The organism is Donghicola sp. (genome assembly GCF_025210255.1).
Taxonomy (GTDB): Bacteria; Pseudomonadota; Alphaproteobacteria; order Rhodobacterales; family Rhodobacteraceae; genus Donghicola; species Donghicola eburneus.
This window is the reverse complement of the sequence record NZ_JAOARZ010000022.1, coordinates 460,416-516,195: the sequence shown is the minus strand read 5'-3', so window position 1 is coordinate 516,195 and position 55,780 is coordinate 460,416. Positions and strand designations below refer to the sequence as shown.

Sequence of the window (55,780 nt, the reverse complement as noted above, 5' to 3'; positions counted from 1 at the left end):
TCTGCCGCTGGTCAAAAAGTACAACGTTCCCGTTGTGGCGATCTCGAACGACGACACCGGCATCTCCGAAGATCCCGATGTCCGCTTTGCCGTCGCCAAGAAAATCGTCGAGCGTGCCGCTGACTTCGGTATCCCCGCCCATGACATCGTCGTTGACCCGCTGGTCATGCCCGTTGGCGCAATGGCCACCGCAGGCCAGCAAGTCTTTGCTCTGGTCCGCCGCTTGCGCGACGAACTCGGCGTGAACACCACCTGCGGCGCGTCGAACATCAGCTTCGGCCTGCCCAACCGTCACGGCATCAACGCGGCCTTCCTTCCTATGGCCATCGGCGCGGGCATGACCTCGGCGATCATGAACCCTGTCCGTCAGGTGGAAATGGAAGCCATCAAAGCGGCCAACATGCTGATGAACCACGACCCGAACGGCGGTGCATGGATCGAATTCTCCAAAGTCCTCGAAGCCACCAAAGAAGGTGCCACCTTTGCTGACGCCGCCAAAGCGTCGATGGCAGCAGGCGGTGGACGCGGCGGTCGCCGTGGTGGTCGCCGTCGCGGCTAAGGCCAAACCAAATGAACAAGCAAAAGGCTGGTCCCTCGACCAGCCTTTTTCATTTTCACAACTCTCTAGCGCGTCAGCGGTAGAGCAGGGATTGACCGTTGTTGAACAGGTGCACCTTCTCCGGTTCCGCCGTCATCCGCATCCGCTTGCCCCGCACATCCGTGTGAATGCCTGGCAGCTTGGCAATCACCGGCTCATGCTCTGGCTTCTGCTTTTTGAAGTACAGCAGCGTGACCTCGCCCAAGGCTTCCTTGATCTCAACTTCGCCCTCATAGGCATAGTCTGCACCATCCGTCGAGATCATGTCCTCGGGGCGAATGCCGACCTCGACATCCAGCCCCATATCGCTCTCAACACTGGGATAGTTCGACAGGATCGTCCCCTGCCCCTCGGGCAGTTCCACGCGGGTCTGCTGTCCCGTCCCGACAATGCGCCCCCCCAGCAAGTTCATCTGTGGCGAGCCGATGAACTGTGCCACAAAGGTATTCTCGGGTCGCTCATACAGCTCTAGCGGTGTGCCAACCTGCGCAATCCCGCCACCAGCCAAAACAACAATCCGGCTCGCAAGGGTCATCGCCTCCACCTGATCGTGGGTCACGTAGATCATGGTGCTGTCGGGCATCTGCTCTTTCAGCTGCGCGATCTCGATCCGCGTCGCCACGCGCAGCGCGGCGTCAAGGTTCGAGAGCGGCTCGTCAAACAGATAGACCTTGGGGTCGCGCACGATCGACCGACCGATTGCCACACGCTGGCGCTGACCACCGGACAGAGCCTTGGGCAGACGATCCAAATAGGGCTCCAACTGCAAAATCTTGGCGGCGCGGTTCACGGCCGCTTCAATCTCGGACTTCGACTTCCCCGCGATTTTCAGCGCAAAAGACATATTCTCGCGCACCGTCATGTGCGGATACAGAGCATAGGACTGGAACACCATGGCGATCCCGCGCTGCGCGGGGGGCACATTGTTGACCACCTGCCCGTCGATCTGCAACTCGCCGCCAGTGATCTTTTCCAGACCGGCGATCATCCGCAGCAAGGTCGACTTCCCGCAGCCCGACGGCCCGACAAAGACGATCAACTCGCCCTTCTCGATCTCTAGATCAATGTGCTTCAGAACGTCGACCGGACCGTAGCTTTTCGCCACATCGGTCAGTTTCAGATCGGCCATAATGTCCCCCTCCCGATCACGCTTACATCTTTACCAAGAAACTGGGCTGCCACGGACCCAGATGGATTTTCCCATCCTCGGCCACGCCGCAGCTGCCCATCTCGGTGTTGACGGTGTGCCAATTGCCCACTGGCCCTTCGATGGTTGCTGGCTGGTCCGACATGTTGAACGCGCAGAACAACTCTTCATCTTCGCACACACGGCGGAAGGACAGTACGGTGCCCTCGGCCCTGAGGTCCGCGTGATCGCCTGTCACTAAGGACTGGTGCGCGTGACGCATCCCGATGACACGGCGGTAGTGATGAAGCAGCGCCGAGGGATCTTTCTCTTGTTCGGCCACTGCTTTGTTGGCGTGATCCCCCGACACGGGCAGCCAAGGCCGCGCCGCATTCGAGAAGCCCGCGTTATGCTCGTTGATGTCCCAAACCATGGGCGTCCGGCAGCCATCTCGGCCTTTGAACTCTGGCCAGAACTGAATGCCATACGGGTCCTGCAGATCCTCAAAGGCGACATCAGCTTCGTGTAGCCCCAGTTCCTCGCCCTGATAGAGGCAGACGGACCCACGCAGGCTGATCATCAGCGAGATATACAGGCGCTGCGCCGCAGGCGGCAGGTTCCAGCGGCTGGCATGACGCATGACGTCGTGGTTGGAAAATGCCCAACACGCCCACCCCTCGGCAGCCACGTCATCCACTTGGTTCATCACGCGCACGACTTTTTCCGGCGTCAGCAATTCGTTCTCAAGGAACTCAAAGGCATAGCACATGTGCACGCCCTCGCCCTTGCGCGTGTACTCGCCCATGATCTCAAGCCCACGCTGCGCGTCGCCGACTTCGCCCACGGTCGCGGCACCGGGGAATTCATCCAAAAGCTCGCGGAACTTCTTGAGGAAGGCGAGGTTCTCGGGGCGGTTCTTGGAATAGATGTGGCGCTGGTGGTTATAAGGGTTCACCGAAGGCGCGATGGTGTCCTTGCGCTCTTCCTTGGGCAGGGCCGGGTTCGACCGCAGCTCGGCATCGTGGAAGTAGAAGTTGATCGTGTCCAGACGGAAACCATCCACCCCACGCTCTAGCCAGAACCGCGCGGCGCTCAGGACTGCATCCTGCACATCGGGATTGTGGAAGTTCAGGTCCGGCTGGGACACAAGGAAGTTGTGCAGATAATACTGCTCGCGGCCAGCATCCCATTGCCACGCGGGCCCACCGAAAATCGACAGCCAGTTATTGGGAGGCGTTCCGTCATCCTTGGGATCGGACCAGACGTACCAATCGGCCTTGGGGTTGTCGCGGCTCTCGCGGCTTTCGATGAACCAAGGGTGCTGGTCCGAGGTGTGCGACATCACCAAGTCGATCATCACTTTGATGCCATAGAAATGCGCCGTCTCGATCACCGCGTCAAAATCCGCGAGCGAGCCGAACATCGGGTCCACGTCGCAATAGTCGCTGACGTCGTAGCCGAAATCCTTCATCGGGCTGGTGAAAAACGGCGAAATCCAGATCGCATCCACCCCGAGCGAGGCAATGTAGGGCAAACGCTGCACGATGCCCAAGAGGTCGCCGATCCCGTCGCCGTTGCTGTCCTGATAGCTGCGGGGATAGATCTGATAGATGACAGCGCCGCGCCACCAGTCGGGGTTTTCGGCTTTGCTCAGTTTAGGAACCATAGAGAGTACTTTCTATTGTCTTGAATGCGGCCGGAGGGGACCGCGTTATTTCACAGAACCGGCCAGAAGGCCGCGGACCAGATAGCGTTGCATCAGGAAAAACACGGCGATCGGCACAGCGATCGACACAAAGGCCGCCGTCGCCAGAATGCCCCAATCGCCCCCGCGCGACCCCAATAGGTCGTCAGCGATCTTGCGTGTCATCACCCAGCTGCCGCTGTCGGACGGTAGGAAAACCTTGGCGACCAGCAGATCGTTCCATGTCCACAGAAACTGGAAGATCGCAAAAGACGCCAACGCTGGAAAGCTAAGGGGCAGCACGATACGGGTGAAAATCTGGAAGTCGGTGGCGCCATCGACCTTGGCCCCTTCGATGATGTCCTTGGGCAGGCCAACCATGTAATTACGCAGCAGATAGATCGCCAGCGGCAGGCCAAAGCCCGTGTGCGCCAGCCAGATGCCGACAAAGCTTTGCCCGATGCCGATGTCGTTGTGCAGCCGCAGAAGCGGGACCAGAGCCAGTTGCAGCGGCACCACAAGCAGGCCCACGACCCCCGCAATCAGCAGGCCGCGCCCCGGGAACTGCATCCACGCCAGCGCGTAGGCCGCAAAGGCCGCGATCAGGATGGGGATCACTGTCGCCGGAATGGTCACGGTAAACGTGTTGATAAAGGCCTGCGCCATGCCGTTCGAATAGAGCACCCGCTCGTAATTGTCGGTAGTGAATTCTGGCGGCACTTCGGCGGCGTAATACACGCGCTGGCCGCGGTCACTTGGCACTTCGGGGGTGCGCAACTCATAGCTGCCATCTGCGTTTACGGTCAGCGTCCCGCCACCGCGCAGTTCAGTTTCCTCGCCCGCCGCAACACCGGTTGGGGCAGAACGGCTGACACCAAAAGCGGTAATGTTGCCAATGCCTTCTTCCGTGTCCTTCAGGTTGCCTGTCAGAACGTAGACGCCATCGACCAGCGTGGGCTCCCCGCTAATCCGCGCGGCCGAGGTTTGCTCGGTCGGGAATGGCGCTTGCCACCACGGGCTGGCGGAAATGTCGTCGCGGTCGCGAAAGGAAGAGACGAACAGACCGACTGTCGGAACCAGCCAAAGGATGACCAGAACCAATACGCAGATGCGCGTGACCCACGTGAGGGCCGGCTTGTGTCCAGCGATATTTTCCATGATCCCCTCCTCAGCGCATTTCTTTGCGGGCTTGGCGGATGTTCCAAATCATCACGGGCAAGACGAGCACCATGATCACCAGCGCCACCGCTGTCGCGCGGCCATCATCGCGGAACATGTATTCCATCATGTAACTCGGCAGGATTTGCGTTCCGAAATTGCCCCCTGTCATGGTGTAGACAATGTCGAACACCTTGAGCACGAGGATGGTGATCGTGGTCCACACCACCAAAATGGTGCCCATGATCTGTGGCACCTGAATTTTGAAGAATATCTGGAATGGGTTCGCACCGTCCAGAATGGCGGCCTCAATGGTTTCCTCGGGGATGCCGCGCAGGGCCGCCGACAGGATCACCATGGCAAAGCCGGTCTGGATCCACACCAGAATGACCATCAAGAAGAAGTTGTTCCAGAACGGCACCTGCAGCGGGTCAATCGGGCCATCCGCGCCAAAGAACAGGCGCACCGCGTTCAGCATACCGATGCTGGCGTCATTGGCATAAACGAACTTCCAAATCAGCGAGGCGCCGACGAAGCTGATCGCCATGGGCATAAAGATCAGCGACTTCGCGATCCCGCCCCATTTCAGACGGTCGGTCAACTGCGCGATCACCAGCCCAAGGAATGTCGCCGCCGCCGGCACAACAAGCACCCACAGCAAATTGTTAAACACGGCGCTGCGGAATTCGGGGTCAGCCGCCAAGTTCTGGTAGTTCTGGAACCCAATGAACGTGTCGCCCGTCCGATCATACATCGACCTGATAAAACTGCCGACCACGGGATACACCAGATAGAGCGTCAGCGCGAAAAGCGCGGGAAACAGGAAGAGCCAAGGTCGAACCGCATTGGCACGGTTGATATTGCGGCCTGCATCGTCATGGCGCGGGGGAAAGATCACGCGATCAAGCACGATGTTCGAGGCGTAGAAATATCCAATGCAGCCGAAGACCCCAATCAGGATCGTCAACACGCCTTGCATGAGCGGGCCCATGGCTTCGTTCCTTCTGGATCAGAATTTGGGGCGCAAATAACGCCGGAGTGGCCCTCCCACAGCTGTGCGCGGGAAGGCCATGGTCATACGACCTTACTTAATTTCGTCCCAGCGGGACTGGATCGCTGCGGTCACATCTTCGGCGCTGGCGCCGGTGGTGTAGTCGACCATGCCGGTCCAGAACGCACCTGCGCCGATCTCGCCGGGCATCAGGTCCGAGCCGTCAAAGCGGAAGGTGGTCGCGCCCTGCAGGATCTCGCCCATCGCGCGCTCGCTGTCGGTGTTATACAAGCCGGTATTTACGCCTGCATGCGCCGTCAGGAAGCCGCCCTGCGCCATCCATGCTTCGTGTGCGATCGGCAGCTTCATGAACTCGAGGAACACGTTGGTCGCGTCCGACGGGCTGGTGATGCCGAACAAGGTGCCGGCGCCCAGCACGGGGTTGCCCAAATCCTTTTCCGCGTAGCTCGGGAAGTAGAAGAAGTCCGCATCGGTGCCCACTTCGACATCTTCGGGGAAGAATGCGGGGATGAACGACGCCTGACGGTGCATGTAGCACTTGGGCGGCAGTTCAAACAGACCGGTGGGGCTGTCACGGAAGTCGGTCGAGGCCACAGCCTCTGCCCCGCCGTCAGCGTAACCGTCGGTGCGGGCGAACCAACCGAATTCATTGATCGCGCCGATGACCGCTGGATCGTTGAAAGGCAATTCATTGGTGACCCACTGGTCATAGACCGACGCGGGCTGGGTGCGCAGCATCAGGTCCTCGACCCAGTCGGTTGCGGGCCAACCGGTCGCCGCGCCAGAACCCAGTCCGATGCACCACGGGGTGCCGCCATCATCGACGATCTGCTGGGTTAACGCCTTCAGATCTTCCATGCTTTCGGGGATCTCGTAGCCCATCTCTTCAAAGGCTTCGGGGACGTACCATACCAGCGACTTCAGGTCGGCGCGGTAGAACAGACCATAGAGCTGGTCGTTGCCATCCTGATCCGCATAGGTGCCCAGATCGACCCAAGACTGACCGGCTGCAAAATTCTCTGCCACCCAGTCTGCGGTGCCCTCGGGCAGCGGAGTCAGCAGGCCGCGCTTGGCCATATCTGCCGCCAGGCCCGGCTGCGGGAAGACGGCGAGGTTCGGCGCCGAGCCCGCCTCGGCCGAGATCACGATGTCCTGCTCAAAGCTGTCAGAGCCCGAGTATTCCACGGTCGCGCCGGTCGCGGCTTCGAAGTAATCGAACACCTTTTCTACGCGCTCTTTTTCGTTGCCGGTCCACGGTCCGGTGATCGTAACGGTCTGTCCCGCCAGATCATTGGCATCGGCAAAGGCCTGATAGCTGTCCCAGTGAAAATCGCCCTCGCCGGGTGCGAACATCAGGTCCTGCGCGTAGGCGTTTCCTGCAATCATCGCAGAGGCAGCAACGCCCGCGAAAAGTACCTTCTTCATGTTTTCCTCCCAAGGTCCACGGCGCAAATTCGAATCTTCTCCAAACAGACCCAAAGCGCTTTGAATGGCGCGACGGTGCTTGAACTTGTACTTTCTGTCAACACCCACAATCCGCATGGTGGCGCAGTTCTTTAATAATTCAATGATGTTTTCATCTGCGCCGCAGCAATGCGGGTGCAGCACGCAATGGACTTTGACCAATCCCGCAAAGCCCCGTATTGTCCGCCTATTCAAATCGCTTTGGCTGGACCTAACGCCATGAACCTAAAACAACTCTCGGAGATTCTGGGCCTGTCCCAAACCACCGTCAGCCGCGCGCTGAACGGCTATCCCGAGGTTGCAGAGCGCACCCGCCTGCGGGTTCAGCACGCCGCGCAAAAGCACAATTACCAGCCCAACATCGGCGCGCAGCGTCTGGCGCGCGGTCGGTCAATGACCATCGGCCATGTCATCCCTCTGTCAACACAGCATGAAATGGTGAACCCGGTCTTCGCCGATTTCATCGCCGGTGCGGGCGAACGCTATTCAGCGTGCGGGTATGACATGAAGCTGACCATTGTGGACGACCAAAACGAAGAGGACATCTACCGCGATCTTAAAAGTCGCGGCAGCGTTGATGGCATCATCGTGCACGGCCCCCTGATGAACGACCCGCGCATTCCGCTACTGCAAGAGCTTGACCTGCCCTTCGTGGTCCATGGCCGCGCCAGCGATATCGATACGCCCTATTGCTGGGTGGATGTGAACAACGCCAGCGCCTTTCAGCGGGCCGGCGAGTTTCTTCTTTCTCTAGGACACCGCCGGATCGGGTTGATCAACGGTCTGGAGCATATGGACTTTGCCCACCGCCGCCGCGCCGGTCTGGTTGCCGCCCTAGAGTCTGCAGGGGTCACCCCGAACCCCGACTACTTGCATGCGGGCGAGATGACCGAGATCAACGGCCATGATGCGATGAAGGCCATGCTGGCCCTCGATACGCCCCCTACTGCGGTCGTCGTTGCCAGTTTCATCGCCGCCCTCGGAGTCCGGCGCGCCTTGGACGAGGCGGGGCTGCGCATGGCGCGTGACGTCTCCGTGATTACCTTTGACGATGACCTGTCCTACCTGCGTAACGGGGACAGCATTCCGATCTTTACTGCCACGCGCTCGTCTGTGCGACAGGCGGGACGGCTCTCGGCAGATCTGCTGATTTCCCACATTGAAAACCCGACGGCTCCGCCAGAGCACAAATTGCTCGAAGCCGATTTGATTATTGGAAATTCCACAGGGCCCGTCCCTCAGGAGTAGGTGTTAATGAAATTCAAACGCAGCGATTTTCCCCGCGATTTCATGTTCGGCGCGGCGACCTCGAGCTACCAGATCGAAGGCCACAGCTTTGGCGGCGCAGGTCCGACCCACTGGGACAGCTTTGCCGCGACGCCGGGCAATGTGGTTCGGGCCGAACACGGCGCGATTGCCTGCGATCACTATAACCGGTTCGAAGAGGATCTGGACCTGATGAAGGCGGCAGGCTTTGACGCCTACCGGTTCTCGACGTCTTGGGCGCGGGTCATGCCCGAGGGGCGCGGCACCCCGAACCCCGAGGGCCTCGATTTCTACGACCGCCTGACCGATGCCATGCTAGAGCGCGGCCTGAAACCCTGCGCGACCCTGTATCACTGGGAACTGCCCTCAGCACTCGCGGATATGGGCGGCTGGCGGAATGCGGACATCGCCAAGTGGTTTGGTGACTTCACCGAGGTAATCATGGGCCGCATCGGGGACCGTATGCACTCGGTCGCGCCGATCAACGAGCCGTGGTGTGTGGGCTGGCTGAGTCACTTTATCGGCGCCCACGCTCCCGGCTTGCGCGACATCCGCGCCACCGCCCGCGCCATGCACCACGTCCTGACCGCCCACGGTACTGCCATTCAGGTAATGCGCGGTCTGGGGATGGAGAACTTGGGCGGTGTATTCAACATGGAATGGCCGATCCCCCAGTCCGGCTCCGAAGAGGATTACCGCGCGGCTCAGGTCTATGACGGCATTTACAATCGCTTCTTCGTCGAGGGCATTTTCAACCGACGCTATCCTGAAACCGTGCTCGAAGGGCTGGAGCCTCACCTGCCCCACGGCTGGCAAGATGACTTTGACTTGATCGCACAGCCGCTCGATTGGGTCGGACTGAACTACTACACTTGCAAGCGGATCGCTGCTGCACCAGGCACCCCTTGGCCCCATTTGTCGGAACACGTGGGCGGCCTGACCCGCACGCAAATGGGGTGGGAGATTTATCCGCAAGGTCTGGGGGATTTCGTCCGCCGGATGCACCGCGAAAACACCGGCGATCTGCCGATCTACATCACTGAGAACGGCATGGCGAACAACGACCACGTGGTCGGCGGCGAGGTCAATGACTCCAACCGCATCGCCTATCTGGATGACCACCTGACCTCTGTCCGCGAAGCGATCGAAGACGGCGCCCCTGTGCGCGGATACTTCTGCTGGTCGCTCCTCGACAACTACGAGTGGTCTTTGGGCTATGAAAAGCGGTTCGGTTTGGTGCATGTGGATTTTGAAAGCTTGAAGCGCACACCCAAAGCATCTTATGAGGCCCTCAGGTTAGCGCTATCACAGTAAGCATCCCGAGGACGTCAGAATGGACCAGACCGCCCCCCTGAGCATCGTCGCCGATATCGGCGGCACGAACACCCGCATCGCGCTGGCGCGGGGGACAGAGATCCTGCACGACACCATCACCCGCTACAAAAACGCAGGCGAGCCTAACTTCCCGCCCCTGCTGGAGCGGTTCTTGGCCGAGCATCCCGATGCGCGCCCCGAGGCCTGCTGTGTGGCCGCCGCTGGCCCCGTGCGCGATGGCCGAGTCGAGATGACCAACCTGTCGTGGGTCTTCGACAAGGACGATCTGGCGGCTGCAACGGGCGCTTCGGTCATTGCGACCCTGAACGACATGCAGGCGCAGGGTCACGCCCTGCCCTACCTGAAGCCCGAAGCACTGACAAACCTGCGCAAGGGTCATGAGGCCAGCCCGCAAGCAGCCATGCTGATCGTGGGCATCGGCACTGGCATGAACATCGCGCCGGTCTATCACAGCGCGGCAGGCACTCTGGTTCCGCCCGCAGAAGCTGGCCACCCTCTGCTGGCTGTCCGCAACGACGACAACCTGCGACTCTGCCAATACATTGAAAAGTACCACGGCTTCCCCTCGGTCGAAGAGGTGATGTCGGGCCGCGGTGTGGCGCGTATCTATGAATGGCTGTCGTCCGAGGCAGGCGAAAAACAGGTTCTGGAGCCCGCCGAAATCATGAAGCGCGTGGAGGATGGCAGCGATCCCATCGCCACCGAAACCGCCCGTCACTTTGTCCAGATCATGGGCAGCGTATGTGGCAATCTGGCGCTGACCCTTCTGCCATTTGGTGGGATCTATTTAATCGGCGGCGTGTCGCGGGCCTTTGCCCCCCTGTTGGACAAGATGGGGTTTGAGGAAAGCTTCCGTGATTTGGGACGGTTTGGCGATTTCGTAGACCAGTTCGGGATTTGGCTGGTCGAGGATGATTTCGCGGCTCTGACAGGATGTGCCTCGCACCTGCAGGACTTGTTGCAACGGCCGCACTGATGCGGTTGGACCTTGGCCCTCGGGCAATGGTCGAGACGTGAGTATTTAGACAAAGCAGAAAGACAGTGCGCGGCGATGGCTGCGCCCGTTTGATTTTGTGATCTATGGGTGATCGGGAATAGGCTTGGCAGCGGTCGGGGGCTGGCGTATGCCAAAGAGCCAAGCAGTCAAGACGGATCAAGATGGACCTCAAAGCCAAGATTCCCGCCCGCATCGCCAAGGAAATCAACGCCAGCCCTGCACAGGTCGCCGCCGCGATCGAGCTGCTGGATGGAGGCGCCACGGTCCCATTCGTCGCCCGATACCGCAAAGAGGTCACAGGCGGGCTCGATGACACCCAGCTGCGCGATCTGTCCGAGCGCATGGTGTATTTGCGCGAGTTGGAAGCGCGGCGCGAGACAGTGCTGAAGAGCATTCAGGATCAAGGCAAGCTGACCGACGATCTGACCCGCAGTATCCTTCAGGCGGACACGAAGGCGACGCTCGAAGACATCTATCTGCCCTATAAACCAAAACGCCGGACCCGAGCTATGATCGCGCGGGAAAATGGATTGGAGCCGCTGGCCCGTGCCATTCAGGACAACCGCGCGGCAGAGCCGTCGGCATTGGCCGAGGGATATGTGACTGCCGAAGTTGCCGATGTGAAGGCCGCGCTGAACGGTGCGCGCGATATCCTGACCGAAGAATTGGCAGAGCGCGCCGAAATCCTTGGCCGTCTGCGCGAAATGATGGCGGGTAACGCGCATTTGGTGTCGCGCGTGGTGGACGCAAAAGAGAAGGACGGCGCCAAGTTTTCGGACTACTTCGCCCACTCTGAGCCCTATCGCGGGGTACCTTCGCACCGTGCGCTCGCAATGATGCGCGGCGTGAACGAAGGTATCTTGACCACCGATCTAGAGCTGCCCGAGGACGCGGATGCCGATGCGCCCCTGCGTGTTCTGCGCGCGGCGCTCGAGATTGGCGGGCAGCAGCCCGGAGACAAGTTCCTGTCTGATGTGGCGGGATGGTGCTGGCGCGTGAAGCTGAAGCTGTCGATCACCATCGACCTGATGACCGATCTGCGCAAACGGGCCGAAGAAGAGGCGATCAATGTCTTTGCGCGGAACCTCAAAGACCTGCTTTTGGCGGCTCCCGCAGGGCACAAAACAACCATCGGTTTGGATCCGGGCATCCGGACAGGCGTGAAGCTGGCGGTCGTAGATGCGACGGGCAAGGTGCTGGACACCGCGACTCTCTACCCTTTCCAGCCCAAAAATGATCTGCGCGGGGCGCAGGCGACATTGGGCGCCTTGATCCGCAAACATGGCGCGACCTTGATTGCCATCGGCAACGGGACCGCCAGCCGTGAGACCGAGAAGATGGTCGGGGACCTGCTCAAGGACATGCCAGCGCCCAAACCGACCAAGGTGATCGTGTCCGAGGCTGGGGCCTCGGTCTATTCCGCCAGCGCTTTGGCCGCGCGGGAATTTCCCGATCTGGATGTGTCGCTCCGCGGAGCGGTGTCGATTGCGCGGCGCTTGCAGGATCCATTGGCCGAACTGGTGAAGATTGAACCGAAATCTATCGGCGTGGGCCAGTACCAGCATGACGTTGATCAGCACCGTCTGGCACGCGCGCTTGATGGTGTGGTCGAGGATGCCGTGAACGCGGTTGGCGTGGACCTGAACACCGCCTCTGCGCCGCTCTTGGCGCGTGTGTCCGGCCTTGGGCTCGGATTGGCCGAGGCAATCGTTCTGCACCGTGATGCGAACGGGGCTTTTGCGAGCCGCAAGGCACTGAAGGATGTACCGCGACTTGGGGCCAGAACGTTCGAACAATGCGCAGGCTTCCTGCGGATTTCGGGGGGTGATGAGCCGCTGGATGCGTCGTCGGTCCACCCCGAGGCTTATGCAGTCGCGCGCAAGATCGTCAAAGCTTGCGGGCGCGATCTGCGTGACCTGATGAAAGACCCTGCCCCGCTGCGCAGCCTACAGCCCCAGCAGTTTGTTACTGACAGCTTTGGCATGCCGACAGTTCGGGACATCTTTGCCGAGCTTGAAAAGCCGGGCCGTGACCCGCGTCCGGACTTCAAGACCGCGACTTTTGCCGAGGGCATCGACTCGATCAAGGACCTGAAGGCGGGCATGCAGCTGGAGGGTACCGTGACCAACGTGGCGGCCTTCGGCGCGTTTGTGGATATTGGTGTTCATCAGGACGGCCTCGTTCATGTGAGCCAACTTTCGGACAAGTTTGTCAAAGACCCGCACGAGGTCGTCAAAGCCGGTGATGTCGTGCGCGTTCGAGTGACCGAGGTGGATGTCCCACGCAACCGGATCGGCCTGTCCATGAAGAGCCCCGATGCGCAAAACCGGCCAGAACGTGGTGGCCGCGCCGATCGCAATGATGGTCCGCCGCGCGGGGGAAAAGGGCCCAAGGGCGGCCCACGTGGCGGTGGTGGTAAGCCCCGCAACGCGCCGCAAGAGTCGGGCGGCGCGATGGCCTCGGCCTTGGCGGCAGCGTTCAAGCGCACGTAAAACCGTCACAATTCCGGAATAGAGACAGGGCGCTGGCGACGGCGCCCTTTTCATTTGGTTTACCGACACTTCATGCAGTGCTGGTCGGGATGTGACCACTTGGACAGGACGCGCTGGTCGTGCATGCTGAAGTGAGTAGCCCACCACTCTTGGGCCACGATTGAATTCAAAGACAGGACGACCCCAAGTGACTTTGACCACCACCCAGATTGAACAGTTGATCTCTGCGACACGCCAAACCGCAAAGACGGAAATCCTCCCGTGGTATCGGCGTCTGGACGATAGCGAGATTGACACCAAAGCCCATGCACAGGATCTGGTGACCAAAGCAGACAAGGCAAGCGAACGCGTGCTGACGGCTCTGGCCGCAGAGATCCTGCCCGGCGCTGTGGTGGTTGGCGAAGAGGCTGTCTCGGACGGGTCCGTGTCGCTAGACGCGCTCAAAGGTGCGGAGCAGGCGCTGATCATTGATCCCATTGATGGGACTTGGAATTATGCCAATGGTCTCAATACTTTTGGCGTCATTCTCGCTGTGGTCGAGAACGGAGAGACGGTCTTTGGGTTGCTCTATGATCCGATGGGCGACGATTGGGTGATGGCAGAACGCGGCGGCGGCGCGGTCTTTGCCCGAGCCGATGGCACACAGCGCGCAGCCAAGGCCCGCGCCCCGCGACAGGTCAACGAGATGACGGGCTACTGGCCGCCCTCTTTGTTCAACACCGAGGCGCGCGGACGGCTATATGACTTTGCCAAGGGCATTGATCGGATGGGCAGCCTGCGGTGTGCCTGCCATGAGTATCGACTGTTCTCGCAGGGCGGTGCGGACTTCTTGCTGACTGGCAACCTGAACCCATGGGACCATGCGGCGGGCGCGTTGATCGCGCGCGAGGCCGGTGGTTATGTGAAGATGCTGGACGGCGAAGCCTATGCCCCAACCCTGACCGAAGGCAGCCTGCTGGTGGCGCCGGATCGGGACAGTTGGATGGCGCTGGCTGATCCCTTGCGCATGGCGGTTTTTGGAGACTGAAACGCCGCGCTTCTGCGCCGGTGTTCTAATTGAGTATTTTTGCAAAGCAGAAAGCAGGGGCGTGGTCTCCTGCTTTTGACGTTTTAGCTTGGCTTACCCGCGCTCTTTCCAGCGGACCATCTGGCGCAGGACGCCGTGCAGGATTTGCACGTCCGCACGGGTCAGAGGCATCCGGCTCCAGAAATTGCGCAGGTTGGTTTTCATGTTGTCTGCCTTGGTTTCGGGGAAGAAGAAACCCGCTTCTTCAAGGCGCTCTTCGTAGTGGTTTGCCAGCTTCTCGACTTCGATCGCGCTGGCCCATTCTGTGCCGGCGAGTTCGTAGTTCATAGGCTCAGCCGACATGGTTTGGCGGCTCCATTCATAGGCGCAGAGCAGGACACACTGGCCAAGGTTGAGCGAGGCGAACTCTGGATTCACGGGCACCGAGATGATGGCATTGGCGCGCGCGATATCCTCGTTCTCGAGACCAGCGCGCTCGGGGCCAAACATGACGGCGACCTTTTCGCCTGCTTTAACGCGGGCGTTCGCCTCTTTCATCGCTTGCTCAGGAGTGTAGACCGGCTTGGTGAGGCCACGGGGCCGCGCGGTGGTCGCGAAAACAAAGCTGCAATCATCGAGCGCGGTGGGCAGATCAGGCGTCAGCATAGCTTCGTCCAAGAGCCGCCCTGCCCCGCTCGCCATCGCGACAGCGCGCTGGTTGGGCCAGCCGTCACGCGGGTCCACGACACGCATCCGGTCGAGGCCAAAGTTCCACATGGCCCTTGCCGCGGCGCCAATATTCTCGCCCATCTGGGGGCGGACCAGCACGAATGAAGGCTGAGGCGTATCGGTGGGCATGGGGTGTTCCTTTCGGCGTCGGGTTTGCGGGGTCTGATAGTCCGACATGCGAAAACCCGCAAGCAGACCGATGGTCAAAGGCGAAAAACCACGCTAAAGGAGCCGAACCACCGAATGAGGAGTCTCTTCATGTCCGAGCTTGAACTGCCGCAGATCTATCTGATCACGCCCCCCGATTTCGACTTCCGCGAGTTCCCCGAGGACATGGCGCGGGTTCTGGATGCGACCGAGGTCGCGTGCGTGCGTCTGGCGCTGGCAACCACGGACGAAGACCGCATTCTGCGCAGCGCGGACGCCCTGCGCGAGATCACCCATGACCGCGACATCGCGCTGGTGATAGAGCGTCACGTGCTCTTGGCAGAGCGTCTGGGGCTGGATGGGGTACACCTGACAGATGGCGCGCGGTCTGTGCGGGCAACCCGCAAGCAGCTTGGCGATGATGCGATCGTGGGCAGCTTCTGCGCGGCGTCGCGCCACGACGGCATGAACGCAGGTGAGTCCGGCGCGGACTATGTGTCTTTTGGCCCCGTAGGCGGGACTGTGTTGGGCGATGGCACGCACGCAGATGCCGAACTGTTTGGCTGGTGGACCCAGATGATTGAACTGCCTGTCGTCGCCGAAGGCGCATTGACCGAAGACTTGATCCGCGCCCTGACGCCGGTAACTGACTTCTTTGGCATCGGCTCCGAAATCTGGGGCAACGAAGATCCTGCCGCGCAGCTCAAAGCGCTCGTCGCTGCCATGAGCTAAGTCACAGGGCGCTGCGGACCGTGTCTTCGAGCGCCTTGGTCAGATCCTTGCGGTGGGCGAAATCGGCCACCGCGACAGAGGGGTGATAGGTCACTTCGACCTGCCCCTGACGCGGCGCGGACAGCACCTTGAGCAAATGCTCGCCAAACTCCATGTCACCCCACCAGCCATAGAACCGAGGGTCCTGCCCTGTGGGCGCGGTGTAGCGCACCGTGACCGGCTGGATGCGCAGATCCTCTCGGAAACCGGGCTGAAAGAACGCCGCGAAAAGGGTAGACTTGAAAGGCAAGACGCGAAGGCTGTCGGTCGAGGTTCCCTCGGGAAAGAACAGCAATTGGTGACCGTGGCTCAGTCGCTGCTCAAACAATTCGGTCTGTGCACGCGCTTCTTTGCGATCCCGCTTGATGAACACCGTGCCCGTTGCGCGGGCCAGCCAACCAATCCCAGCCCATCCGGCCACCTCGGCCTTGGACACAAAGTAGATCGTCTGGCGCGCATTCAGGGCAAAGATATCGAGCCAGCTGGCATGGTTCGCTACGACCGCGAGTTTGCCGTGTTCCGGTGTGCCAATCCGGCGAAACCGGATGCCCATGGACGGGAACGCCAGAGTGCACACGGCACGGGTGATATAGGGCGTTACGGGGCGCCTCTGACCAAAGAGGGGTGCCTCAATCAGACGAAGGGCGAGCGTCAGGATCAGACCCACGGCACAAAGCAGCCCGAGCGGAATGCCCCGCAATAAAACACGGCACCATCCCATCGCGCCAATGCGCGGAAAGTCCGGACGCTCACCGCTGTCCCAAGTTGAACTCATGCCTTCAAGCCCTTGGAGTAGATTGATTTTTGGGTCGCACTTAGACGATGCGCATCCATCACCAAACAGATATCCGTGGTGTTGAACGCGTGATCGACGTAGGCTCCTTCGCCGACATATCCACCGAGGCGCAGATACGCCTTGATCAAGGCAGGCACCCCTAGCATCGCCGGTTTGCGGTCAATCTGATCATAGGGGATCAGATCCATCGGTTGAAACCGTTCAGCCACGGCCCGAACGCGCAACTCCGGCGGAGCCAGATGACGTTCATGCAAAAGAGAGAGTGACGGCGCAAGCGCAGCGACGTCCGTCCCATGGAAACTAGCTGTGCCAAACATCACCTCGATTCCGTGGTCCGCAACGTACTCGGCCAGCCCGTTCCACATCACCAGCATCGCCGCCCCGCCGCGGTACTCTGGATGCAGACAAGAGCGGCCCAGTTCCATCAGCTTGCGGCCACTATGCTTTAAAACCGTCAGGTCGTACTCGGTTTCCGAATAGTAGCGCCCAACTGATGGCATCTGGTCATCCCGCAGCAGCCTGTAGACAGCAACCACTTGGTCACCCGACGCACGGGACAGGTCCTCGAGCAGCAGATGATCGAAGAAAGGATCAAACTCGTCTTTTTCCAATCGCGCGTTGTGATCAACGTGGGGCCCGTCGGCCCCCAGTTCAGCGACGAACACCTCGTATCTCAGGCGTTGCGCGGCGCGCAAATCCTCTGGCCCGTCTGCCAGACGCACCGAAAACTCGGGGGAAGAAACCACCATCGCTCTGCCTCGACACCGTGGACTGCACTTCGCCGCAGGTTTAGGCGCTCTGACATCCTGATGCAAACGCCACCTACTAAGTGGTTCAAACGTATAGGTTCTTAAAACTAGTAATGATCAATTAAGATTCGTCATATACGGGTAAAAGGGCAACACGGGAGGAGTCTATGACGACTTTGCCTTGCTCGCGGAAATTCACGGTCACACGGCCCTGAATATTCGACTGCACTTGCCCTAGCCCCCAATCGGGCTGCTGCGGGTGCCGGACAATCGCTCCGGGTTCGAGAAAGGCGTTCAAGTCGGTCATGGTGTCCTCGCAATTGGAGAAGTACTATGCGGCACAGCCCGAAGCGACTAGCAGACCTTCTGGGATCGCGCCTTTGTCATGACCTCATTTCACCGATCGGCGCGGTGTGCAACGGCGTTGAGCTTTTGGGAATGGGCCCGATGGGCACGCAGCCGGAGTTGGCTCTGATTTCCGAAAGCATCGAGGCCGCGAATTTCCGCGTTCAATTCTATCGTGTGGCTTACGGATTGGCCTCTGACGACCAAGCGCTGAGTGACGGCGAAGTGCGCCGCATACTGGCTGGCGTCTACAAAGGCGCCCGACTGAAGGTCGATTGGTCAGTCAAAGACGCGCTGCCCCGCCCCGAGATCAAACTCGCCTTCTTGCTCATCCAGTGTATCGAGGATGCCCTGCCCTACGGCGGTACGCTGCGCATCACCCACAACGGCATGTTCTGGCGGCTCGAGGCTGATGGCCGGATTAAGATTAATGATCCTGAACTTTGGGAATGCCTATGCTCGGGCGAGGAGCCCGAAGAACTGGCCCCGAGCAGAGTTCATTATGCGCTGATCCCCCACGCCGTCGAAGAGGCGGGCCGCAGGATCATCTGCAACAACAGCGAAGATCACATCGAGCTGACCTTCTGAATGAAAAAACCGGCTCTGATCCAGCGCCGGTTTTCTTTTTGTTTGAGCTGCGAGTTTTAACCGCGGACTGTGCCGTCGCCTACGACCAGATACTTAAAACTGGTCAGCTGCTCGGCCCCTACCGGCCCACGCGCGTGCATTTTGCCAGTGGCGATGCCGATCTCTGCACCCATCCCAAATTCACCGCCATCGGCAAACTGGGTCGAGGCATTGCGCATCAGGATCGCGCTGTCGAGGCGGGCAAAGAACTCTGCCGCCGCGCCGTCATCTTCGGTGATGATGCAGTCCGTGTGCTGCGAGTGGTGATCCGAGATGTACTGGATCGCGTCGTCCAGATCGTCGACAACCCGTGCCGCGATGATGCTGTCGAGGAACTCTGTCCCCCAATCCGCATCAGTCGCCGCCACGACGCCCTCGATGCCTTGAATGGCCGCGTCGCCACGCACTTCGACACCAGCGGCAATCAGCGCTTTGACGATCTCGGTGCCGATACCTGCAAGTTGATCGCGGTGGATCAGCAGACACTCGACCGCGCCGCAAATGCCGGTCCGGCGCGTTTTGGCGTTCATCACGACCTTCATCGCTTTGTCAGCATCGGCCGCGGCGTCCACGTAAACGTGCACGATCCCTTCGAGGTGAGCGAACACGGGCACACGGGCCTCGCGCTGGACAAGGCCAACCAGACCTTTACCGCCACGGGGCACAATCACGTCGATATAGTCGGTCATGGTCAGCATCTCGCTGACCGCAGCACGATCACGGGTCGGGACCAGTTGAACCGCGTCCTCGGGCAGACCCGCTTCGCGCAGACCAGCGGCCAGCGCGGCGTGAATTGCGCGCGACGAATGAAAGCTCTCGGATCCGCCACGCAGGATCACGGCATTCCCGGCCTTCAGGCACAGGGCCCCTGCATCAGCGGTCACGTTCGGACGGCTTTCATAGATCACGCCGATCACTCCCAGCGGGGTACGCACGCGCTGGATGTGAATGCCCGACGGACGGTCCCACTCCGCCAAGACAGCGCCAACGGGATCGTCCTGCCCCGCGACAGAGCGCAGGCCATCGCAGATCCCTTGGATTCGGGCATCGTCCAGCATCAAGCGGTCCATCATGGCGTCCGTCAGACCTTTGTTTCGGCCGAATTCCAGATCCTTGGCGTTTTCGGCAATCACCTCGGCGCGGGAGGCCCACAGCGCGTCGGCTGCGGCGTTCAGCGCGCGGGTCTTGGCCTCGGCTGGGGCGGTCGACAGAACCTTTGCGGCTGCGCGTGCGCGCTGGCCCAGTTCCGCCATCATCGAGGAAATGTCTTCCACGTCCTTCATCGCCTTAGCTCCTTAAATTGCCATGTCATCTCTATGGATCAATGCAGCGCGTCCAGGATACCCTAAAAGCGCCTCAATATCATCACTGCGGTGCCCGCGGATCACCCGCGCCTCGTCCGCTGTGTAACGGGACAGCCCCATGCCGAGCGCGTGCCCCTCGGGGCTGCGCAACTCGACTGGATCACCGCGCCCAAAGCTGCCGATCACGCTGGTGACCCCTGCGGGCAGCAAGCTCTTGCCGCGTTTCAGAGCGTCCGCAGCGCCGGCGTCCAGCATCAGAACCCCCTGCGGCTTCATCGCCGAAATCCAGCCCTTGCGCGCAGCCTTGGGGTCGGTCTGCGCCAAGAACCATGTGCAATTTGCGCCGTTTTCTAGCGCGGACAACGGGCGGGTCACAGACCCTTCGGTGATTGCCATGGCACAGCCCGCTGCGGTTGCGGTTTTCGCCGCCATCACCTTGGTCTTCATGCCGCCCTTGGACAGGCCGGACCCTGCATCCCCTGCCATGGCCTCAATCTCGGGTGTGATCTCGGAAATGGTGTCGTAGCGTTTGGCGCTGGGATCAACCTGCGGATTGGCGGAATAGAACCCGTCCACATCGGACAGCAGGATCAACTGGTCCGCGCCGACCGTCACAGCGATCTGCGCAGCCATGCGGTCGTTATCACCATAGCGGATTTCGTCGGTGGCGACGGTGTCATTTTCATTCACGATCGGAACCACACCAAAGCCGATCAGAGTCGCCAAAGTCGCGCGGCTGTTCAGATAACGGCGGCGGTCCGCGCTATCCTCGAGCGTGACCAGCACCTGACCGGTTTTGATGCCATGGGGCGCCAAAACCTCTTCGTAGGCGCGCGCGAGGCGGATTTGACCCACAGCGGCGGCCGCCTGCGATTGCTCGAGCGGCAGTTCGGTGTAGGGCAGCCCCAACACACCGCGCCCCAACGCAATCGAGCCAGAAGACACGAGGATCACATCTGCCCCGCGATCGCGGAGCATCTTTACATCTTCGGCGAGGCCGACCAGCCAGTCAGCGCGCAATTCACCGGTTTTCTTATCGACCAGAAGGGCCGAGCCGATCTTGATGACAACGCGCTTTGCAGCGCTTAGGGTTGCCATGTTCCGTTCTCCTGCTCGTCCTCTTCGGCTTCTTCTTTCTTGATGCGCAGGCGGTCGTCCTCGATCTGGGCACGAACAGCGCGCAGCACTTCAGGCAGACCTTCGCGGCTGACGCTCGACAGCATCATAACGGGGCCACCCACAGCCTCTTCCAGCTCGGCACGCTTTTCTTCGCGCTCTTCGTCATCCAGCGCGTCGATCTTGTTCAACGCGGTGACGCGAGGCTTTTCTGCCAGTGCGCCGCCATAGGCCTCGAGCTCGCCAATGATGACGTTGTAGTCGTGCGCCACATCATCCGAGGTCCCGTCCACGAGGTGCAGCAGAACCGCGCAGCGTTCGACGTGGCCAAGAAAACGGTCGCCGATCCCCCGCCCTTCGGATGCCCCTTCGATCAGACCGGGAATGTCCGCCATGACGAATTCGGCGTTGTCGATACCAACGACGCCAAGGTTCGGGTGCAGCGTGGTGAACGGGTAGTCCGCGATTTTGGGACGGGCGTTCGAACAGGCCGACAGGAACGTCGACTTGCCCGCATTCGGCAGACCCAGCAGGCCCGCGTCCGCGATCAGCTTCAGGCGCAGCCAGACGGTGCGGGTGATGCCCTCTTGTCCGGGGTTCGCGTGGCGGGGCGCCTGGTTGGTCGCGGATTTGAAGCGCAGGTTGCCCCAGCCGCCGTTGCCACCCTTGGCCAGCACGATGCGGTCGCCCACTTCGGTCAGATCGAACAGAACGGTCTCTTCGTCCTCATCGAGGATTTCAGTGCCCGACGGTACGCGCAGAACGATGTCCTTGCCGTCCGCACCGGTGCGCTGCTGGCCTTTGCCCGGCTGTCCGTTGCCCGCAAAGAAGTGCTGCTGGTAGCGGAAATCGATCAGCGTGTTCAGGCCATCGACGACTTCAACAATCACGTCGCCACCACAGCCGCCGTCGCCACCGTTAGGGCCACCGTATTCAATGAACTTCTCCCGCCGGAAGCTGACGCATCCCGACCCGCCGTTCCCCGAACGGATTTCGATTCTGGCAAGGTCTAGGAATTTCATGCGTCACCCATTCTGGCAGTTTGCACGCCTGTTACAGCGAGCGACCGACGGGATCAATCCAGCCGGCGTGTATATGTCCAAGTCGGCACCCGCGAATTGCGTGCGACCGAAAACGTTTCCGCGTCTCCGAGGTATTCGAAGCCGCAATTGGTCAGCACCCGCGCGGATGCCAGATTTTCCTGAAACACCTCGGCGAAGAACGTCGCGTTCTTCATCGGGTTCGCTTCGACCAGCGCGCGTACGGCTGCGGATGCGACACCTGTGTTCCAGTGGCTCGGTCCGACCCAGTAGCCGACCTGTGCCTGATTGCGATCCATCGGCAGAAGGCTGATGACCCCCATAACCTCGGGACCGCCGTTTTGTGTGGCGTCCATGGCCCAGATGACTTCGCCGGTCTCTGGCTCCATCGCGCGCTTCACGTATTGCTCGACCGCGCCAGGCGGCAGCGGATGCGGAACCGAGCGCGTCATCCGCGCAATCCGTTCGTCCCCAGCATAGAAAGAGATCATGCCCTCGTCCGACTTGCGCAGTGGCCGCAAAACAAAACTACCCGCGTCGATCACTTGCGGCGCTTCTAATACCTCTTCAACCATGTGCCCTCCTCCGGCAATTCGGATGATTAGTAGATGGGGCTGTACCCTCCCCGCACAACTGTCCAACTACTTGTAAACGGTAAAAAATCGCAAAAAATTAGGGGACCGGCAGTACCGATCCCCTGAAATCTTGTACCCTTCGGGTTCGGTTTATTCTGCAGCCTCGGCTACAGGAACAACCGAAACAAAGGTGCGGCCCTTGAGGCCTTTGGTGAAGGTCACTTTGCCTTCTGCGGTCGCAAACAGGGTGTGATCTTTGCCCTGACCGACGTTGTCGCCCGGCCACCATTTGTTGCCGCGCTGACGCACGATGATGTTGCCAGGGATTGCGGCCTGACCGCCAAACAGTTTGACGCCAAGACGGCGACCAGCACTGTCGCGACCGTTACGGGATGAACCGCCAGCTTTTTTGTGTGCCATGGGTTGGTCTCCTTACTTCGGCTTAGTTTGCCAGTTCTTTGGCCTGCTCGACCCAGCCTTCACGCTGGATACGGCCTTTGAACGACAGTTTCTCGTCCATCTCAGCAATGTCCGCTTCGGTCCATGCTGCGATTTGTGCGAAAGTGGTGATACCAGCTTCGAGAAGCTTCTTCTCGAGAGCGGGGCCAACGCCCGACAGTTTCTTCAGGTCGTCTGCGCCAGCGGTCGCTGCTGCAGCAGGAGCTGCCGAAGCGGTTGCAGGAGCTGCGACGCTGCGTGCGCCCAGAGCAGCCTTTACGCCGGTCGCGTCTGCGCCTGCGGTCAGGATGTCGGTGATGCGGACAACGGTCAGTTGCTGACGGTGGCCACGGGTACGCTGCGAGCTGTGCTTACGGCGACGCTTGACGAAAGTGATTTTCTTTTCGTCTTTGATCAGGTCCAGAACTTCGGCCTGAACAGCAGCACCATCAACGAAGGGTGCGCCGATGACAGTGTTGTCACCGCCAACCATCAGAACGTCGTTGAACTGAACAGTTTCACCTGCGTCAGCTGCAAGCTTTTCGATGCGGAGTACATCGCCCGACTGGACTTTGTACTGCTTGCCACCGGTTTTGAGGACAGCAAACATTGCCGTTTCCTTTTCCGTTTGTCGCGTCTTTCGGACCCGTGCGGGGTTTCCGGCCGAAGCCACCTAAAACTGCGAGCCCATAAGGGCTATAATGAATCAACTCTGGCCGCAAAGATGCGGCCCGAGCCGTGCTTATGTTCGGGATAGGTATATGAGTCAAGCGTTATAGCTCTTCTCCCGAGCCGATTTCCGCGATCTCCGCCCCCAGAGCCGCTGAAATTCCTGTGAACATCGGATCAAAGCCCTCGAACAGCCCCCTGTTCATCGCCCTGCCCGCATCCGACTCGGACATCTCTATATAAGCCTCCAGTTCGTCATCCTCCAAGGGCGCGTACGCCATCAGGAGATAAGAATAGAGCCACATCCGAGTTTCAGAGCGGACGTCTTCTTCCTGAGCCCAAACAGAGGCCAGCATTTCGCTTTCGGTCATGGCGGCCCCATTCTGGCCTGCCTCGGCCAGACCGCGCAGGAAGGCAAAGTTCGAGTTCAGCGCGCCGACCACGTTCGCATCGACCAAGTCATTCGCCTCTATATAGGCCGTTACCAAATCAAGCCGCGGATCGGCGTCTTGCAAGTGCTGTTCAAAGTTGTCGTGGCTGGCTTCTTCGACCGCGGGATCAAGCAGCGCCTCGCGCGCCGAAATCTCCAGATCAACGATACGGCGCCCCAGCTCGGATTCGAAGAAAGCGATGACGCTGTCCAAATCCTCATCTTTTACGGCCTCAGAAAACTCGGCCGTCAGCCCCGCTTCCATAGCCTCGGTGTTGTAGATTCGGCTTACGCTGTCCTGCCAAGTCTGCGTCGCGCCGTTGGGAAGCATTTCTTCGGCCAGAGTTTCAGAGTAGCCAAGCCCCTCTTCGCGCATAATCTCGATCACGTCCGAAACGCGCATGGCATCGAACAACCGTGCCACATCATCTTCGCTTGCGGCCTGCACAGGAACGGAAAAAGCAAGCCCAAAAAGGGCCGTGGTAACAAATTGGCGCATGAAGCCTCCGATCTTTCCCTAAGGGATAGGGCGCTCTGCCCTCTCTGCCAAGAGAACTCGAAATCAGGGGGTCTGAAACAAAGTCAAAAAATCGTGCAAAAAGGGGTTGCAGCCCCCAGAGGATAACATTAGACACCGCCTCCACAGACCCCCGCGGAGAGGTGCCGGAGTGGTCGAACGGGGCGGTCTCGAAAACCGTTGTGGGTGCAAGCCCACCCAGGGTTCGAATCCCTGTCTCTCCGCCATTTATTTTGGCAAGCCAAGGTAAATATCTAAACACGATCAATAAGTTAAGCCGACAGAGCTCCCATCCTACGCTGGGGGCTTTTTGCTTTGCTACGCATTTTGCTACACAATTTTCTGCATTTTTTTGCGTCACCTTACGATGGGACTCTACCATTTAGTGCACGTAAAAGCATCCGCGCCCCGCATACTCCGCGCCCCAACCCACTTTATTACGCAGCCTATGTTCTTGAGCGATGTTTGTTCGCTGCAAAGACTGAAGGCTCTGTTAACTGTTGAGCAATCCACCAGCCTGAGCGCCCTGATCTACAAATGGTGATCCACTGGCACAGCGGCATCCACTTGATCGAGAATGCCCTGCGGATCGCAGCCAATGGCGCGGCAGATGACAATCAGTTCCACCGTATCGATCCGGCGCTCTCCGCTTTCCACGCGGGCAATCATTGACTGATGACAACGCAGGCGCTCGGCCAGTTGGGTCTGGGTCAGTTCTGCCGATTGGCGGGCTTTGATCAGGGCGTCGCACAGGGCTGCTTGGCCTGCACTGCGGATTGTTTTGCTCATCCCTGTCTCCCGAGGTTGCGCTCGGAGCTTGGATAAATCCGGAATTTAGATTATCTAAAATTCAGATAGATTCGCCGGAGTTCCCCAATGCACCCTGACCTCGAGACCCAACCTCTTGCCCGCATCCGCTGGGCCACCCTTCAAGCGCAGCGTGAAGTTCTGATGGAGGTGTTTGATGAGGCCCATAGGATCGGTCGTGCTGCCGACTTCCTGAAAGACCCGAGGGTATTGCCTCTCTGCGAGCTGATCCTCAATGGGGCGACCTCTTATGAGGGTGCAGTGCTCCTGATGGCCGAGGGCTTCGCTGAGCGCGGGTCTTTCGTGGTGCGGCGGGGGCCGCTCTCGGGGCGGACGGTGGTGACCTTTGATCCCAGTCCCGAGGGGCAATCCTGGTTTGAGGACATCCGCGAATGGAAGCAGGACCTTTTTGATGCGGGGCTCACAGATCTGGTGACAGACACCTGCGTCGTGGATAACGGGCATGGTGTGGTGGCCACGCGAACGATGGTTGAGATCGCGCTCGAGATCGGAGATGGCGCTCTGCTCAAGCGGCTGGTCGATCCTGCTGCCCCCTTGGGCGTACGTCAGGGTTTGCAGATAGAAGAGCGCGTAACGGCAGAGGCCCGGAGAGAGGCGCTGGATGAGTGGTTGGGGGAAAGTGCCCCACGAAGCGGAGCGGCAATTGTCGATCTTGGCGGTGTTCTCAGGGGCTTCTCTGTGCGGGTGGAATGAAGCGGTTTATGCGTAAACCTTTTTCGCATAGGGCCCTGAGTGCCGGATGGTATTACCGACCATGATTTTTTGAACCATCAAGACTCCTCGGAAGGGGGCCGTTCATTCAGAATCCGTACATTTTACCAGACCAGTTATCGACCATCTTTGAAACACGCGTGCAGTTTCGCTGGGATGACTATGCGCGTCTCGCTCTGACGTTCAGAATGCAAAAATTCAGGGATAGGGCCAAGCGAGACACATGGGCCAAGCCGCTCGAACGGGCCAGCGGTCAAACAGTGTCGTCAGGAAAGAGAAGAGCTATGAAGCATCACGAATGCGCGGGCGCCAAGGTGACCACATTGGAACGGTTCAGGCGCTGTTCAGCTCTGCGCGCCTGCTGATCTCGCAGCGCCTTTGCCCGCGCCAAAGGCCCGTTTGCTTCAGCCTCTCGAGCGGCGGCGAGTTCGGCCTCCAGCCGGACAAAGATCGGCGCGAAGGCGGGCTGGCGTTCCATTTGCACCGCCACTTGCAGGAGGGCCTCCTCCAGCCGCGCCACGGTGTTCTCCGCGCCCTTCGGGGCGGGAGGCCGGATGCGATCGGCAAAGTCGGTCCTGTCGCGCGCCATGGCGTGCGTCTCCTGCGGCCCCGTGCGGGCCTCCGCAGGGGAATTGGCTGAATGGAAAATCCCCACGATCGGGGCATGCCTGGACGCTAGAAAGGTTAGCCAAAGGCGCGCAACAGCGAATGCCGCGTGCGCGTCAGAATTTTGTGGATAAACACCCCAAAATTCACAAAATACGTACGATCGTAGTGATCTGTTTCGTATTAAAAAACAGCAACATACAGCAACATAAAGATTTTTGGGGAAAACGCGCACCCCCTCCTTGAAAGTTACATGACGCAACCAGACCCTTAAGGGGGAGGCATGTAGAACTTTGAAAGGTGTATGAGTATGTTGCGTGACGATCTTGAAGTAGAGGAGAAGAAGAAGCGGCGGCCGGTCTATCTGACCGCTTCCGAGTGGAAGGCGCTGAAAGACGCGGCGAAACTGCAGCGCATCTCGGCCAGCCAGCTTGTCGCGTCCTGGATCTTTATTCGGTCGGAAAAGCCCGCGGCGCGAGGGATCCCGGAGCGCATTCTTCAGGACTTGGAGAATGCGATCCGGCACAACAACGACATCTATTTGAGCTTCACGAACGGCGAAACTCCGATCCCCACAGCACTGGCTTCAGCGCTCTGGGAGAACACCGTGGCCCTCAACGCCATCCTGGAGCGTCTCGGAAAATGCTGATCGGCTGGTACAAATTCGACGCTTCTGATCGTTCTGGACGCGGGATCGTGACCTACTTTCTTGCGCCGAGCGTGGCCAAATCGGCGGAGGGACAGCGCCTCCAATTGAAGCGCGACCCCGCACCGGAACTTCTGGCCGGCGATCCGGATCAGATGGTGCGGTTCCTGAAGCGATTGCCCTTCAAGCGGCGGTTCAGCGCCATGACGATGACCTTTGCCGAAGGGGATGTGCCTGTGGCGGCCTTCAATCGCGGGGATCGCAAACAACGAGATCTGGTGGGCAAGGCCGTCACCGCCCTGCTGGAACTGGCCTATTTGCACGTCCCGCCGGAAAAGCGCCCTCCGGTCCTGATCGGAACCCACACCCACACAGGGCGGCTGGAGGTTAATCTGCTGCTGCCCCGCGCGGTGTTGGCAGGGCATGGCCGCTATCTGTCTTGGAACCCCTGTCCACCGACACCGCTACACCGAGAGATGTGGGACCTGCAGCGGCAGCTCATCAATGCGCGCTTCGGATGGGCCGAACCCACAGACCCGCGCCGGACCCAGTGGGTCAGCTTTCCATCCTGGCTGAGCAAAAGCACCGCCGAACTGGAGCGGCACGGTTTGGCTTCTTCGCATATGGTCATCTTGGAGTTTGGGCAACAGCTCGTGGGCCTAGCGGCCACAAAAGCCGTTCCTCACCGCAAAGCGCTGCGGCGGCACCTGCGCAAACTGGCGCGGAAGGCGGGCTACAGGATTTACCGCCCGAATGACAAGTCGTTGAGCTTCGTTGCCACCGATCCGGAGCGCACAAAGCCGAAGGAATTTGTTCTGAAAGGGCGCCTGTTTGAAGACCGCCCCTACGCGCTGGTGCAGCAGGATCAGGCGGAATTCGACGCACGCTTTGTGGCGCAAGATCTCGAAGATCAGCTCTTCCAGAAATCGGAAGATTGCAAAGAGATGGTCGCCGGAAAATATGGGAAACATGGAAAAGAAGGCTGGGACATCCATCCCTTTGATCCGCTCCATAGCCTTGTAAAAGAACAGGAATGTATCGCGTGGCGGCCCACACCACCCATCGAAAAAGCAAAGAATGCGCCGGGCGCAAAAATCGCAAAATCAAGAGAATCCAATCTGCCAAAGCCGCCCATATTGCAAATGCTGTTGGCGCGCCTGAATGCCCTCGCGGATCTGTTCAAAACACAGCTGACCACACGCCGAATAGCGCGGGCCATCGCACCCCATCTCACCGATTTCCAAACCACAGAAAAGAACTGGAGAACCCTTCATGACCGTATCGACCGACTTGCAAACCCTGAGCGCCATGCTCCTCGAATTCCGCGCCATGATGGATCGCCTCGAAGCGATGTTGGGGCGCTCGGAGGACGCAGCTCTGACAGACCGCTTGCAAGAGATCACGGACGCAATCGTCGCCTCGAACACCTATTCCCAGAAGATCGTGGAGAAACTCACCGACGCCCTGATGCAGCAGCAAGACCTGAAACACATGGCCGCCCAGATCGAGGCCATCCACAAGAACCAAGCCCAAATGACGCAATGGCTTGGCGAAGCCCTCGAGAAGGCTCAAGAGGATGGATAATCAGGTCGTGGCTGGCGGGGAGCAGGACGCGGCCTGAGGCTGAAGACAGGCTGGAGATGTAGTGCTGGGTACGCCAATATGTCAGCCGACAGATTGGTGTCCGGATGCATCCTAGTGCAGTGTCTGAATTACTGACCAGGCGTACCTTGACAGTCGAACACGCTGTAGCAATGCCCAACTTATTCAAAAAACGGCTGGTTTGCGCCTTTTCCGGAAGCGTGAAAGCAAAACACACGTACAGCCCTGACTTGCCTTTTATTCGCTTACAGCTTGTCGCCGCACTGCAGCTTCAACAGAGCGGACTTTCGAGGCATTCCGCAGCATCTTTGACAGCCGAAGGTCGGCAATGCGCAGGAAGCGCACCTGGCTCCGCAGAGATCATTTCTCGAAAGCGGCCTCTCAGGCAGAGCGCAGCGATCGGCCGCTTGGAGCCCTCATTGTCCGTTCGTCAGGCCGCTGCGAATGTCGGCTATGCTCGCAGCTACTAAGCGACGAAAAGCCGGAGGTTTTGTTGAGCGCTCTGCTCTGCCTAACCTACTGGCGACTATTGCGGTGCGAGCCTGTCGCCTATCCGACCTGAGGATGTTTTTATCAATCTGGTGCCCGTGGACAAGCCAGATTGGTCCTTCGGTCGGGGCGAAGCTTCCTTGATTCAGGAATAGGGCTGCGCGTCGTGATCCTTGCGGCCGAAAGCGGTGAGGTCGTGGTTCGCTCAGAGGGGCAGCTCCCAAGACTGCTTCACGTTCTGCATCGGGATATCGGACTTGATGTCCCGAATGCATGGAATGCGACCCAGCCTTTCCACCCTGAACCGACGATAGGCGTCGAGGTCCGCTGCGACGATCTTCAGGAGGAAGTCGTAGTCCCCGGCCATCATGTGTATCTCGACGACCTCGGGCAGCTTTGAGACCGCGTCGATAAACGCCGCAATCGTGTCTTCGTGCGGGCCTGTCACCCACACGCGAGCAAAGAAGGTCAGGTCATAGCCCACCTTCTGCGCACTCACCCGCGCGGAGTAACCCTCGATCACACCCGCTTCTTCCAGAAGGCGGACGCGTCGAAGACACGGCGACGGAGACAGACCGACACGATCCGCGAGTTCGATGTTCTGGATTTTCGCCTCGCGTTGAAGCGTGCGCAGGATGGCGCGGTCAATGGAGTCGAGGTGCATTGGCATTCAGAGCTACAAGAATCGAAAATGTTGGCTTCAGGTTGTCAAATCTATCACTTTATCGCGTAAAAACGCAACCCACTCCTCACGATCTTGGCATAGAACACCAACCTCAAGGGCTGAGCCATCGCCAGGTGCAGTCTCCAGCTATTGAGGCAAGCATGAACGACCTTTCGAAGCGGAGTGTGATCGCTCCCATCCAGGCAATCGACTTGATGACGGCGGCTTTCGACCTTCAGAGGAAAGGAAGCTCGGTCATCCACATGGCGGTCGGCCAACCTGCTGCGCCGACGCCGCGGGTGGTCAGGGAGGCCGCAGAGCGCGCCGTTCGCGATGGCAAGATCGGTTATACCGAGGCGCTTGGTATTCCGTCGCTTCGCGAAAGGATTGCATGCTACTATGCCGAGGCTCATGGGCTGGAGATCGCGCCTGACCGGGTCGTAGTCACGACGGGTTCATCAGGAGCCTTCAACCTTGCCTTCCTCGCATTGTTCGATGTTGGCGACAATGTTGCCTTGCCTGCACCCGGCTACCCCGCATACCGAAACATCCTTAAAACGCTCGGGCTGGGAGCCATCGAGATCTCGACCACGGAGGATACCCGTTGGACGATCACCCCGGACATGCTGGCGGAGGCCCATGCGCGCCATGATCTCAAAGGACTGATCCTAGCAAGCCCGAACAACCCAAACGGCACGATGATTGCGCCGAAGGACCTCGCGGCCATTGTCGAAGCCTGCAAGCGCCTCGGTATTCGTCTCATCATGGACGAAATCTATCACGGCCTCGTCTACGGCTTCCCCACGGAAACCGCACTCTCATTCTCGGACGAGGTGGTCGTGATCAACAGCTTCTCGAAATACTACTGCATGACCGGCTGGCGCATAGGCTGGATGGTTGTGCCGGAACGGTTCACACGCACTCTGGAATGTCTCTCCCAGAATCTGTCCCTATGCGTGAACGCGGTGGCGCAGATTGCCGGGCAGGCAGCGTTCGATGCTACCGAGGAATTGGAGCAGGTGAAGGCGGGATATGCCGCTAACAGGGACTTGCTTCTGGAAAGGCTGCCTTCTCTCGGTCTTGGCAAGCTCCATCCAGCGGACGGTGCCTTTTACCTTTACGCTGATGTTGCACACGTGACGAGCGACAGCATGCAGTTTGCGCGCAAGCTGTTGCAGGATACCGGCGTCGCCGTAACGCCTGGCATCGACTTCGACAGCGTCCTCGGCCCGCGACATATCCGACTGTCCTACGCAGGCAGCCAGAGAGATGTGAGCGAAGGGCTTGATCGCATTGAGGGCTGGCTGAAATGACCGCCCCCGGGACATCCGCCGCCAGGAGAGACTGGACACCCATTCTGGCGGGAGGGCTGATCATGGGATTGGCCCTCGGCGCGCGACATGTCCAAGGCCTATTCTTGATCCCGATGACAATGGATCGTGGATGGGACCGTGAGATTTTCTCTCAGGCGATTGCCCTGCAAAATCTCGCTTGGGGTCTCTGCCAGCCTCTGTCGGGCTGGCTCTCTGATCGTTTCGGCGCACTATGGATCATCGCGGCTGGCCTGATTTTATATGGCCTCGGACTTGCAGGGATGGTCTACAGCGCATCCGAGGGGGCATTCCTGCTGGCCGCAGGCGTCTGCGTAGGCGTTGCGCAATCCGGCACGACCTTCGGTGTTGTCTACGCGGCCCTCAGCCGCACGGTGCGAAACGATCGCCGCAGTTGGGCGCTCGGTCTGGCAGGTGCGCTTGGTGGGATGGGCCAGTTCGTCATGGTGCCGGTGTCGCAGATGCTGATCGACATGACAGATTGGCAGACAGCATTATTAATTTTCAGCGGAGCCGCTGCGGTCATGTTGCCGCTGGTCTTTGCATTCGGATCTGGCAGCACCTCAACGGCGGAAGCGACACATCAAGGCGGACCGGGAATTGCCGACGCGCTCCGGCACAAGGGGTTCTGGCTCCTGAACCTCGGCTTCCTCGTCTGCGGCTTTCAGTTGACCTTCGCGCAGACTTACCTTCCGTCCTATGTGTCCGATAACGGACTTGATGCTTCGGTCGGGGTCATGGCCCTGGCACTCATGGCCCTGTTCAATGTCGCGGGCACCTATCTGTTCGGCCTTTGGGGTGGAACTTACCGCAAGAAGAATTTGCTTGTTGGCATCTATTTCGCGCGAACCGCAGCTATCAGCTTGTTCCTGTTATTGCCCATGAGCGGAGCCAGCATTTACGCCTTCTCGGCCGCTCTTGGTTTTCTGTTGCTGGGAACCGTGCCCCTGACCAACGGTCTTGTCTCGCAGGTCTTTGGTGTCCGTTATATCGGCACTCTCTTCGGCATCCTTTTCCTGAACCACCAGATCGGCTCGTTCATCGGAGTGCGCCTTGGCGGCATTTTCTTCGAGGCTTACGGCTCGTATCAGCTCGGTTGGGCCGTCGCTGCGGCCCTCGGCCTTGTGGCTGCGGCTCTCCATTGGCCAATCAATGACAGCCCCTTTGTTGCCTCCAGAACTCAGAAAAACACCGGATGAAGCCTTCACTGTCAAAATTGGAAGTCTCCCTGCCTCTGGTGCTGCTCCTGCCAATTGGCGTCGCCGTAGGGCTGGGCTGGAAAACTTCGGGGCTGGAACTCGCTTGGAGCATGATCGCCAGCATCTGCGGAGCTGCCCCGCGCTAATCAATCGAATGCCGACAGGCACAACAAAAAACGGAGAAAAATTCATGTTCGATACCAAAATCGCCATCGTCGTTCGGGAAGACCTCGCCACTTGGCAGAAGCTGAATGTCACAGCCTTCCTCATGAGCGGCATCACCGGCGCCAATCCTGAGATCATGGGCGAACCCTACCGCGACGCGGCGGGACACACCTATCACAGCCTTTGCATCCAGCCCGTCATTGTGTTGTCGGCTGACCAGGGCACGCTGAAGAATGTCCACAACCGCGCCCTTTCACGCGACGTGCCTCATGGCCTCTACATCGAGGAGATGTTCTCGACAGGTCATGACGAAGCCAACCGGGCCGTCTTTGCCGAACATGGTCCTGAAGATGCGAAGGTCGTTGGCATCGCCCTGCGGGCAGAGAAGAAGATCATCGACAAGATCACCAAGGGCGCAAAAATGCATGCTTGACTTTGGAGTGAACTGAAATGCTGGAAGTAGGACAAAGCATCGAGAGCGGCACAGCTGCTCTCACCACGGCTGATTGTGTGGCATTCGCGCAGTCGTTTGATCCGCAGCCCATGCACGTCGATCATAAGGCCGCCGAAGACAGCTTTTTCGGGCAGCTGGTCGCAAGTGGCTGGCATGTTCTTTCGGCCACGATGCGGCTTGTGGTCGATGCCCGACCTTTCGGCGAACATCCTCTCATCGGTGCAGAGATCAAGGAAATCAGATTTGCTCGTCCGGTAGAGCCCGACACGGTCATTCGAGCGCGCGTGACCCTTCAGGAAATCTTGCCGCGGAGTGCCGGCGGAAATTTTGCACTTCTGCTGGTGGAGACGCTCGACGACGGATCGGGGGATGTCTTGGTGAAGCAGGGCTGGAAAATGCTTTTGGAGGACAAAGAATAACGATAGCGAACAAAAAGGTTCCAAACCCACTTGTTTCTGTACGCACGGGAAGCAGCCATTCGCCGTAGGCCCGCTTTGTCCGCGCATTGGTCGTCTGATGATCTCAAGCTAAAGGTCCGCTTCACCAGCCTTGGTAACTCAACGCCAGGGTTGGAATGGGCTGAGAGCGGACTTGCGGCGGCGCAGCGTCACAAGCGTATGATAATAGTCGGCAGACGTCATTCTCGGCCCTTTGCTGCCGCTCGCGACACCCCTTGATGCTGTGCGGTGGCTCCACCGAACCAGCCATTCGGGTCTTGTGCAGCATTGATGCCCAAGTCAAGGTTGGCCGCGCGATACATCGCAGCCCTTGGCCTTCCTCGACATGAAATGAATAACTTAAACTGGGCGAATTCAAGGGGCGGCAAGTTCGCTAAAATTTGGAAAGGTGGAGCATGGCAAAAAGAAAATACGAAGATCTTCAGTCATTGACGGAAAGCTACGGTAAAAAAACCTTTGCGTTCCTGCAGAACGTCAAGACCAGTGGCAAGAAAATTGTATCAGCCTATGCTGACTATTTGGGCGGGCCGAAAACTGCTGTAAGCGCGGTCCCGCCGCACGGTGATTTTGATTCTCTGGCGCTCTACCGTGATGAGGCTTTTGATTGCTACGGACGGAGTGTAATTTTCTTGGAGCCAATCAGCATGGGCATCTGCACCAAAATCGAAAATAAGTCCGACGATGGTGCAACTTTCGTTCGCACCGTCATTGAATTTCATCCCATGGATGCTGGCTTGCTTATCCATGTAGGAAGTCAATCTGAGAAATTCCATATTGTTAATGGCTTAGAGACGGTTGGAGACCAAATTTGCGAAGCGATTTTCCAAGATGTCCATCGGGCTTTCTCACTCGAGCTGGATCAGGCGCAGGGGCGCTCGCGTATCGGCTTCCTCCCAAACACAATTTGACTGTTGGGGACCTTGTTGCGCAAATTCCTGCAGGAAAGAAAAAATCGATGAAATCACCAATAACGGGCCTACCAAACGGGTATGAAGGATTGCTGGTTATAGCAGGGGCTGGTTCCACGCCCTACTATTGTCCGCCCATGAACGAGTATATTAACCCTAACGCGGCGCACAACGGCGACAAGAACCCCTCTATATGGTGTTTCGTTTGGCCGGCTGGCAGCGATTATAATTGTTGTGGGTGGTTCATATTCACCCATTACCCTGACAAGATAGTGCCCGATAACGTGGATGTGCATGAGGACCATCGGCGTCGAGGCATAGCTTCCTCTGTGTATTTATTCGTTAGGAAGAAAATTGGCACCAAACTTGTGCCCGCCGTAGATCAGCAAGATGCGGCTCGCAAACTATGGAGCAAATTGGCTCCAGATGTGGGATACCTTTAGTTCGACATAGTAATATGGGAAACCCGCCTGTCCCGACAGTCGCAGGCGCATGAACTAACAACCCACCCTGGGCCACATACTGCAATGCGGGGGGGGGGCGGATCAATGGTTAATTTGCAGCTTCTGGTAGACGCTTTCGAGATGTCCACTTTCGATGAGAAGGTCACCAATTCTGCGCTCGCCGCGAAGGGCCGCTTCCCGCCCTTCCAAGTCATTTGAGTAAAGAGCAGCATCTCTAGTTCGAATTGGCAATTTGGGCGGATTGTTGCCGTTCGCTGCGCGTCGGATGAATGGCTAGGATGCATAGTTGAGCGGACGTTCGTTGCACAGCGGTTGGCCAGACATCACCATCGCGGCTCTTGTCATCTACAGGTTATGAATTTTATCCTAAGTAGGGTAAGATAGACGCTCTTCGGGCCAAGGAAAAAATTTGCTTTATCAGTAGGTTTCGCCGAGCGGGCCATGGGTCGGCCAACATATTGCGGATATGTGTGCGATCGCTCTTCGCACTCGAGTGTGCCAATAGTAACTCCCGTCGATGTAAGGGGATGACTATTTTCAGCGTGGATAAATTTGGCGTTATTTTATTACGATAGGTATTTAAGTGGCGAGAAGCATCACTGACGAAGAAATCGGCTTGATAAAAGCCTTACTCGCTAGAGGCGAGCGCAACGTAGACATTCAGTTCTATTTTAACCGGCAAGATAGGCCAGTTAACTCTGGACGTATTAGTCAAATTCGCAACGGATCCTATGGCCCAAGCGTCCCTGCTGCATCACAAGCTGACCTCGCGAACTTCCTTGCCAATTTTCAGGCTGCTGCGGTTGGTGTCGCGAACCAAGACGCAGCTATATCGACAATTGCAGAACGTGCTGCACAGCGCTTTGAGCAAAGAGCTGACGGCAACTGGTATTTGAGCGATGGAGAAACAAGCGAGCAGGAGTGCAAAGCGGAGTTCGATCCTAAGAAAATGAACCCACTGGTTAGGGCAATCGCCGCTCTCGCAAACAGCAAAGGTGGCTTTATCTTCTTGGGCGTGGATAATGCTGGCTGCCAAGTTGTTGGCCTGCCCGATGATAAATTCGACAATACCGATATTGTGCGGATAAGCGACAAGGTGAAGACTTTTCTAGTTCCGACACCAGACTTTGTTAAGGAGACAATCCAAATTGGCGGATTGAACGTTGGTGTACTTTATGTCGAGAAGTATAGCGTACCTCCGGTAGTGGTTTGTCGCGACAGCGACGGATTAGAAGACGGTAGCATCTTATTCCGCTATCCCGGCCAATCTGCGAAAATCAAGTTTGGCGATCTTCACGCGATGCTTCGCGAGAGAGACCAAGCCAGCCAAAGTGTGCTGCTTCAGTCTGCTCAACGACTTGCTGACATTGGCACCGACCGGTCGCTCATCGTGGACACAAATGCCGCGACCATGGAAACCTCCGACATGAAGCTTACCATCGACCGAAAGCTGGCTGATCAGCTTGAGTTTATTCGGCAGGGTGAATTTGAGGAAGTTGAAGGCGCTCCTGCTCTCCGCCTCGTCGGGGACGTCAAGGCGGTCGATGCTGATGGCGAGGCGTTGGAGCGTATCGAAGGACGCGCGCTCACTGCTGACGGAGTTCTGCAAGCCTTTCTGACAAAAGCGCAAGTTCGGACGCCGTTAGACTATTTGAACGTTTCTGCCCAAGTTCAGCGCCAATGGTTGCCGATGTTTTACTTCTTGAACCTCGCGGGAGCGACGAAGGCTCTAGCAATTGAAGCATTGGATGGAACCGTAGCGGTCTATGCAAACAGCAAAGCTAATGCCTTAGAGCGATTGAGAGGCCAACGAAGCGCGTTCAGCGCCGCCAGCGGGCAAGCTGTGCCAATTCTCGCAAAGATGATCGACGGGGATTTTGCAGATCTTTTGGGGGAGGAGGATGATCGCGCAATAGCCAGAGCCATTCAGTCGCTACCGGATGGGTTCGACAACTTTGAACCGGTATATGACCTCCTCCTCAACCTGCTTGATATCGCCGGAACTGATAGCGCGAAAAAGGGCGGCGTCTTCAAAGCCTCAGCACGTCTAGACGAGTTGGCGTTCTTGCCGTTAATCGCCGATGAATGAGTCACCTCCCCCAGAAGTAAGGTTGGCAGGCGGCTGGACGGATCCCAATAACCACGATCCATTCCCGCTCCTTAAGAATAACAAAGAGTCGAACCAAATGCAGAGACCAAAACAAGCACTTCACTGGATACTAGTAAGTTTCTGGAAGCCTCTCGCTATGCTCAGCCTGCTCTGCGGGGCCGCCACTTCAGCTCTCTCCCAACAGTTCAACGAGAGCTGTCCGAGGCCTAAGGCTCTCCACTCTGGTGCGTTCGAACAACCGATGGAGTTTTCGGCCGCGACCAACAAGGGCAACATGTCGACGTCATCTTGGATCGCCGCCACCGGAAAGATCGGACCGGAGACGCCTGAACGCTTCAGGGCGTTTCTCGCATCTGAGCAATACGTGCCTGGCCAAATTGTTCTCCACTCCCCAGGGGGAAATCTCGCAGCTGGGATGGAGCTTGGACGCATGATACGGCAGGCTGGTCTGACAGCACATATCGGCACAACTGAACGCATCTTTGAGGCCTACAACGCCCCTTGCGACACTTGGTGGGACGAAGTGAAGGCCGGCGTCTGTGCTAGCTCATGCGCCTATGCGTTTCTAGGTGGCCGTGAGCGGTTTGTGGACTCTCCCTACTACCCCACGAGCCCGAGCTTACTTGGCTTCCATCAGTTTTACGGAAATCCAGAGCGCGGGAGCGACATGCTCACAGCGGAGCAAGTGACAGAAATCGAAACCAGCACCCTATCGATCGCCCAGGCTCTAACCGGTCAGATCGTGCTATACGCCATCGAAATGGGTGTCGATGCACGCATCGTTGCCTTTGCATCCGCCACCCCGAGCGAAGGTCTCTACTTTCCCACAACCGCCGAGCTCGAGGAGCTCTCGATCGCCTCAGGAAGCGGGCTGACAAAGTGGTTCATGGAACCCTACGGAGATGGTCTCGTAGTAGCAGCCAGGCCGCACCGGTCTGACTCTATGCTCGACCAGATTACGGCCTTTTGCAGCAAGAGTTCAGGAACGGTGAGCCTTCTGTTCACGATGGATCTCGCTACGCCTTCATATCCAAACCCAGACGACCTGCCTCTCTATGCAGTTGAGCTGACGATCGATGGTCAGCTGCATTCAATCGGGCGACGGGATCTCACCTTGCGCTACGGCGATGACAAAATTTTCATCACTGTTCCGATAGAAGCGCTCAAGACCGGCCTCATCCGTGCCCGAGAGATCGACTTCAGGCTTGATTCCGCGCGTGTCATGGGCGGCTTCCGTGAAGGGGGAGAATTGAGCGATATTGAACGCCAGTCTCTGGCACTTGCTTGGCGAAACTGCATTTAATAGACGATTCCTTTTTCAACGAGGAGCGGGGGCGGCATAGTGGGTGGATTGCGCAATCCCGCAATACCATGACTGTTTTGTCCGCGGAGCTGACCTTGGTGTGCCAGACCTTGCTGCACGATGCCACGGATGCCCGGTTTGGCGTAGCTGCACTGCGGCATCGGCGCAATCTCGACCGGCGGCTTTGGGCCGGTCGCGCTCTCGACAGGCTATCGCTTTGCTGTGGTCAAACCCTCTGGAAGGCCCTCACTCCACTTGCGCAGCTCATCCAGGAAACCCAAGGCTGTTCGCCCGAAATCAGTGATTTCGTAGACGACGGTGATCGGGGCGGTGTCACACACCTCACGCCTGACCAACCCTTGGTCTTCGAGTTGCCGCAAGCGTTCCGTGATCATCTTCTTCGATGCGCCGCCGATCATCCGGGCGAGGTCGTTGAAGCGCACTGGCCCATCCTTGACGTGCCAGAGGATGGAGCCGGTCCATTTCCCCCCGATGATCCGCATCCCGCGCTCGATGGCGCAGGGCTCTGTGCAGGCATTGGCCGCACTCCGGCGGCCGGCACCGTCTACTTCGATCTTTGCATCCATCGTTTTGCGCTCCGCTGATCGCTTTAGGATTAGGTTACGAAAAGTATACTGGTTGTTTTTACTTCCCACCACGGTCATCTCATTCCAGACCCCGCCGAAGTCAAGCGGGCGCAGCAACGGAAGAGACGACATGAGCAAGATCCACATCCTGAACGGCGCGCAGCCTTACGAATTTGCCCCCGGCACACTCAACGAAACGCTCGCGGAGCGCGCCAAGGCCACACTTGAGGCACAGAGTCACGAGGTCCGCCTGACCACGGTCGCGGCCGGTTACGACATCCAGGCCGAGGTGGACAGTCACCTCTGGGCGGACGTGGTCCTGCTGCAATTCCCGGTGAACTGGATGGGCGTGCCGTGGTCGTTCAATAAATATATGGATGAGGTCTACACGGTCGGCATGGGCGGGCAGCTCAGCAATGGCGACGGCCGCAGCGCCGCTGCCCCGAAGGTGAATTACGGCATGGGCGGCAAGCTGACAGGCACACGTTACATGATCTCGGCCACGCTGAACGCCCCGGCTGAAGCCTTCGACGACCCGGCAGAGCCGTTCTTCGAGGGCATGTCTCTGGATGACCTCCTGCGTCCGGTCCACCTGAACGCCAGGTTCTTTGGCATGACACCGCTGCCGACTTTTGGGGCCTTCGACGTGATGAAGAACCCCGACGTAGCCACTGACCTCGCCCGGTTTGACGCCCATCTGGCCACGACCTTCGGAGAGCTCGCCAATGACGCGGCCTGATATCGTTCTCTACACCGCCAACACCATGAACGGCTGGAAGCCCCTGATCTTCCTGCACGAGGCACAGATCGACTATGAGCTGGTGCCAATCGATTTCGGCAAGAAAGAGCAAAAGGCGCCCGATTACCTGCGTCTGAATCCGAATGGGCGCATTCCCACCATCGTGGATCGCGGCGCGGACGATTTCGCAGTGTTCGAGAGCGGCGCGATCCTGTGGTATCTCGCCGAGAAATACGACCGGTTCCTCAGCAACGACGCCAAGGAGCGCTCGGAGACGCTGCAATGGCTAATGTTCCAGATGGGTGGGATCGGTCCGATGATGGGCCAGGCGATGTTCTTCCAGCGGATCGCCAAGCCGAACGGCGACGAGGTGTCCTACGCCATCAACCGCTACGTGACCGAGAGCCGCCGCCTGCTGGAAGTGCTGGATACGCGGCTTGCCGGGCGCGACTGGCTGGTGGGTGATGCAATGTCCATCGCGGATATCGCGACCTATCCCTGGGCGCGCAGCTACTTTTGGGCCACGGTGAGCGTCGACGGATTGCCGAACCTGCAAGCATGGTTCGACCGCATTGACGCCATGCCACGGGTCCAAGAGGCGCTGCAACTGCCGGAGCCGCGACCGTCTGCTTTCGGTCAGGGCGACACGGATGCCGCGGCTGCAGAGAACGCAGCCAGGTTCCGCTGAACACCTGACGCGCTGTCCTTGGAGTTGGTCCGGACAGCGCGTCACTTTTTCCGGAAAACGTCAGGCTCGGGGCAATGTCCGCTTGTAGGCGCTGCGATGCGACAGCCGAACTGTGTTTGAAGGTCGGGAATGGGCCGAATGACGTCCGCCGACTGTGAGCACACACCTCTGGTGCTGCGCAGGCGCGAGTCCGCTCTCAGCTCCCCTTAGCTCCGGTTGGAGTACCCCCTTTAAAGTGGTCCAATTATCCCTTCAATTGGAAGATCAGAGATGGCTGGCCGCCGAGCAATCCGATCACACGGCAATCATGATGGAAGCGACATGCCTGAAGGCCCACCGCACGGCATCCAGCCTGCGAATAAAAAGGGGACGCCCGAAGCGCAGCATGAACACGAAGTTACATACTGTCAGCGATGTCTCTTGCCGCCCCATACGGTTCCTTATGACCCCCGGTCAGTTCAACATCCACATGGGTGCTAGGGCGCGCCTGAGCGGCTTGCCAGCTGCCGATTAGATGATTGCTGATCGCGGATATGATGCCGACTGGTTTCGCGATGCCCTGAAAGACACAAGGGATACGACCCTGCATCCCCGGCCGGAAGTCATCGCGACAAGCCGCTGCGATACGAGAAACGCAGAAAGGAGCTCCGCAATCGCATCAAGATCATGCTTGGTTGCTTAAAGGATTGCCTCCGCGTCGCATCCCGCTAAGGCAGATGTCCATAGGTGTTTCTAACAACCTTCGCTCTCGCCGCCGCAGTGATCTTCTGGCTCCGAAATTCAATGTGTCCGGAGCCTGATGACGAAAAGTGGCAAAATCGCCAGTTTGACCAACATAGGCCCACAAGTGCACTCGTTTTGCTTTGACCCATTTCAAACCCGCTAAGATTGTTTCCCATCATTCAAGATGCGCGGGCACATCCAATGCCACCAACTGGGCCAATCTTTGCCTTCCATTCAGGTCCATCTCATCGCCGTATACCTCTCGAGCCCTCGCTGAACCAACGCTGTGCCCCATCATCTCCGCACGATCGTCGCTAACCAATCCGGTCGCCTTCAAGCGGCTTTCCCAAGCGTGTCTGGTCCCACCTACGGTATGCTTGGCTGAAGGCATCAAACCTCGATTCCGGAGGAACTTATTGATGAGGTTGGAATACCCTCGCTTGTCACGATATCGCGGAAAACCCTGAGGATGACGTTTCGCTGCAGCAAGCGCAATTCCAACCAAAGGGACCAGGCGGACAGAGGAGCCATTCTTGATCTCGCGCTTCTCATCGCCCTCTTCAAAGGTGACGCGAAGGTGTGGAATTTCTGCATCCAAGACGATTGCATCAGACGGCAAATCATGGATTTCAGCTTGGCGACAACCTGTCTCGATTGAAATGAGAAGGATGTCTCTCGCCTCATCATTCAAGCCATCGAAGGCGCCAGGCGCCAGCCACTTCTCTTTCATCCACTCAACGGGGATCTCAAGTTTACGGGTTTTCTTAGCGTTCTTTTCTCGAATGGAGATCCCAGAGTAAGGGCGCGGGGGATCATCAAGGTCGAGGCTCTCGTAGTAGTGGGACAGCAACGACGCCATGTTGCTGAAATCCTTATTCGCAGTATCAGATTTCAGCCCTTCAGTTTCTATTCGATTTCGCCACCATTTGCGGTGCGCTTTCGCGTCAGCAACCCCAAACTCGAGCACTGGCTTATCTGCGCCAAGTGCCTCGATCAGGTTGGCGACCGCTCGGTGACGCGGGTTCCGCCACAAACGCATCTGAGAGGAATTCTTGAGTCTGTTGTCATGAGCACAAATGCGTTCAACTTCAGCCACGAGCTCAGAGAGCTTCAGTTGCGGAACATCTACGCCGCCGAGAAGCGCATCAGCAACCTGCGGGCTGTCTGACTTCTGAAGCATATCGAGACGCTCCAAAATCTCATCCAATGGGCCGTTTGATAGCTCTACAGCGGACCGGTAGGAGACGCCACGCGATGCGGCCAGTGCCACAGCAGCTTTAAAAATATCATCTGGCTCTGTGGGAGCCCCCATCGCCAGTTGAGCGTCCAATTCTGCAAGAATGGCAGCCTCAGCGGCAGGAAGGCGCCTCATCGCCTCTCTTTCACTTTCAGTTCGAAGACTGCGGTGGATTTCGGCACGGGGCTCCACAAGGCGATATCTCTGCGGGACACGCATCCTCAAATGCCATCGCCCGTTTCGCTGTATTATTCCAGCCATTGATCGTCCGTCTCACCCCAAAGTGTAGCATTACTTTGCTACACATTATGCTACACATTTTCCGGACACAGCAACTATCATCTTCTTCATAAACATAATTTATACAGACACTTACTGCACTCGACCTAGAGGGTTGGAATCTCTGTCTCTCCGCCATTTACTTTGGCGAGCCAAGGTAAATTGCACGAACTTACCGGAAACTTGCATAGACCTTCCAGACGCTACACCCGCTCTCGATGCTGCGTAGCTCAGGGGTTCTCGTGGTGCTGTGACCGGGTGGTTAAAGCCAATTGTCCCGGAGCAGTCTGAGCGGACACGATCTGTCCCATTTTCTCAGCGCCTAGAGTTGCTCGAAGCCAATTCCGCAAAGTGGTCCTGCAGATGGTGCGTTCCATAGCATGGCGCCGCCATGTCCATGCCCAAGGCCGTCATGAAGAACTGCGCGGGACCGCACCAGCGGCGCGGTAGGATAGGCAGCACCCCAAGCGATATCCGGCGGAGTATATCGGGCAAGAACGTGATACGCGGCTCTGTCCCGAGCGCAGCGAATGCCGCTTTGGCAATCTGGCTCTGGGTCATCACGGCAGGACCGCCGACGTCGAGCCAACGCTGCCCATCATCCGTCGCATCCGCGATCGCCTCTGCCAGATCTGCACCGTGAATCGGATTAAGCCGGTGGGACCCATCGCCAAACAGCCAGACCCGCCCTGCCCGCGCCATCGAGAGAAAATCCTCCATATCAGAGAAATAGCCAGTCGGCGCGATAACGGTTTCTGGCACCTCCGACGCTTGCAGGTGCGTTACGAACGCAGCCTTGGCATCGACCAGCGGCACGCCCCTCATCGCTTCGGCGTTCAGGACATGGACGTAACAGAACCGACCCACGCCAGCCTTTTCTGCTTCGCGCAGCAGGTTAAGGTTGGCTTCGTAGTCGACCTGCCAATACCCGAGCCCGTCGGCTTGCCGCGTGATCCCGAGCGCGGACACGACAAGGTCCACTCCGTCCATAACGCCAACGAGGGTTTCCGGATGCGTGGCCTCTGCTCGAACGAGCAGGTCTGCAACACCCACGGCCCGTGACGGCTCACGGACCAGAGCCGTAACGTGGTGTCCGCGCCTTGAATATTCTGCGCACAGAAAGCGGCCCAAATACCCCGTGGCACCGGCAACAAGAACGCGCATCCAGAAGTCCTCTCTTAAAATTTGCAGTCGCAACACCTGCCATTGCAGAGCGCCTATGGTTTGGAAAGTACAGCTGAGCGAACGCTCCCGACATGACCCCACCGATCATCTGAATGATCGCGCGTACCAGAATACGGGCACATGAACCGCGCGGTAGGTTCTAAAAACAATGAGAAAGCCCGACCGTCGAAAGACGGCCGGGCTTTTGGATCGTGTGAAACGCGCCTGTCAGATCAGGCCGCGTTGATCTTAGGCAGAAGGCAACCGATCGATGAACCGATCGAGCGTCACGGGGTAGTCCCGTACGCGCACACCCGTCGCGTTGTAGACCGCGTTCGCGACGGCGGCTGCCACGCCGCACAGACCCAGTTCGCCGACGCCCTTGGCCTTGAGAGGAGTGGATGCCGCGTCCAACGTATCAAGGAAGATCACCTCTTGCGCGGGGATGTCAGCATGCACCGGCACTTCGTACCCCGCCAAATCATGGGCAGGAAAGAAGCCGCGTGCGGTGTCGATTGCGGCATCTTCCATCAGCGCCGCGCCAACCCCCATCACCATGCCCCCAATGACCTGACTGCGGGCGGTGATCGGATTCAGGATGCGGCCTGCATCACAGACAGCAAGCATCCGGCGCAGCCGTGTTTCGCCGGTGTACGCATTCACACCTACCTCGACGAAATGCGCACCGAAGGTCGAGACGACCTGCTCGCTTCGGAAATCGCCGAACTCGATCGAGTCCTCGGCCACGATCTCGGTATCGCTAAGCCCTGCCAAGGGGATTTGCTTGTCAGTGGTGCGGACGGATGCATTTTCAAAGCGCAGATCCTCCACGTCCTTGCCCAGATGATCAGCAATGGCCTGACGCATGGCAACCGCTGCGGCATACACACCCGCTGTGGACGAGGCCGCGCCCCATTGCCCGCCGGAACCCGCACTGTCGGGGTAACTGCTATCTCCCAAGCGCACCTCAACGTCTTCGGCTGTCACGCCGAGCACCTCTGCCGCCGTCTGCGCGAGGATGGTGTAGGATCCCGTTCCGATATCGGTCATGGCCGTCTCGACGATCACCTGTCCTTGGGGCGTCAGACGAATGCGTGCCCCCGAGGCCATCGCAGGTCCGCCGCGATAGGCCCCTGCCAGACCATGGCCGATGAGCCAGTCGCCATCGCGGGTTGCACCCGGTGCCGTGTTACGATCAGCCCAGCCAAAGGCGTCGGCCCCGCGCTCCAGACATTCGACAAAGTTCCGCTCGGAGAACGGCTTATCCGGATCTTCGGGGTCGACTTGGGTGTCATTCATCACTCGAAAGGCCACCGGGTCCATGCCCAACTCTTCGGCCATTTCGTCCATTGCAATTTCCAGCGCCATCAGTCCCGCAGCTTCGCCCGGCGCGCGCATCGCGTTTTCTTCGGGCAGCGCCATGGTCGCGAGATGCATTTTGATCAGACGATTGTCGCCCGCGTAGAACTGGCGGGTTTGGCCAATCGCATTCTCGCCGCTGCCACCTTCCATTGCGTGGCTGATCGCCTCGTGGGCAATGGCAGTGATCTGACCATCACGGGTCGCACCGATGCGGATGCGCTGGATGGTCGAGGCCCGGTGCGCGGTGTTGTTCATCACCATCGGACGGGGCATCGCGACCTTGACCGCCTGCCCCACGCGGCGCGCAGCTTGCGCGGCTAGGATGGCATCGGAACGCACGAACAGCTTCACACCGAAACCGCCGCCGATGTAGGGGCTGTCAACGCGAACGTCCTCTGCATCCAGTTCAAACGTCTTGGCGAGCGCCGCTTGCGCCCATTCAATCATCTGGTTCGAGGTCCAGACAGTCAGCTTGCCGTCGTCCCACTGCGCGATCGACGCCGGAGGCTCCATCATTGCGTGAGAGTGGGAAGGCGTGGTGTAGGTCTTGTCGATGGTCACAGGGGCGGACTCGAAGGCAGCTTCGAAATCCCCCACACGGGTCGCGTCAGAACGATCATCCATAACATCTTCCCAAGCGGCCTGAAGATCGAGCGACCCGATCTCGTCCACCTCGTATTCGGTCTGTACCTTTGCAGCAGCCGCACGCGCCTGCTCAAAGGTTTCGGCGACCACTACGGCAATAGCTTGGTGGTATTGTGCGATCTCGTTTCCGCCAAACAAAGGCGCGACGTTCATGTCGCTGGGACTCGGCATTTCGCCCACCTCGGGTGCGGTGATGACATCTACAACGCCGGGCATTGCCTTGGCCGCGTCAGTGTCCATCGACGTGATGCGTCCTTTGGCGATCGTGGCCAAGACTGGGTAGCCAACCAACTGCTGATCAGTGACGTCGTGACGCTCGTAGGCATAAGGCGCCGTGCCCGTGACCTTGAGCGGACCGTCAATCCGCGTGGTGGGTTTGCCGACGACCTTGGCGTCGTCGAACAGGTTCTGTCCTGCCGGAGTGTTGAATTGCATATCTCAGCCCTCCTTGAGCATGGCGGCAAGCGTGCGCTCGGCCAGTGTGAGTTTGAAGGCGTTCTCTTCGGTCGGGCTCGCGCCGTCCAAAAGACGCGCCATGACCGCGCGGGATCCGTTGGGCAGCTCTGCATCCGCTTCAGCGCGGCGCCACGGTTTGGGGGCTACACCGCCCAAGGCCACAGCTCCGGTGCCATCCGCCTGCTGGATCAGCGCAACCGATACGAGGGCAAAGGCATAGGATGAACGGTCCCGCACCTTGTGATAGGCCTGTTGCCCACCCACCGGCGCAGGCAACACGACGTGCGTGATCAGCTCGCCGGGCATAAGAGCGGTCTCTTGCTCGGGTGTTTGTCCGGGCAAAACATGCAGATCCTCGATCGCGATGCGGCGGGTCATGCCGTTTGGGGTCACTGTTTCGACCACGGCATCCAAAGCGCGCATAGCCACAGCCATGTCAGACGGGTGCGTGGCGATACAGGTTTCAGACGTCCCGATTACGCCAAGCTGCCGGCTGAACGCCCCTTCTGTCAGCGCGCCGCAGCCAGAACCCGGTGCGCGTTTATTACAGGGCTGTGCAGTGTCATAGAAATAGGGGCAACGCGTCCGTTGCAGCAGGTTACCCGCTGTCGTCGCCTTGTTCCGGATTTGGCCAGAGGCGCCGGCCGCAATAGCGCGGGTCAGCACCGGATAGTCACGGCGCACACGGCTATCGGCCGAAAGATCTGTGTTTGTGACCTGCGCGCCAATGCGCAAGCCGCCTTCTTCGGTTTCGGTGATCTCTGTCAGTCCGATGTCGCGGACGTCGATCACATGGATCGGCGTCTCGATTTCCAGCTTCATCAGGTCCAGCAGGTTGGTACCGCCGCCGATGAACTTGGCGTCAGGAATTTCGGCGGCCCGAGCGGCGGCCTGCGCCGGATCAACGGCGCGTTCGTAGCTAAAGGATCTCATGTGTCTTCTCCCGCTGTGCCTTGCTCTGCCACTTCGGTGATGGCGGCCAGAATGTTGGCGTAAGCGCCACAGCGGCAGATATTGCCGGACATGCGCTCGCGGATTTCTTCGTCTGTGATCTGGATTTCAGAGTTCAGATCGCCGGTGACGTGGCTCGGAATACCTGCGCGGATTTCTTCGATGACGGCGCGGGCAGACTGGATTTGACCAGGCGTACAGTAACCGCACTGGAAGCCGTCAAACTTAACAAAAGCGGTCTGCATGGGGTCCATCGCCTCGGGCGTGCCGATACCTTCGATGGTCTCGACCTCGTCGCCTTCGTGCATCACGGCAAGCGACAAGCAGGAGTTCACGCGCGATCCGTTGACGGTGCAAGTGCAGGCGCCACATTGTCCGTGATCACAGCCCTTCTTGGTGCCATTCAACTTCAAGTCCTCGCGCAGGACATCCAGTAAGGTGGTGCGATTGTCTACGGTCACCTCTTGGGCGGTTCCATTGACGGTCAAACGGACGGTTGTGGCATCGGGGCCAGCGGGACTTTTGGCAGTCTGTGCTTGAGCTTGGGCCTGAGTGGTCACCCCCGCTGCAAGTGCGCCAGCGGCAGTTCCAGCCAGAAATGTTCGGCGTCGAATTTCAAAATCAATGGGTGGGGACATAATGTCTTCCTTCCTCTCAGGGCGGCGTGTGGCCGCTCGTTCGGCGATGGCAAAACACCTAAGACGGGCGGAGGGCTGGACTATGCCGCAATGCGGCACGCAGTTATTGGTCTCTCTCATTAATCCCGATCTCGCCTTGGTTGGATGGACGCCGCTCGAAGCCAGCGCCTATGCCCCCCTCAACCAGCGCGCGCGCAGATCGTTCCCCCACTTCATATTAGTGTGATGGCGTCGGGCGGGTTTATGGTCGCTACAGCTGCCCACCTAGAGCCCCCATACGCGCAACATCGTTGTTGCCGAACCGCCCTTGACAGCCACAAGTGCTAACGCGTTGATTGTGCAGCCCGAGTTTCCTGTCTCGGCCCGAGAGGAGCCTTATGAACAATCCGCATTCGAACAGCGCCTGGCTGCTCTTGATGCCAGCGCTGGCTCTGATGGGCTTTGTTGCGGTCATCCCGCTGGTGGCTGTCTTCAATTTCTCTTTCCACGACATCTTCACCATAGATCAAGCCTACTGGATCGGCCTTGAGTGGTACCAAGAGATTACCGCAGACCCGAAGTTCTGGGGCAGTCTGGGGCGCAGCGCGCTGTTCTCGGCGATTGTCTTGTCCATTCAGGTGCCACTTGGTGTTTGGCTGGCGCTGTTGATGCTGCGGATGGGGCGGTTTGCCGTGCCGGTGCTGATGCTGGTTGCGCTGCCTTTGGTGGTGCCGTGGAACATGATCGCCGGGATGTGGCTGTCTCTGATTGACCCCACGACTGGATTGGCAGGCCGCGCGATCACCGCGATGGGGATTGTGTTCGACTACAAATTCACGGCGCTGCACACGTGGATTCTGATTGTGCTGGCCGACACGTGGCACTGGCTGGGGCTCGTCGTCATTCTGGCCTATGCGGGCGTTTCTGCAATCCCTGATCCATACCGCCAAGCCGCAGCAATCGACGGTGCCTCTCGGCTGGCAGTCTTCCGCTATATCGAGCTGCCACGCATCACGGGGGCCTTGTCGATTGTTTTGCTTTTGCGGTTTGTCGACACCTTCATGATCTACACCGAGGCCTTCGCGATCAACGCGGGCGGGCCACACAACGCAACGACCTTCTTATCGCTGGAGCTTGCAGCGGACATCAACAGCTACACCTACGGCCGCGCTGCGGCGCGCGCGATGCTGGACTTTCTGATTGTGCTGACGGTGGCGTGGGCCTTCATCCGCATTCGATCGAACGGACAAGCGCGATGAGCATCGGTAGCCTTAGCCTGCGGGTGCTCGTGTTTGGCGCGCTCGCGCTCTTTGTCTTACTGCCGTTTGTGCAGACGGTGCTGCTGAGTTTCACCCTCACCCTCCCCCGCGAGGGTCATGTGACCGGCGAAGCCACTCTGCTGAACTACGCAGAAGTCTTTGCGCGGCCCGATTTGCGGACCTCGATCCTGAATTCGCTGACCTATGTGACCCTGAATATCGGGCTGTGTCTGGCCGCCGGATTGCCTGCTGCCTATGCCTTTGCCAGATACCGGTTCACGGGGGACCGGCACGTGCTGTTCGCGCTGCTGGCCTTTCGCCTGACGCCGCCCGTGGTCCTGTCCCTGCCCGTCTTTTTCCTATTTGCAAATGTCGGACTGGTGAACACGCCGGTGGGCATCGCACTGGTGCACTGTGCGTTTAACCTGCCCATCGCGATCTGGATTCTCGAGAGCTTCATTGCCGCGGTGCCCCGCGAATATGACGAAACCTGCTTTATTGACGGCCACTCCCTACCCAGCTTCTTCCTCAATCGCCTGATCCCCGTGATCGCGCCTGGGATCGGCGTGACCGTTTTTTTCTGCTTTGTGTTTTCGTGGGTCGAGGTCGTTCTGGCCCGCATTCTGACCGTGACAGCGGGCAAGCCGATTACCATGGCCATCAACGCCCTGTATGGATTTCAGACCGATATGGGGCTGGTGATGGCAATGACCGTTATGTCCCTGATCCCCGGCATGGCGATGATCTGGTTCGTCCGAAACCATATCGCCCGTGGCTTCGTGATCCGCACCTGACCTGCCAAATGAAACACCGCTCCAATGATTTGGAGCGGTGCCAGAGCGGCTCAGACCTTGTACTTGCGGCGGCTGCCGCCGGACGGGTCAAGCATCTTCGGGTGCGCGCAACTGGTTGCGAAGCGCAAATTTCTGGATCTTGCCGGTCGAGGTGCGCGGGATCACCCGAAACACGAAGCGGCCCGGCACCTTGTAATGGGCCAAATGCTCGCGGCACCATGCCCGCAGGGCCTCTGCGCTGGCCTCTTGCCCTTCGGCCAGCTCGACATAAGCGCAGGGCGTCTCCCCCCATTTGTCGTGGGGCATGGCAACAACGGCCGTCACAGCAACGGCCGGATGGCGGTACAACACCTCCTCAATCTCGATGGAGGAGATATTCTCGCCGCCCGAGATGATGACATCCTTGGAGCGATCCTTGAGCTGAATATACCCGTCAGGATAGACCACACCCAGATCGCCGGAATGAAACCACCCACCAGCAAAGGCCTCTGCCGTGGCAGCAGGATTGCGGAAGTAGCCCTTCATCACCACATTGCCGCGGAACATCACCTCACCGATGGTCTTGCCGTCGCGGGGAACAGGCTGCATCGTCTCTGGGTCCAGCACGTCCAGACCTTCGAGCGGCAGGTAACGCACCCCTTGGCGCGCCTTGAGCCTTGCTTGCTCTTCGGGGGGCAAATCGGACCAGTCTACGTGCCAATCGTTTACCACAGCAGGACCATAGGTTTCGGTTAGTCCGTACAAGTGCGTGACATCGAAACCGGCTTCCTTCATCTCCGCCAGCAGCTTTTCGGGCGGCGGCGCGGCGGCGGTAAAGAACTGCACTGGCGTATCCAGCGGGCACTTCACCGTTTCGGGTGCTTGGATCATCAGGGACATCACGATGGGCGCACCGCACAGATGGGTGACACCTTCGCTCCCCAATGCCTGCCAGATCGGCTCTGCCCGGATTTGCCGCAGACAGACATGGGTGCCGACGATCGCCGACAGGGTCCAAGGAAAGCACCAGCCGTTGCAGTGGAACATTGGCAACGTCCACAGGTACACTGCATGCTTGGCCATGGACGCTGTCAGCGCGTTGCCTTGTGCCAGCAGATAGGCCCCACGATGATGGGTCACGACGCCCTTTGGATCGCCTGTGGTGCCAGAGGTATAGCTGATCGCGATCGCGTCCCATTCGTCTTGCGGCTGGAGCCATGCGAACTCAGAATCGCCAGCAGCCACAAACGCCTCGTAATCAGGGGTATCGGTGGTCACGCGCGGGCCATCGAACTCCGGATCGTCATAAACGATCACCGCAGGGGGCGTTTTGCACAGGGCAAGCGCGTCTTGCAGCAGCGGTAGAAATTCGACGTCCACGATGACCAGCCGCGACAGCGCATGATCCAGTTGAAAGGCAATGATGGCTGCGTCAAGCCGCGTATTGATCGCATGCAAAACCGCACCACACATGGGCACACCGTAATGACATTCGAGCATAGCGGGCGTATTCGCCAACAGGACCGAGACCGTCTGGCCCCGCGCGATCCCCCACTGCGCCAGAGCCGACGCAAGCTGCCGCGACCGGTCATAAAACGCCCCATAGCTGCGCCGTAGCCCGCCATGAACGATGGCTGTATGGTCGGGAAATGCCTGCGCGGCACGTTCCAGAAACCCGATCGGGGTCAAGGGTTGGTAGTTCGCCGGATTACGGTCGAGACCGGTGTTAAATGGATTGCTCATCAGGCGTCCTGCCAAATCGGGTCACGTTTCTGAATAAAGGCGTCGATGCCCTCTTCCGCGTCGCGGGCGAGCATGTTGTCGACCATCACTTGGCTGGCATAGGCGTACGCCGCTTCCAGCGACATCTCGCGCTGTGCGTAGAACGCGCTTTTGCCCGTGGCCAAGGTCATTACGGATTTGGAGGCGATCTTGCGCGCCAGAGCCATGACCTCTGACGTGACATCTTCGGCGGCGACGCTCCGGTTCACAAGGCCGATCTCTGCGGCTCTGTCAGCGGGGGTCATGTCGCCCGTCAGCAGCATTTCCATCGCGTGCTTGTTCGCCACATTGCGGGACAAGGCCACCATCGGGGTCGAACAAAACAGACCGATGTGCACGCCCGGCGTGCTGAAACGCGCTGTGTCCGCAGCAATCGCCAGATCGCAACTGGCGACCAACTGGCATCCAGCGGCGGTCGCGATTCCTGTGACCTCGGCAATGACGGGCTTGGGACACGCGACGATCCCCTGCATCACGGTCGAGCACAAGGTCAGGATGCGGGTGAAATAGGCGCGCCCCTTGTCTGGGCCAGCGCGTCCGGCGGTCATCTCTTTCAGATCATGGCCAGCGCAAAAGGCAGGGCCGTTTGCGGCCAGCACGACGACGCGCACCAGCGGGTCCGCGCCCGCCTCGGCAAAGGCCTGACCCAGCGCGGTCAGCATCGCTTCGGACAGCGCATTACGGCTGCTTGGGGCATTCAAGGTCAGGCGCAAGACACCGTCCGTGTCCAGATCGCGCAACAGAATATCGGTCATAGGCCCTCAGTGAATATTGATGGTAAGAGTGTCGGCCAAGGCATTGGCGACAAAGCAATATCGGCGCGCGCGGCGGAATACTGGCCCGGCAGCAAGGCACTCTCGCCCCGCTGCCAGTACAAGTCGATTGCAAGGTTCGACTTGTGCCGTCCCTTAGGCCGCAGCCAGGGATTTCTTTGGGTCAAAGAACGGACGCTCTACCACAGTCGCAACCGCAGGCCCCGAGGGCAGAACCACGTCCAGCTGCATCCCAAGATGCGCATGCTCGACCGAGACCATGGCCAGCGCGATGTTCCGTTCAAGGCGCGGCGAGTAGACCGCCGAGGTCACTTTACCCACATCTTCACCGCCGTTCTGAACCGCCCAGAAAGTGGTGTTCGGGCCCTTCAGAGGATCAGCCTCGATGATCAGCCCCACCTGCTTTCGCGTGACGCCTTCGTCGCGGATGCGGCGCAGCGCGGCCTTGCCGATAAAGTCTGCCTCCATGTCCAGATTGACCAGACGGTCCAGCCCCAATTCGTAGGGGTTTGTGTGGATGTCGGCGTCCGCATGATAGGACAGCATACCCCCTTCGATCCGGCGAATGGACGAGGTGTGGCCGGGCTTTAGCCCGAACTCCATCCCGGTCGCCATGATCCGCTCCCACAGAGAGTCGCCATGAGCACTGTCGCGCAGGTACAGCTCGTAGCCCAACTCACTGGACCAACCGGTGCGCGACACGATCAGCGGAATGCCGTCCAACTCGACTTCACGCAGCCAGTAGTATCTGAGGTCCATAATCTCGTCACCGAACAGAGCGCGCATGATCTCGCCCGATTTTGGGCCCTGCAGCTGCAGCGGTGAAACGTCGGGCTCGCCGATCTGAACATCCAGACCAGAGTTGATGGCCACGCCCTGCGCCCACAGCAGGATGTCGCTGTCCGCCAGCGAAATCCAGAAGTGGTTTTCGGCCAGACGCAGCAGGATCGGGTCGTTCAGAATGCCGCCCGCCGCGTTCGTGATCAGGATATATTTGCACTGACCAACCGCCATCTTGGACAGGTCGCGCGGGGTCAGCATTTGGACGAATTTGGCCGCGTCCGGGCCGGTGATCTCGACCTGACGTTCAACACCGACATCACACAGGATCGCCTCGTTCACGAGGTTCCAGAAGTTCTGTTCGGGATCGCCAAAGTCGCGCGGGATATACATATGATTGTACACAGAAAATCCCTGAGCGCCCCAACGCACCGTCGCGTCGAAATAGGGGGATTTGCGGATCTGTGTGCCAAAGCCGAAGTCGTCTGCAGCCATGATATGCGCCCTTGAAAGTCACCGGATTTCTGCCCGGGATTTGGTTTCTGGTGGCGGATATTTACGCAGCGAAAAGGTTTCGGTGTGGACTAAAAATCCGGCACAGCTCGGACTGTTCGGACTGAAAATTTGGCCTCGGTCAGTCTGATCAGGCGCGCTGTCCAGCGCCCGCCAGTTTGGCTATATTCGGACGGCTGGATTTGACCACGCGAGTCGCGATGTAGGTCATGTAGCGATCCACCCCGAGCTCGGCATCCAGCATGTCCTGCATCAGCGCTTGGAACCCTGCCAGCGTCGGGCAGATCGTCTTCATCACGTAGTCCATGCCGCCCCCTGTCGCGACGCATTCGACGATATCGTCTTGCCGCGCGACCCATCCTTCGAACCGGTCAAAGTCCGCGCTACGGTGGTGTGTCAGGGACACGGTCACCATCACTTGGGTGAAATCGCACAGCCGGTCCAACGCAATATTGGCATGATACCCCGTGATGAACCCCGCCGCCTTGAGCCGGTCCAGACGCGACCAGCACGGCGTGGCCGAGATGTTGACGATCTCGGACAGGCGCGTCTTGCTCAGTTGGCCATAGTTCTGAATGGCGCTGAGGATGCGGATGTCCGTCGCATCAAGGGTAGATTTCTTCACAGGCGCTGGGCTTTCATTCTGGCGGCATAATTGGTGCGGTGCATGAACCATACGCCCGCACGCCTGCCTGATTTAGCTTTTTGTCCGCAAAGGCGAAGGGAGTTTTACGACACAATGGCGCACGCGATGTCGCAAACTGGTGCGGCGCGCATGCGGTCACAAGGCTGTGCGGTTGCGTGCCGCTGGCTCCACCACCGCCGATTTTGCGCTAGGCTCTCCCAAAGCATCCACTTTGAAGAGGAACGCTCACACATGTCACACTCCCGTCTTGGCCGCCGCACCCTGATGCTTGCAGGCGCGGCGTCGCTTCTCACCGCGAAGAGCGGGCTGACCGTCCCTGCCCGCGCGCAAGGCTTGCAACCCACAACCTCGATGCGCGGGGGTGCCAACAACTACCGCCCCGGTGCGCCCATTGTTGACCGGATCGGTGGTGGCGGCTTTCTGATGCATGGGACCGTGCGCCGTGCGGGTGACGGCGCGCCTCTCGAAGGGGTGCGCATCCAGATTTGGGCCCACACCACCGAGGGCCGCGAGCGCGACGCACGAAGCCATGGTGCGACCCTGACAAATGCCGATGGCGTGTTCGAGTTGGAGATGCCCCAGATTGTTCCAGCCTTTGGTCAGCCCCATGGACACCTTGCCTACGACAGCGGCGCCTTTGAAACCGTCTTCTTGCGACCGGTGATGAATAGTGCGCGGGACACGAGCCTTGCTGCGCATTTTGTCCTGCAACCGGCGTGACTTTGAAGCACTTGCGCGCAGTCATTGCTTGGGGCGGGCTCGCTACTCTGATCATGATCCCAATCGCTGTGGCCACAAAAAGTGAGTATCTACAGTATCGCGGCCCTATCTACATTGCGGCGGGCTTTGCAGGGATCGTCGCGCTAGCCGTGCTCTTGGTCCAGCCTTTGCTTGCGGCGGGGTTACTTCTGCGTCTTCCGATCCAGTTGGGCCGCGTGGTTCACCGGTGGTGCGGCATCGTCCTCCTGCTCGCAATCGCGGCGCATGTGGTTGGGCTTTGGATCACGAGCCCGCCGGATATGATCGACGCCCTGACCTTTCGCGCGCCGACGCTTTTCTCGGTCTTCGGCGTTGTGGGGCTGTGGGCACTGCTCGCCACCGCGCTTCTTGCCGCGATCCGGAAAAAGCGCTGGCTCCGTCCGCAGGTTTGGCGCTTCTCCCACGTGTTCGCAGCCTCGGTCGTTGTCGCCGCGAGCGTGTCCCACGCAATGCTGATCGAAGGCACCATGGGCGCCCTTTCCAAGGCGGCGCTGTGTGCGGCAGTGCTCTGCGCGTTGTTATGGACCGTCTGGCAGGTAAAACCGTGGCGTGGAGTGCATCGCCGACAAAGATCGCGCAGATAGGCACTCCCACGACCTAGCCGCGATAAATCGCCCGCGTTACGTTTCGACCCTACCTTCCATTCGGCCTACCCTTCCATTCGCTCTACCACACCCTGCGCCCAACGGTGGGATGCCGCGCCGAAACAGTCATGCAA

At 59.0% G+C, this 55,780-nt stretch carries 55 protein-coding genes, 1 tRNA gene and 1 pseudogene (2 of these 57 only partly in view); 27 read left to right on the top strand and 30 right to left on the bottom strand.

What is annotated here, in order from left to right; translation table 11 throughout:
* A protein-coding gene (locus N4A58_RS09775) for a methyltetrahydrofolate cobalamin methyltransferase (protein WP_293709114.1) crosses the window boundary here: on the top strand, positions 1–559 show its 3' portion. The gene continues 407 nt to the left of window position 1, outside the view; only the last 559 of its 966 coding nucleotides appear in the window; the start codon falls outside the window, past its left edge; it ends in the stop codon at positions 557–559.
* A 73-nt stretch (positions 560–632) separates the two neighbouring features.
* On the opposite strand, the gene N4A58_RS09770 is transcribed toward N4A58_RS09775, so the two are convergent.
* The 5 genes from N4A58_RS09770 to N4A58_RS09750 all read right to left on the bottom strand — a co-directional run bounded on the left by N4A58_RS09770 (position 633) and on the right by N4A58_RS09750 (position 7,003).
* Positions 633–1,727 carry an ABC transporter ATP-binding protein gene (locus N4A58_RS09770; protein WP_293709113.1) on the bottom strand — a complete coding sequence of 365 codons (1,095 nt, stop codon included), beginning with the start codon at positions 1,725–1,727 and terminating at the stop codon, positions 633–635.
* Positions 1,728–1,749: 22 nt separating this feature from the next.
* Positions 1,750–3,390, bottom strand: coding sequence for an alpha-amylase family glycosyl hydrolase (locus N4A58_RS09765; protein ID WP_293709112.1), 1,641 nt, complete (start codon positions 3,388–3,390; stop codon positions 1,750–1,752).
* 45 nt (positions 3,391–3,435) lie between these two features.
* Positions 3,436–4,566 (bottom strand): carbohydrate ABC transporter permease, encoded by a 1,131-nt coding sequence (locus tag N4A58_RS09760; RefSeq protein ID WP_293709111.1) that lies wholly within the window; start codon positions 4,564–4,566, stop codon positions 3,436–3,438.
* 10 nt (positions 4,567–4,576) lie between these two features.
* Positions 4,577–5,557 carry a carbohydrate ABC transporter permease gene (locus tag N4A58_RS09755; protein WP_293709110.1) on the bottom strand — a complete coding sequence of 327 codons (981 nt, stop codon included), beginning with the start codon at positions 5,555–5,557 and terminating at the stop codon, positions 4,577–4,579.
* A 93-nt stretch (positions 5,558–5,650) separates the two neighbouring features.
* Entirely contained in the window at positions 5,651–7,003 is a 1,353-nt protein-coding gene (locus N4A58_RS09750; protein ID WP_293709109.1) for an ABC transporter substrate-binding protein, read from the bottom strand.
* A 258-nt stretch (positions 7,004–7,261) separates the two neighbouring features.
* Between N4A58_RS09750 and N4A58_RS09745 the strand changes: the two genes are divergently transcribed.
* The 5 genes from N4A58_RS09745 (at position 7,262) to N4A58_RS09725 (ending at position 14,159) form a co-directional block, all read left to right on the top strand.
* On the top strand, positions 7,262–8,290 hold the full coding sequence (locus N4A58_RS09745; RefSeq protein WP_293709108.1) for a LacI family DNA-binding transcriptional regulator: 1,029 nt from the start codon (positions 7,262–7,264) through the stop codon (positions 8,288–8,290).
* A 6-nt stretch (positions 8,291–8,296) separates the two neighbouring features.
* Complete coding sequence (locus N4A58_RS09740; protein ID WP_293709107.1) at positions 8,297–9,622, top strand: GH1 family beta-glucosidase; 1,326 nt, start codon at positions 8,297–8,299, stop codon at positions 9,620–9,622.
* A 19-nt stretch (positions 9,623–9,641) separates the two neighbouring features.
* On the top strand, positions 9,642–10,619 hold the full coding sequence (locus N4A58_RS09735; protein WP_293709106.1) for a glucokinase: 978 nt from the start codon (positions 9,642–9,644) through the stop codon (positions 10,617–10,619).
* 182 nt (positions 10,620–10,801) lie between these two features.
* A complete protein-coding gene (locus N4A58_RS09730) occupies positions 10,802–13,132 on the top strand; it encodes a Tex family protein (protein ID WP_293709105.1) in 2,331 nt (776 codons plus the stop codon).
* A gap of 187 nt (positions 13,133–13,319) precedes the next feature.
* Positions 13,320–14,159 (top strand): inositol monophosphatase, encoded by an 840-nt coding sequence (locus tag N4A58_RS09725; RefSeq protein WP_293709104.1) that lies wholly within the window; start codon positions 13,320–13,322, stop codon positions 14,157–14,159.
* Positions 14,160–14,252: 93 nt separating this feature from the next.
* Here the strand turns inward: N4A58_RS09725 and N4A58_RS09720 are convergent, their stop codons facing one another.
* Positions 14,253–14,996 (bottom strand): RNA methyltransferase, encoded by a 744-nt coding sequence (locus N4A58_RS09720; protein WP_293709103.1) that lies wholly within the window; start codon positions 14,994–14,996, stop codon positions 14,253–14,255.
* Positions 14,997–15,125: 129 nt separating this feature from the next.
* Between N4A58_RS09720 and N4A58_RS09715 the strand changes: the two genes are divergently transcribed.
* Positions 15,126–15,746 carry a thiamine phosphate synthase gene (locus N4A58_RS09715; RefSeq protein ID WP_293709102.1) on the top strand — a complete coding sequence of 207 codons (621 nt, stop codon included), beginning with the start codon at positions 15,126–15,128 and terminating at the stop codon, positions 15,744–15,746.
* A 1-nt stretch (position 15,747) separates the two neighbouring features.
* On the opposite strand, the gene N4A58_RS09710 is transcribed toward N4A58_RS09715, so the two are convergent.
* From N4A58_RS09710 to N4A58_RS09700, 3 genes are all read right to left on the bottom strand, one after another.
* Positions 15,748–16,560, bottom strand: coding sequence for a 1-acyl-sn-glycerol-3-phosphate acyltransferase (locus N4A58_RS09710; RefSeq protein WP_293709101.1), 813 nt, complete (start codon positions 16,558–16,560; stop codon positions 15,748–15,750).
* The gene (locus N4A58_RS09705) at positions 16,557–17,330 is read right to left on the bottom strand and encodes a GNAT family N-acyltransferase (RefSeq protein ID WP_072706746.1); all 774 of its coding nucleotides are present in this window, start codon (positions 17,328–17,330) and stop codon (positions 16,557–16,559) included. Before N4A58_RS09705 ends, N4A58_RS09710 begins: the two co-directional genes overlap by 4 nt.
* A 121-nt stretch (positions 17,331–17,451) precedes the next feature.
* Entirely contained in the window at positions 17,452–17,637 is a 186-nt protein-coding gene (locus N4A58_RS09700) for a DUF3553 domain-containing protein (RefSeq protein WP_072706747.1), read from the bottom strand.
* Between the two features lie 26 nt (positions 17,638–17,663).
* Here N4A58_RS09700 and N4A58_RS09695 point away from each other — a divergent pair, with 26 nt between their 5' ends.
* A complete protein-coding gene (locus N4A58_RS09695) occupies positions 17,664–18,263 on the top strand; it encodes a histidine phosphotransferase family protein (protein WP_092464234.1) in 600 nt (199 codons plus the stop codon).
* A 56-nt stretch (positions 18,264–18,319) separates the two neighbouring features.
* On the opposite strand, the gene N4A58_RS09690 is transcribed toward N4A58_RS09695, so the two are convergent.
* The 7 genes from N4A58_RS09690 to N4A58_RS09660 form a co-directional block, all read right to left on the bottom strand.
* Positions 18,320–19,585 carry a glutamate-5-semialdehyde dehydrogenase gene (locus N4A58_RS09690; protein ID WP_293709100.1) on the bottom strand — a complete coding sequence of 422 codons (1,266 nt, stop codon included), beginning with the start codon at positions 19,583–19,585 and terminating at the stop codon, positions 18,320–18,322.
* A gap of 12 nt (positions 19,586–19,597) precedes the next feature.
* Positions 19,598–20,704, bottom strand: coding sequence for a glutamate 5-kinase (proB, locus tag N4A58_RS09685; protein WP_293709099.1), 1,107 nt, complete (start codon positions 20,702–20,704; stop codon positions 19,598–19,600).
* A complete protein-coding gene (gene obgE, locus N4A58_RS09680) occupies positions 20,692–21,744 on the bottom strand; it encodes a GTPase ObgE (protein ID WP_293709098.1) in 1,053 nt (350 codons plus the stop codon). Before obgE ends, proB begins: the two co-directional genes overlap by 13 nt.
* 53 nt (positions 21,745–21,797) lie before the next feature.
* Entirely contained in the window at positions 21,798–22,337 is a 540-nt protein-coding gene (locus N4A58_RS09675) for a GNAT family N-acetyltransferase (RefSeq protein ID WP_293709097.1), read from the bottom strand.
* 150 nt (positions 22,338–22,487) lie between these two features.
* Positions 22,488–22,757: a 50S ribosomal protein L27 gene (gene rpmA / locus N4A58_RS09670; protein WP_072706753.1), complete on the bottom strand. Its 270-nt coding sequence runs from the start codon at positions 22,755–22,757 to the stop codon at positions 22,488–22,490.
* A gap of 22 nt (positions 22,758–22,779) precedes the next feature.
* Positions 22,780–23,385, bottom strand: a complete 606-nt coding sequence (locus N4A58_RS09665; protein ID WP_072706754.1) for a 50S ribosomal protein L21 — start codon at positions 23,383–23,385, stop codon at positions 22,780–22,782.
* A 163-nt stretch (positions 23,386–23,548) separates the two neighbouring features.
* Positions 23,549–24,373, bottom strand: a complete 825-nt coding sequence (locus N4A58_RS09660) for a DUF2059 domain-containing protein (RefSeq protein ID WP_293709096.1) — start codon at positions 24,371–24,373, stop codon at positions 23,549–23,551.
* Between the two features lie 155 nt (positions 24,374–24,528).
* Here N4A58_RS09660 and N4A58_RS09655 point away from each other — a divergent pair.
* A tRNA-Ser gene (locus N4A58_RS09655) sits at positions 24,529–24,618 on the top strand.
* 304 nt (positions 24,619–24,922) lie between these two features.
* On the opposite strand, the gene N4A58_RS09650 is transcribed toward N4A58_RS09655, so the two are convergent.
* Positions 24,923–25,180 (bottom strand): helix-turn-helix transcriptional regulator, encoded by a 258-nt coding sequence (locus tag N4A58_RS09650; protein WP_293709095.1) that lies wholly within the window; start codon positions 25,178–25,180, stop codon positions 24,923–24,925.
* A gap of 87 nt (positions 25,181–25,267) precedes the next feature.
* On the opposite strand from N4A58_RS09650, the gene N4A58_RS09645 reads away from it, so the two are divergent.
* Positions 25,268–25,912: a hypothetical protein gene (locus N4A58_RS09645; protein ID WP_293709094.1), complete on the top strand. Its 645-nt coding sequence runs from the start codon at positions 25,268–25,270 to the stop codon at positions 25,910–25,912.
* A gap of 310 nt (positions 25,913–26,222) precedes the next feature.
* Here the strand turns inward: N4A58_RS09645 and N4A58_RS09640 are convergent, their stop codons facing one another.
* A complete protein-coding gene (locus N4A58_RS09640) occupies positions 26,223–26,519 on the bottom strand; it encodes a hypothetical protein (protein WP_293709093.1) in 297 nt (98 codons plus the stop codon).
* Positions 26,520–26,846: 327 nt separating this feature from the next.
* On the opposite strand from N4A58_RS09640, the gene N4A58_RS09635 reads away from it, so the two are divergent.
* The gene (locus N4A58_RS09635; protein WP_293709092.1) at positions 26,847–27,185 is read left to right on the top strand and encodes a hypothetical protein; all 339 of its coding nucleotides are present in this window, start codon (positions 26,847–26,849) and stop codon (positions 27,183–27,185) included.
* Positions 27,179–28,828 (top strand): hypothetical protein, encoded by a 1,650-nt coding sequence (locus N4A58_RS09630; protein WP_293709091.1) that lies wholly within the window; start codon positions 27,179–27,181, stop codon positions 28,826–28,828. The genes N4A58_RS09635 and N4A58_RS09630 overlap by 7 nt, the downstream gene beginning before the upstream one ends.
* A 650-nt stretch (positions 28,829–29,478) precedes the next feature.
* Here N4A58_RS09630 and N4A58_RS09625 read toward each other — a convergent pair.
* The gene (locus tag N4A58_RS09625; RefSeq protein WP_092465357.1) at positions 29,479–29,937 is read right to left on the bottom strand and encodes an Lrp/AsnC family transcriptional regulator; all 459 of its coding nucleotides are present in this window, start codon (positions 29,935–29,937) and stop codon (positions 29,479–29,481) included.
* Between the two features lie 161 nt (positions 29,938–30,098).
* Between N4A58_RS09625 and N4A58_RS09620 the strand changes: the two genes are divergently transcribed.
* The 8 genes from N4A58_RS09620 to N4A58_RS09585 all read left to right on the top strand — a co-directional run bounded on the left by N4A58_RS09620 (position 30,099) and on the right by N4A58_RS09585 (position 38,329).
* A complete protein-coding gene (locus tag N4A58_RS09620; RefSeq protein WP_293709090.1) occupies positions 30,099–31,250 on the top strand; it encodes a pyridoxal phosphate-dependent aminotransferase in 1,152 nt (383 codons plus the stop codon).
* A 62-nt stretch (positions 31,251–31,312) separates the two neighbouring features.
* On the top strand, positions 31,313–32,467 hold the full coding sequence (locus N4A58_RS09615; RefSeq protein ID WP_293709089.1) for an MFS transporter: 1,155 nt from the start codon (positions 31,313–31,315) through the stop codon (positions 32,465–32,467).
* Complete coding sequence (locus tag N4A58_RS09610; RefSeq protein WP_173508460.1) at positions 32,464–32,613, top strand: hypothetical protein; 150 nt, start codon at positions 32,464–32,466, stop codon at positions 32,611–32,613. The genes N4A58_RS09615 and N4A58_RS09610 overlap by 4 nt, the downstream gene beginning before the upstream one ends.
* Before the next feature lie 44 nt (positions 32,614–32,657).
* The gene (locus N4A58_RS09605) at positions 32,658–33,065 is read left to right on the top strand and encodes a DUF2000 family protein (protein ID WP_092465354.1); all 408 of its coding nucleotides are present in this window, start codon (positions 32,658–32,660) and stop codon (positions 33,063–33,065) included.
* Positions 33,066–33,082: 17 nt separating this feature from the next.
* On the top strand, positions 33,083–33,505 hold the full coding sequence (locus N4A58_RS09600) for a MaoC/PaaZ C-terminal domain-containing protein (RefSeq protein ID WP_092465355.1): 423 nt from the start codon (positions 33,083–33,085) through the stop codon (positions 33,503–33,505).
* A gap of 434 nt (positions 33,506–33,939) precedes the next feature.
* Positions 33,940–34,452, top strand: a complete 513-nt coding sequence (locus tag N4A58_RS09595) for a hypothetical protein (RefSeq protein WP_293709088.1) — start codon at positions 33,940–33,942, stop codon at positions 34,450–34,452.
* Between the two features lie 1,047 nt (positions 34,453–35,499).
* Positions 35,500–37,005 (top strand): helix-turn-helix domain-containing protein, encoded by a 1,506-nt coding sequence (locus N4A58_RS09590; protein WP_293709087.1) that lies wholly within the window; start codon positions 35,500–35,502, stop codon positions 37,003–37,005.
* 157 nt (positions 37,006–37,162) lie between these two features.
* Positions 37,163–38,329 carry a hypothetical protein gene (locus N4A58_RS09585; RefSeq protein WP_293709086.1) on the top strand — a complete coding sequence of 389 codons (1,167 nt, stop codon included), beginning with the start codon at positions 37,163–37,165 and terminating at the stop codon, positions 38,327–38,329.
* A 209-nt stretch (positions 38,330–38,538) separates the two neighbouring features.
* On the opposite strand, the gene N4A58_RS09580 is transcribed toward N4A58_RS09585, so the two are convergent.
* Entirely contained in the window at positions 38,539–38,916 is a 378-nt protein-coding gene (locus N4A58_RS09580) for a helix-turn-helix domain-containing protein (protein WP_293709085.1), read from the bottom strand.
* Between the two features lie 130 nt (positions 38,917–39,046).
* Between N4A58_RS09580 and N4A58_RS09575 the strand changes: the two genes are divergently transcribed.
* From N4A58_RS09575 to N4A58_RS09565, 3 genes and pseudogenes are all read left to right on the top strand, one after another.
* On the top strand, positions 39,047–39,655 hold the full coding sequence (locus N4A58_RS09575; protein WP_293709084.1) for an NAD(P)H-dependent oxidoreductase: 609 nt from the start codon (positions 39,047–39,049) through the stop codon (positions 39,653–39,655).
* Entirely contained in the window at positions 39,642–40,343 is a 702-nt protein-coding gene (locus N4A58_RS09570) for a glutathione binding-like protein (protein WP_293709083.1), read from the top strand. The genes N4A58_RS09575 and N4A58_RS09570 overlap by 14 nt, the downstream gene beginning before the upstream one ends.
* 274 nt (positions 40,344–40,617) lie before the next feature.
* Positions 40,618–41,069: pseudogene (locus N4A58_RS09565) on the top strand (transposase); the annotation flags it as partial.
* A gap of 172 nt (positions 41,070–41,241) precedes the next feature.
* Here N4A58_RS09565 and N4A58_RS09560 read toward each other — a convergent pair.
* The 5 genes from N4A58_RS09560 to paoA form a co-directional block, all read right to left on the bottom strand.
* Complete coding sequence (locus N4A58_RS09560; RefSeq protein ID WP_367176892.1) at positions 41,242–42,564, bottom strand: DUF6538 domain-containing protein; 1,323 nt, start codon at positions 42,562–42,564, stop codon at positions 41,242–41,244.
* Positions 42,565–42,897: 333 nt separating this feature from the next.
* The gene (locus tag N4A58_RS09555) at positions 42,898–43,746 is read right to left on the bottom strand and encodes an SDR family oxidoreductase (RefSeq protein ID WP_293709081.1); all 849 of its coding nucleotides are present in this window, start codon (positions 43,744–43,746) and stop codon (positions 42,898–42,900) included.
* Between the two features lie 249 nt (positions 43,747–43,995).
* Positions 43,996–46,188: an aldehyde oxidoreductase molybdenum-binding subunit PaoC gene (gene paoC / locus N4A58_RS09550; protein WP_293709080.1), complete on the bottom strand. Its 2,193-nt coding sequence runs from the start codon at positions 46,186–46,188 to the stop codon at positions 43,996–43,998.
* 3 nt (positions 46,189–46,191) lie between these two features.
* Positions 46,192–47,142, bottom strand: a complete 951-nt coding sequence (locus N4A58_RS09545; RefSeq protein WP_293709079.1) for a xanthine dehydrogenase family protein subunit M — start codon at positions 47,140–47,142, stop codon at positions 46,192–46,194.
* Positions 47,139–47,798, bottom strand: coding sequence for an aldehyde dehydrogenase iron-sulfur subunit PaoA (gene paoA / locus N4A58_RS09540; protein ID WP_293709078.1), 660 nt, complete (start codon positions 47,796–47,798; stop codon positions 47,139–47,141). Before paoA ends, N4A58_RS09545 begins: the two co-directional genes overlap by 4 nt.
* A gap of 377 nt (positions 47,799–48,175) precedes the next feature.
* Here paoA and N4A58_RS09535 point away from each other — a divergent pair, with 377 nt between their 5' ends.
* Both N4A58_RS09535 and N4A58_RS09530 read left to right on the top strand, forming a co-directional pair.
* Positions 48,176–49,036: a carbohydrate ABC transporter permease gene (locus tag N4A58_RS09535; RefSeq protein WP_293709077.1), complete on the top strand. Its 861-nt coding sequence runs from the start codon at positions 48,176–48,178 to the stop codon at positions 49,034–49,036.
* Positions 49,033–49,830, top strand: coding sequence for a carbohydrate ABC transporter permease (locus tag N4A58_RS09530; protein WP_293709076.1), 798 nt, complete (start codon positions 49,033–49,035; stop codon positions 49,828–49,830). Before N4A58_RS09535 ends, N4A58_RS09530 begins: the two co-directional genes overlap by 4 nt.
* An 87-nt stretch (positions 49,831–49,917) precedes the next feature.
* Here the strand turns inward: N4A58_RS09530 and N4A58_RS09525 are convergent, their stop codons facing one another.
* From N4A58_RS09525 to N4A58_RS09510, 4 genes are all read right to left on the bottom strand, one after another.
* Positions 49,918–51,552, bottom strand: coding sequence for an acyl-CoA synthetase (locus N4A58_RS09525; protein ID WP_293709075.1), 1,635 nt, complete (start codon positions 51,550–51,552; stop codon positions 49,918–49,920).
* Positions 51,552–52,346 (bottom strand): enoyl-CoA hydratase, encoded by a 795-nt coding sequence (locus N4A58_RS09520; protein WP_293709074.1) that lies wholly within the window; start codon positions 52,344–52,346, stop codon positions 51,552–51,554. The genes N4A58_RS09525 and N4A58_RS09520 overlap by 1 nt, the downstream gene beginning before the upstream one ends.
* Positions 52,347–52,499: 153 nt before the next feature.
* Positions 52,500–53,642 (bottom strand): glycine cleavage T C-terminal barrel domain-containing protein, encoded by a 1,143-nt coding sequence (locus N4A58_RS09515; RefSeq protein WP_293709309.1) that lies wholly within the window; start codon positions 53,640–53,642, stop codon positions 52,500–52,502.
* 145 nt (positions 53,643–53,787) lie between these two features.
* A complete protein-coding gene (locus N4A58_RS09510) occupies positions 53,788–54,282 on the bottom strand; it encodes an Lrp/AsnC family transcriptional regulator (protein WP_293709073.1) in 495 nt (164 codons plus the stop codon).
* Positions 54,283–54,534: 252 nt separating this feature from the next.
* Here N4A58_RS09510 and N4A58_RS09505 point away from each other — a divergent pair, with 252 nt between their 5' ends.
* Positions 54,535–55,023 (top strand): twin-arginine translocation pathway signal, encoded by a 489-nt coding sequence (locus N4A58_RS09505; RefSeq protein ID WP_293709072.1) that lies wholly within the window; start codon positions 54,535–54,537, stop codon positions 55,021–55,023.
* Positions 55,020–55,646, top strand: coding sequence for a ferric reductase-like transmembrane domain-containing protein (locus N4A58_RS09500; RefSeq protein ID WP_367176888.1), 627 nt, complete (start codon positions 55,020–55,022; stop codon positions 55,644–55,646). Before N4A58_RS09505 ends, N4A58_RS09500 begins: the two co-directional genes overlap by 4 nt.
* Before the next feature lie 65 nt (positions 55,647–55,711).
* On the opposite strand, the gene N4A58_RS09495 is transcribed toward N4A58_RS09500, so the two are convergent.
* A protein-coding gene (locus N4A58_RS09495) for an FAD/NAD(P)-binding protein (RefSeq protein WP_293709071.1) crosses the window boundary here: on the bottom strand, positions 55,712–55,780 show its 3' portion. It continues 1,566 nt past the right edge of the window; only the last 69 of its 1,635 coding nucleotides appear in the window; its start codon lies off the right edge, out of view; its stop codon occupies positions 55,712–55,714.

Bases quoted from the DNA above. Each gene is read 5' to 3' on its own strand.
- N4A58_RS09695 (WP_092464234.1), top strand. From the start codon at position 17,664: ATGCGGCACAGCCCGAAGCGACTAGCAGACCTTCTGGGATCGCGCCTT.
- N4A58_RS09665 (WP_072706754.1), bottom strand. From the start codon at position 23,385: ATGTTTGCTGTCCTCAAAACCGGTGGCAAGCAGTACAAAGTCCAGTCG.
- paoC (WP_293709080.1), bottom strand. From the start codon at position 46,188: ATGCAATTCAACACTCCGGCAGGACAGAACCTGTTCGACGACGCCAAG.
- N4A58_RS09610 (WP_173508460.1), top strand. From the start codon at position 32,464: ATGAAGCCTTCACTGTCAAAATTGGAAGTCTCCCTGCCTCTGGTGCTG.
- N4A58_RS09535 (WP_293709077.1), top strand. From the start codon at position 48,176: ATGAACAATCCGCATTCGAACAGCGCCTGGCTGCTCTTGATGCCAGCG.
- N4A58_RS09605 (WP_092465354.1), top strand. From the start codon at position 32,658: ATGTTCGATACCAAAATCGCCATCGTCGTTCGGGAAGACCTCGCCACT.
- N4A58_RS09595 (WP_293709088.1), top strand. From the start codon at position 33,940: ATGGCAAAAAGAAAATACGAAGATCTTCAGTCATTGACGGAAAGCTAC.
- N4A58_RS09720 (WP_293709103.1), bottom strand. From the start codon at position 14,996: ATGCCCACCGATACGCCTCAGCCTTCATTCGTGCTGGTCCGCCCCCAG.
- N4A58_RS09715 (WP_293709102.1), top strand. From the start codon at position 15,126: ATGTCCGAGCTTGAACTGCCGCAGATCTATCTGATCACGCCCCCCGAT.
- paoA (WP_293709078.1), bottom strand. From the start codon at position 47,798: ATGTCCCCACCCATTGATTTTGAAATTCGACGCCGAACATTTCTGGCT.
- N4A58_RS09745 (WP_293709108.1), top strand. From the start codon at position 7,262: ATGAACCTAAAACAACTCTCGGAGATTCTGGGCCTGTCCCAAACCACC.
- N4A58_RS09530 (WP_293709076.1), top strand. From the start codon at position 49,033: ATGAGCATCGGTAGCCTTAGCCTGCGGGTGCTCGTGTTTGGCGCGCTC.
- N4A58_RS09615 (WP_293709089.1), top strand. From the start codon at position 31,313: ATGGGATTGGCCCTCGGCGCGCGACATGTCCAAGGCCTATTCTTGATC.
- N4A58_RS09630 (WP_293709091.1), top strand. From the start codon at position 27,179: ATGCTGATCGGCTGGTACAAATTCGACGCTTCTGATCGTTCTGGACGC.
- N4A58_RS09735 (WP_293709106.1), top strand. From the start codon at position 9,642: ATGGACCAGACCGCCCCCCTGAGCATCGTCGCCGATATCGGCGGCACG.
- N4A58_RS09580 (WP_293709085.1), bottom strand. From the start codon at position 38,916: ATGGATGCAAAGATCGAAGTAGACGGTGCCGGCCGCCGGAGTGCGGCC.
- N4A58_RS09645 (WP_293709094.1), top strand. From the start codon at position 25,268: ATGCACCCTGACCTCGAGACCCAACCTCTTGCCCGCATCCGCTGGGCC.
- N4A58_RS09730 (WP_293709105.1), top strand. From the start codon at position 10,802: ATGGACCTCAAAGCCAAGATTCCCGCCCGCATCGCCAAGGAAATCAAC.
- N4A58_RS09740 (WP_293709107.1), top strand. From the start codon at position 8,297: ATGAAATTCAAACGCAGCGATTTTCCCCGCGATTTCATGTTCGGCGCG.
- N4A58_RS09505 (WP_293709072.1), top strand. From the start codon at position 54,535: ATGTCACACTCCCGTCTTGGCCGCCGCACCCTGATGCTTGCAGGCGCG.
- N4A58_RS09525 (WP_293709075.1), bottom strand. From the start codon at position 51,552: ATGAGCAATCCATTTAACACCGGTCTCGACCGTAATCCGGCGAACTAC.
- N4A58_RS09660 (WP_293709096.1), bottom strand. From the start codon at position 24,373: ATGCGCCAATTTGTTACCACGGCCCTTTTTGGGCTTGCTTTTTCCGTT.
- N4A58_RS09575 (WP_293709084.1), top strand. From the start codon at position 39,047: ATGAGCAAGATCCACATCCTGAACGGCGCGCAGCCTTACGAATTTGCC.
- N4A58_RS09765 (WP_293709112.1), bottom strand. From the start codon at position 3,390: ATGGTTCCTAAACTGAGCAAAGCCGAAAACCCCGACTGGTGGCGCGGC.
- N4A58_RS09640 (WP_293709093.1), bottom strand. From the start codon at position 26,519: ATGGCGCGCGACAGGACCGACTTTGCCGATCGCATCCGGCCTCCCGCC.
- N4A58_RS09585 (WP_293709086.1), top strand. From the start codon at position 37,163: ATGCTCAGCCTGCTCTGCGGGGCCGCCACTTCAGCTCTCTCCCAACAG.
- N4A58_RS09570 (WP_293709083.1), top strand. From the start codon at position 39,642: ATGACGCGGCCTGATATCGTTCTCTACACCGCCAACACCATGAACGGC.
- N4A58_RS09560 (WP_367176892.1), bottom strand. From the start codon at position 42,564: ATGGCTGGAATAATACAGCGAAACGGGCGATGGCATTTGAGGATGCGT.
- proB (WP_293709099.1), bottom strand. From the start codon at position 20,704: ATGGCAACCCTAAGCGCTGCAAAGCGCGTTGTCATCAAGATCGGCTCG.
- N4A58_RS09520 (WP_293709074.1), bottom strand. From the start codon at position 52,346: ATGACCGATATTCTGTTGCGCGATCTGGACACGGACGGTGTCTTGCGC.
- N4A58_RS09770 (WP_293709113.1), bottom strand. From the start codon at position 1,727: ATGGCCGATCTGAAACTGACCGATGTGGCGAAAAGCTACGGTCCGGTC.
- N4A58_RS09545 (WP_293709079.1), bottom strand. From the start codon at position 47,142: ATGAGATCCTTTAGCTACGAACGCGCCGTTGATCCGGCGCAGGCCGCC.
- obgE (WP_293709098.1), bottom strand. From the start codon at position 21,744: ATGAAATTCCTAGACCTTGCCAGAATCGAAATCCGTTCGGGGAACGGC.
- N4A58_RS09600 (WP_092465355.1), top strand. From the start codon at position 33,083: ATGCTGGAAGTAGGACAAAGCATCGAGAGCGGCACAGCTGCTCTCACC.
- N4A58_RS09760 (WP_293709111.1), bottom strand. From the start codon at position 4,566: ATGGAAAATATCGCTGGACACAAGCCGGCCCTCACGTGGGTCACGCGC.
- rpmA (WP_072706753.1), bottom strand. From the start codon at position 22,757: ATGGCACACAAAAAAGCTGGCGGTTCATCCCGTAACGGTCGCGACAGT.
- N4A58_RS09700 (WP_072706747.1), bottom strand. From the start codon at position 17,637: ATGACCGACTTGAACGCCTTTCTCGAACCCGGAGCGATTGTCCGGCAC.
- N4A58_RS09750 (WP_293709109.1), bottom strand. From the start codon at position 7,003: ATGAAGAAGGTACTTTTCGCGGGCGTTGCTGCCTCTGCGATGATTGCA.
- N4A58_RS09620 (WP_293709090.1), top strand. From the start codon at position 30,099: ATGAACGACCTTTCGAAGCGGAGTGTGATCGCTCCCATCCAGGCAATC.
- N4A58_RS09635 (WP_293709092.1), top strand. From the start codon at position 26,847: ATGTTGCGTGACGATCTTGAAGTAGAGGAGAAGAAGAAGCGGCGGCCG.
- N4A58_RS09705 (WP_072706746.1), bottom strand. From the start codon at position 17,330: ATGGTGGTTTCTTCCCCCGAGTTTTCGGTGCGTCTGGCAGACGGGCCA.
- N4A58_RS09675 (WP_293709097.1), bottom strand. From the start codon at position 22,337: ATGGTTGAAGAGGTATTAGAAGCGCCGCAAGTGATCGACGCGGGTAGT.
- N4A58_RS09690 (WP_293709100.1), bottom strand. From the start codon at position 19,585: ATGAAGGACGTGGAAGACATTTCCTCGATGATGGCGGAACTGGGCCAG.
- N4A58_RS09755 (WP_293709110.1), bottom strand. From the start codon at position 5,557: ATGGGCCCGCTCATGCAAGGCGTGTTGACGATCCTGATTGGGGTCTTC.
- N4A58_RS09625 (WP_092465357.1), bottom strand. From the start codon at position 29,937: ATGCACCTCGACTCCATTGACCGCGCCATCCTGCGCACGCTTCAACGC.
- N4A58_RS09555 (WP_293709081.1), bottom strand. From the start codon at position 43,746: ATGCGCGTTCTTGTTGCCGGTGCCACGGGGTATTTGGGCCGCTTTCTG.
- N4A58_RS09710 (WP_293709101.1), bottom strand. From the start codon at position 16,560: ATGAGTTCAACTTGGGACAGCGGTGAGCGTCCGGACTTTCCGCGCATT.
- N4A58_RS09650 (WP_293709095.1), bottom strand. From the start codon at position 25,180: ATGAGCAAAACAATCCGCAGTGCAGGCCAAGCAGCCCTGTGCGACGCC.